This window comes from Streptomyces sp. NPDC003456, from assembly GCF_042878735.1.
In the GTDB taxonomy this organism is placed as follows: Bacteria; Actinomycetota; Actinomycetes; order Streptomycetales; family Streptomycetaceae; genus Streptomyces.
In genome coordinates this window covers 1-55,536 of sequence record NZ_JBIAOK010000006.1, presented here as the reverse complement: position 1 = coordinate 55,536, position 55,536 = coordinate 1, and the positions used below count along the sequence as shown (strand labels likewise).

Genomic DNA, 55,536 nt, shown 5'->3' with positions numbered 1-55,536 from the left:
CCGATCTTCTCGCCGCGGGCGAGCGCGGCGCGGAACATGGCGAAGTTGAGGGAGACCCGCTCGATGCCGAGGCGGGGTGCGGCCTGCAGGGCGGCCACGATGAGCAGTTCGTTCATGCCGGGGTCGGCCGAGCGGTCGCGGCGCATGAGGTCCAGGGAGGCGCCGTCGTCTCCCCAGGGCACGAAGTGCAGGACCGCCTTGAGGTCGCCGTGGGGTCCCGGCCGCTCGTCGGCCTTGTGGGCGGTGGCGACGAGGCAGTCGCCGTCGGCGGGGTCGCCGATGCGGCCCAGGGCCATGGAGAAGCCGCGCTCGGTGTCGGTGCCGCGCCAGTCGTCGGCGGCGCGGCGGATGCGCTCCAGTTCGGCCTCGCCGAGGTCACGGACGCGTCGTACCCGGGTTTCGTAACCGGCGCGCTCGATGCGCTTGACCATCTGCCGCACGTTGCGCATCGCGCGGCCGGCCAGGGAGAAATCCCTGACGTCCACCACCGCCTCGTCGCCGAGTTCGAGGGCGTCGAGCCCGGTCTCGCGCGTCCACACCTCGCCGCCCGTCTCGGAGCAGCCCATGACGGCGGGGGTCCAGGAGTGGGCCCTGGCCTCGTCCATGAACCGTTCGATGGCGCCGGGCCAGGCCTCGACGTCCCCGATGGGGTCGCCGCTGGCGAGCATCACGCCGGAGACCACCCGGTAGGTGACGGCCGCCTTGCCGCTGGGGGAGAACACGACGGCCTTGTCGCGGCGGAGCGCGAAGTGGCCGAGGGAGTCGCGGCGCCCGTGGTGTTCCAGCAGGGCGCGCAGGCGCGCCTCGTCCCGCTCGGTGAGCTGTGCGGCCGGGTGTTCGGGGCGGAAGGCCAGGTAGACGGTGGTGACGGCGGTGAGCAGGCCGAGGGCGCCGAGGGAGAAGGCGACGGTCCAGGAGGTGTCGCCCCGGTAGTCGACGGGCCCCTCGAACCCGAAGAGGCCGTAGATGACGTGGGTGATGCGGTCGGCCAGGCTCGGGTCGCCGAGCATGCGCCCGGGGTGGACGCTGACGACGAGCAGGCCGAGCAGCAGCGAACCGGCGCCCATCAGGACGAAGTTGGCCAGGGCCCGCCAGCGGCTGCGCGGGTCGGGCAGGGCGTCGAACTGGTCGCGGTGGCGCAGCAGGGGGGCCAGCAGGGCGAGGGAGAGCAGGACGCCGGCGAGCGAGTGCCGGTAGGTGAACTGGGCGACGGCACCGGCGGGGAGGAGGATCACGGCGGCCCGCCAGGCCCGGCGCTTGCCGCGCTTGAGTCCGTGGGCGAGCAGGAGCAGCAGGACGCCGGTGCTCAGGGACAGGGCGGCCGCGAACGGGCCGAGGGCGCCGGGCAGGACCTCGGCGAGGGCGTGCATCCGGCTGTGCCGGAAGCGGGGGAAGACACCCGCGGCGATGTCCAGCAGGCCCACGAGGGCGCAGGCCCTGCCGACCAGGACGGGGACGGCCCCGGGGCGTGGGCCGCGCAGTGCCCGGCCGATCCGGCCCGTGCGCGCGGGGCCGCCCCGGCGGGTCGGAACCTGGCCCGACATTTCCTCATCTGTCCTGACAGACATCGCATCCCGTAGTTCTGCGAGAGACCTTGGATCCGGGCCCGATTCGGGCATCCGGCGACATTGCGCCCTCTAGGACGGTGTCTCGGAGGGAGAGGTTCACTCCCCACGTCAAAGCCGTCCCCAAGGCGGAGGAAAGCCCGGGGCAACCTCTCGTGAAGGCCTGATCGCGGGCGGTGCCGGGCCCGGAGCGCGAGCAGGTGACCGACCCATGGGTCTGACGAGTGACGGGGTACTGGCGGTGGCGGTGCTGTCGGCCGTGCTGCTGTTCGCCGGGACGATCGGGCTGTGGCCGCGGCTCGCCCGGCGTTCCTGGGGCGCGGTGACCGGGCGGGCCGGCCTGCTGCTGGCCACGCAGCTGGTGCTGTTCGCGGCGGTGGGGCTGGCCGCCAACCGGGCGTTCGGCTTCTACGCGAGCTGGGCGGACCTCTTCGGGCAGGAGAGGGAGCAGGGTGTGGTCGTCGACCACACGCCGGGGCGCGGGCCGTTGCGGGTGGTCGGCTCGCGGCACGTCCCGGGTGCGGCCGGGGACCCGGCCACCGCGGGCCGGATCGAGCGCGTGGACGTCGTCGGCAGGACGACCCGGATCGCCTCGCCCGCCTATGTCTATCTGCCACCGGAGTATTTCCAGCCGCGTCACCGCACCCGGACGTTCCCCGCGGCCGTGGTGCTCACCGGCTATCCGGGCACGGCGTCGGCCCTGGTGGACAAGCTCCACTATCCGCGCACGGCACTGGAGTCGGCCCGGGCGGGCCGGACACGGCCGATGATCCTGGTGATGCTGCGGCCGACGGTGGCCCCGCCCCGGGACACGGAGTGCGTGGACGTCCCCGGCGGGCCGCAGACCGAGTCCTTCTTCGCGAAGGACCTGCCCGACGCCCTGCGCGGTCACTACCGGGTCACCGGAAAGCCGGGCGGACTGGGCATCGTCGGCAACTCCACGGGCGGCTACTGCGCGTTGAAGATCGCGCTGCACCATCCCGGGGTGTACGGCGCCGGGGCGGGTCTGTCGGCGTACTACACGGCGCCGATCGACGCCACGACGGGTGATCTCTTCCAGGGCGACGAGGCACTGCGCCATCGCGCCGACCTGTGGTGGTACCTCGGCCACAGGCCTGCTCCCGACACGTCTTTGCTGGTCACCACCAGCAAGAAGGGCGAATCCAACTACCGGGACACCCTGCGGTTCATAGACCGCGTGAAGGGCACCGGGAGGACCCGGATCTCCTCGATCGTCCTCGAAAGCGGCGGGCACAACTTCAACACCTGGCGGCGCGAGATTCCCGCGGCCTTGGAGTGGTTGGACGAGCGCCTGAACGGCCCCCGTAAATGATCTTCGTAAAGGGGCGAAGAGTCGATTCCGCTTGCTTCGGAGTTCTGATGCCGCGTGAGTCTTACGGTATGGCTTTGTTTTTGCGGGGTGACTCTCCACGATTCGCCTACGCGCGGTAAGTTTCTGGCCATGCCACGTGGACGTCATCGCCATTCCCCGCCCTTGCACAGGCTGTTGCCCCCGTCGGCGATCGCAGGCGTCTCCCTCGTCTGCGCCCTGGGGCCCTGGGTGTTCTCGGAGCCGGTGGTGCTCCGCGCGCTGGCCGCCGCCGCGGCGGCGACGGCGGTCGTGGGTGCTGTCGTGCTGCGCCACTGGGACATCCAGGCGGGCAAGCGCGTCGCCGACCTCGTACGCGCGCGTGCGAGCGACGAGTGGCGCTTCGAGGAGCGGGTCGCCGAACTGGAGGCCGACCTCGAGGAGTCGCGCGAGCTGCGCGCGAAGCTGGAGCAGCGGCTGCGCGCCAAGCGCACCGAACTGGCCGGTCTGCGCAACGAGCACGCGGCGCTGCTGCGCCGGTACGCCACCGCCGAGAGCGAGCGCGCGAGCGTCCTGGAGGACCGCCGGGTGCTGGAGATCGAGGCGACGGCACCGGTGCGGGCCGCGCTGCCCGCGGGCGCGGCGGACGCCCCCGCCGCGCCGGCCGAGGTGCCGGCCGAGGTGCCGGCCGAGGTGCCGGACGCGGCCGCCGCCGAGGAGGAGACCGCGCCTCCCGCGGTGTTCTCGCCCGAGGGGTCCCGGCTGTTCCTGCGGGCGGCGGCGGCACTGGCCCGGTTCGACGACGGCGAGAAGGTGCCCGACCCGGACGGCGGCGGTGACGGCGACGGCGACGGCGGGCCGAAGGGCCGCGACGCGCAGGAGGGGCCGGAGGCCGAGCAGGACGGGCCGGAGGCCGAGCAGGACGGGCCGGAGGCCGAGCGGGGCGCACCGGTGGGTGGGCAGGACGGGTCGGAGGCCGAGCAGGACGGTCCGGAGCGGGAGCGGCCGGCCGCGCGGGACGAGGCGCGGGAGAAGCCCGCGGCCGCCGACGGGCACGGGCACCGGCAGGCGACCGCCGCCGGCGCCGCGCAGGACGGGACCGCGCACCTCCCGCAGCAGGCCGGGCCCGGCGGCGACCGGCTTCCCGAGCGGGCCGGGCGGACGCCCTCCGGGCACTACACCGTGCCGACCGCCGTGGCCGTCGCGCCGCAGCAGCCGGTGCGCCGACCGGTGGCCGAGGGCGGGTTCGACTTCTTCGGCACGAAGAAGGGCACGTCGCCGGCCGACCTGGAGGCGGTGCAGAACGAGGACCTCGCCGACGTCGTCGGCCAGGAGGCGCTCGCCCTGCACAAGGCCGAGACCGAGGCCCGGTTCAAGCCGGCCGACGAGGAGTCCCGCGGCATCGGCCAGGTCATCGACCTGACGGCCCACGACGAGACGGAGCAGATCGACCTGAAGGGGCTGCGCAGCGCGGTCTCCTGACCCGACGGTCCGCACTGCACGAAGGCCCCCGGCCACGGCCGGGGGCCTTCGCGTTGCCCTGCCCTGCCGAACGGGTCGACGCGGCAGGCGGGTTGGCGGGGGAGGGGCAGGCCGGGTCGGTCGTCCGGTGGCCGGGCCCGGTCGTGCCGGCTTGCTGATCCGCGGTCGGGGTGGGTCAGGTCCGGTGCGTCATCCAGCGGTCGGGGCGGGCGTCGCGGCGGCCCGTGCGGGAGCGCTCGGCCTGCGCGGCCAGCAGCACGCGTGCCTCTGCGGCGTCCCGCAGCCGTGCCGTCACCGTCTTGCCCGCGCCCGTGTCCACGTGCACGTCCGCCACGCCCCTGGCCCGCTCCCACGGCCCCTGCGACAGCCGTACGCTCTGCACCTTGGCGTGCGGGACCAGCGCGAGGGTGCGCCGCAGCAGGCCGGAGCGGGCCGCGAACACGGCGTCCGTGACGGCGAGTCCGTAGCCGCGCCACCACACCGGCACGCACCAGCGGGCGCGGCGCGGGGAGGGCGACACGGCCGCCGCGTCCGGCACGGTCACCCCGGGCAGCACGCGGGTGACGACGTCCTCGGCGATCGCGCGCGGGGCGACCGGCAGCAGCACGGAGTTGGCGGAGCCGGCCACGTCCAGTTCCACCCGGACCCAGCCCCGGCGCCGCCACAGCAGCGGTTCGACGATGCGCACGGTCTGCACCCGGCCCGGCGGCACCGTCTCGTGCGCCCGGTCCAGCAGCCCGTGGTCGATGCGCAGTCCGTCCGGGGACTCGCCGACCGTCCAGTCGTACTCGGTGACGAACCGGCCCACGCTGCTCGCGCCCGCCGCTCCCAGCAACGGCAGGGCGACCGCCAGGACCGTCCACAGGCTGTGGGTGACCAGCCACACCACCGGCGGGACGACGAGCGCCGCGGCCAGCGTCCCCCAGGTCGCGCCGGTCAGCAGCAGGGACACGGCCAGCACGCCGGGCGGCACGCGCGGCAGCTGCCGGGAGGGCGCCTCACCGACCTCGTGGGCGGTCTCGGGGGCGAACCCGGCCGCCCGGGCGAGCAGTTCGGCGCGCAGCGCGCGGGCGTCGCCGTCGCCGAGGAAGGCCAGTTCGTCCTTCTTGTCGGTGCCTACGACGTCGAGTTTCAGCTTGGCGACACCCGCGACCCGGGCGAGCAGCGGCTGGGTGACGTCGATGGCCTGGATCCGCTCCAGCCGGATGTGCGCGGTGCGGCGGAAGACGAGCCCGGTGCGGATGCGCAGCTCGGTATCGGTCACCGCGAAGTGGGTGAACCACCAGGAGCAGAAGCCGTAGAGGGCGGCGGCCGGGACGAGGACGGCGAGACCTGTGAGCAGGGTGGTGGTGGTCAGCCGGGACAGGTTGCGCTGGGCGCCGTCGGGGTCGTGCACGGCCCAGCCGACGAGCACGGCGATCGGCGCCCAGGCGCGGCGCAGCGGCGTGACGGGGTGCAACCTCCGCTCGGCGGAGCCGGTGCCGTCCCGGCCGTTCCCTGCCGATGCGTCGCCCACCGAGGCGTCGCCCGCCGGACCGTTCCGTGCCGGACCGTTCCGTTCCGGGCCGTTCCGTTCCGGGCCGTTTCGTGCCGGACCGTTCGCCGTCGCGTCGTCGCCCGTCGGGGCGTGGTCGGCCGGGCCCTGTCGCGCCGGGTCGTTCCCGCGCGGGTCCGTCCCCGTCCCGGCGGCTCCCGGCGGCGTCACAGTCCCGCCGATCGGGCCTCGCCCAGCTCGGTGAGGCGGTCGCGCAGGCGTTCCGCCTCGGCCGGGTCCAGGCCGGGGATGGTCGCGTCGGTCGCGGCGGCGGCCGTGTGCAACTGCACGCTGGCCAGCCCGAAGTGCCGTTCGACGGGCCCGGAGGTGACCTCGACCAGCTGCATGCGCCCGTACGGCACGACCGTCTCCTCACGCCACAGCACACCGCGGCTGATCAGCAGGTCGTCGGCGCGCTCGGCGTAGCGCCAGGAACGCCAGTTGCGTTCGATCATCACCCAGCCCCACACGGCGAGGGCCAGCGGCGGCAGCGCGAAGGCGGCCCAGGCGGGCCCGGCCAGCAGCCCCGGCACGAGTCCCGCCGCGAGCGTGATCAGCCCGAGCCAGACGACCAGCAGCAACCGCCGCATCCTCAGCAGCCCGGGCGGCAGGGCGATCCACTCCGGCTCCGCCGCCCCGCCGGCGGCCGGTCCGGCCGCTCCGGTGGAGCCGTTCGCCCCCGTCGTGCCCGTCTCGTGCGGGCTCCCCGTCTCCATGAGGCCAGCGTACGTACGAGAGACTGTGTCCATGACTCCTACGACGGAGACCACGGTCGGAATCGGCGGCGCCGCGGAGAGCACCGACATGGTGCTCAACATCGGGCCGCAGCACCCGTCCACGCACGGCGTGCTGCGGCTCAAGCTCGTGCTGGACGGCGAGCGCATCACGCACGCGGAGCCGGTCATCGGCTACATGCACCGCGGCGCGGAGAAGCTGTTCGAGGCGCGTGACTACCGTCAGATCATCATGCTCGCCAACCGCCACGACTGGCTGTCGGCGTTCTCCAACGAGCTGGGCGTGGTGCTCGCCGTGGAGCGGATGCTCGGCATGGAGGTCCCCGAGCGGGCCGTGTGGCTGCGCACGCTGCTCGCGGAGCTGAACCGGGTGCTCAACCACCTGATGTTCCTCGGCTCGTACCCGCTGGAGCTGGGCGGGATCACGCCGATCTTCTACGCCTTCCGCGAGCGCGAGGAGCTCCAGCACGTGATGGAGGAGGTCTCCGGCGGGCGGATCCACTACATGTTCAACCGCGTCGGCGGCCTCAAGGAGGACCTGCCGGCCGGCTGGACCGCACGCGCGCGCACGGCCGTGGCCGACGTCCGCTCCCGCATGGACCGCTTCGACGACCTGGTCCTGGGCAACGAGATCTTCCGGGGCCGCACCCGCGGCGTCGGCGTGCTGTCCCCGCAGGCCGTGCACGCCTACGGCGTCAGCGGGCCGATCGGCCGCGCCTCCGGCGTCGACTTCGACCTGCGCCGCGACGAGCCGTACCTCGCCTACGGCGACCTGCGGGACACCCTGAAGGTCGTCACCCGGCAGGAGGGCGACTGCCTCGCCCGCTTCGAGTGCCTGCTGGAGCAGACGCACAACGCGCTCGACCTGGCCGACGCCTGCCTGGACCGGCTCGCCGAGCTGCCGCCCGGGCCGGTCAACCAGCGGCTGCCGAAGGTCCTCAAGGCCCCCGAGGGCCACACCTACGCCTGGACCGAGAACCCCCTCGGCATCAACGGCTACTACCTGGTCAGCAAGGGTGAGAAGACCCCGTACCGGCTGAAGCTGCGCTCGGCGTCGTACAACAACATCCAGGCGCTGACGGAGCTGCTGCCGGGGACGCTCGTGGCGGACATGGTGGCGATCCTGGGGTCGATGTTCTTCGTCGTCGGCGACATCGACAAGTAGGGGCTCACCGGGGGAGCGGGTCGGCGACGCCCACCGGCTGCACCAGCCAGCCGAAGTCGCCCAGCCCGCCCTGCGCGGTCAGCTCGGCGGCCTCTCCGGCGCCCGCGAGGGCGCGTACGTATCCGGCGGGGTCGGTCGAGGCGAGCGCGAGCGGCGGGCGTGCGCCGGTCACGCCCAGGGCGTGCAGCGCCTCGCGCTGGGGGAGCAGCCGTCCGCCGGGCAGCGCGCAGGCGTCCAGGGCGACATGGGCGGTGAGGTCGCAGGAGCCGTCCGGCACGGGCGCGGTCTCCCGGCCGTCCCGGAAGCCGGTCAGCGTCCCGTACGGCGGCCGTGCGTCCGCGGTGTGCGCGTAGTCCACGGCGACGGCGAGCCCGCGCCGCAGCGTCCCGGCCGCCGAGGCCCACGCCTCGTCCCGGGGCAGTCCGATCTCGGCGCGCAGACCGGGCTCGCCGGGCAGCGGCCACCAGCGCTCCAGCCAGCGGGCCTCGGCCCCGGCGACGGGCTCCCCGAGCCGTTCGGCGCCGTCCCGCCGGACCTGGACCAGCCGGGCGGTGCCCGTGCCGTCCACCTCCGCGACCTCGACGGGCACGTTGTCCAGCCATTCGTTGGCGAAGAGCAGCCCGGTCGCCTCCCCGGGAGGCTCGGCCGACCACTCGATCCGGTGATCGAGTCCCGGGGGCCGTCCGGCGACCTCGACGGCGTGGGCGCGCGTGCGGGCCGCCACCTCGGCGGGCAGCGCGGCCAGGACGCCGGCGGCCAGTTCGCCCCGCCCGGCCGCCATGTCGACGAAGTCCAGCGTCCCGGGCCGGCCCAGTGCCTCGTCGACGTGGCACAGCAGCCGCGCCACCGCCCCGGCGAACAGCGCCGAGGCGTGCACCGACGTGCGGAAGTGCCCGGCGGGGCCCGCACCGGCCCGCCGGTAGAAGCCCCCCGGCGCGTACAGGGCCTCGTGCGCCGCCGCACGCCACCCGCGCCACTCGTTGCCGGTTCCCGTCGTCACCGGCCCAGGCTATGCGCACACAACGCACGCAACTCCACCTTGCGGAGTACGCGCGCCCGGTCCGGATCGGCCCTCCGGTTGACCCCTGCACCTATTCCGCTTCCCTACGCTGGGTTACGTGCAGCGCCTCTATGACTTCCTCCGCAGGCACCCGATGTGGGTCGACGGCTTCTGGGCCGTGGCCCTCCTCGGGATCTCCGTGGTCGGAGGGGCGACGGGCGTCTTCGGGCCCCCCGCCGCCGCCGTCCCGCTCACGGTGCTGCTGTGCCTGGTGGTCGCCCTGCGCCGCCGCATGCCGGAGAAGATGCTGCTGCTGGCAGCCGCGGTCGGGGTGGCCCAGCTGATCACCGACGTGGAGATGAGCCCCGCCGACTTCGCCATGCTGGTGATCGTCTACACGGTGGCGGCGGAGGGCGCGCGCTGGGCCTCGCGCTTCGCGCTGGGCGCCGGGCTGTGCGCCGCCCCGGTGGCCCATCTGCGCTGGCCGAACGAACAGGACAGCGTCGCGGCCGGCATCGCCGCGGCCGTCTTCATGACCGTGCCGTTCGCGCTGGCCTGGGTGCTGGGCGACTCCATCCGCACCCGCCGGGCCTACTTCGCGCAGCTGGAGGAGCGGGCCGCCCGGCTGGAGAAGGAGCGCGAGGCGCAGTCCAAGGTCGCTGTCGCCGCCGAACGGGCCCGCATCGCCCGCGAGTTGCACGACGTCGTCGCGCACAACGTCTCGGTGATGGTGGTCCAGGCCGACGGCGCCGCCTACGTCCTCGACGCCGCCCCCGACCAGGCCAAGAAGGCCCTGGAGACCATCTCCTCCACCGGCCGCCAGGCCCTCGCCGAGATGCGCCGACTGCTCGGCGTGCTGCGCACCGGGGAGCACCAGGAGGCCGGCGAGTACGTGCCGCAGCCGGACGTGCAGCAGATCGAGGACCTCGTCGAGCAGTGCCGCGGGTCGGGCCTGCCGGTCGACTTCAAGGTCGAGGGCACGCCCCGGCCGCTGCCCAGCGGCGTCGAGCTGACCGCCTACCGCATCGTGCAGGAGGCGCTCACCAACACCCGCAAGCACGGCGGGCCCAACGCGGGCGCCAGCGTGCGCCTGGTGTACTTCGACGACGGTCTCGGCCTGCTCGTCGAGGACGACGGCAAGGGCGCCCCGCACGAGTTGTACGAGGAGGGCGGCTTCGACGGCCAGGGCCACGGCCTGATCGGCATGCGCGAGCGGGTCGGCATGGTCGGCGGCACCCTGGACGCGGGCCCGCGCCCCGGCGGAGGATTCCGGATCAGTGCCCTGCTCCCGCTCAAAGCGGCGCACTGATGCCGCCGCACGCCCCTCGCTGACACCTGTCACGCCGTGGGACATGCCCCGATCTGCCCCGCTTTTCCACCCTTGAGAACCGTCATGACGACACGGAAGAGGCCCCGATGACGATCCGCGTGATGCTCGTCGACGACCAGGTGCTGCTGCGCACCGGGTTCCGGATGGTGCTCGCCGCCCAGCCGGACATGGAGGTCGTCGCGGAGGCGGGCGACGGCGTCGAGGCCCTGCAGGTGCTGCGCGCGACCCAGGTCGACGTGGTCCTGATGGACGTGCGCATGCCGAAGCTGGACGGGGTGGAGACCACGCGCCGGATCTGCGCGGACACCGACCCGCCGAAGGTCCTGATCCTGACCACGTTCGACCTCGACGAGTACGCCTTCTCCGGGCTGAAGGCGGGCGCCTCCGGCTTCATGCTGAAGGACGTGCCGCCGGGTGAGCTGCTGGCCGCGATCCGGTCGGTGCACAGCGGTGACGCGGTCGTCGCCCCCTCCACCACGCGGCGGCTGCTGGACCGCTTCGCGCCGATGCTGCCGAGCACCGCGCAGCAGCCCCAGCACAAGGAGCTGGAACGGCTCACCGACCGGGAGCGGGAGGTCATGGTGCTGGTCGCGCAGGGCCTGTCCAACGGCGAGATCGCGGCCCGCCTCGTCCTGTCCGAGGCGACCGTGAAGACACACGTGGGCCGCATCCTGACCAAGCTGGGCCTCAGGGACCGCGTGCAGGTCGTCGTGCTGGCCTACGAGACGGGGCTGGTCCGGGCGGGCGGACACGGCTGAGCCTCCCCCGCGGGCGGGCCCGTCGGGTGCGGGCTACCCGCGTGTCCCGGGCAGCCGAACCGGCCGCTACCTCAGGATCCCCTCCAGGAACTCGCTGCCGAGCCGGGCCACCACCGTCACGTCCAGCTGGTGCAGGACGTAGCGCCCGCGGCGGCGCGTGGTGAGCAGGCCCGCCTTCTTCAGCAGGGCCAGGTGCCGCGATATCTCCGGGGCCGTCATGCCCAGCACCTGCGCCAGCTCGCCCGTGGTGTAGGCGCTGCGGGCCAGGAAGCGGCAGATGCGCATGCGCACCGGGTGGGACAGGGCGGTCATGCGCAGCGCCAGCTGGTCGAGGCTCGGCGGGGCGGCGAGCTCGGGGGAGCCCACCGGGTAGTGCAGCACCGGCCGCCAGCCGTACCGGTGCAGGACCATCAGGTGCGGCCAGCCCAGGCTCGTCGGCACGAGCAGCAGCCCGCCGTCGCCCGCGGTCGTGGCGTCGTCGCCGCCCAGTTTGTCGACGGTGAGCCGGGTGCCCGTCGCGTCGAGCGTGATCGCCCGGGACACCGCGGCCAGCATCCCGGGCAGGCCCTTGTGCCGCAGCAGGTCCGTCTTGTGCCGGGCGTCGGCGGCGAGCTGGTGGCGCAGCCGGCCCCAGGCCTCCGCGAAGAACGCCTCGTCGCAGTCCCGCAGGAACTGCCGCAGCCAGGCGCGGATGGCGGGCGGGTCGGTCAGCAGCCGCTCGGTGAAGCGCAGTTGCTGCGGCCCGCGCGCGGCGGCCAGCTCCAGCGCCCGGCGGCGCACCCCGGGGTCGGACAGCGGGGTCGGCCCGCACGTGCCGTAGCCGACGGCGCAGGTGAACTCCAGCGCCGCGTCGACGAACTGCTCGTCGGACAGCTTGTCGAGCTGGTCCAGCTCCTCGGCGAGCGTGCCGCCCGGCAGCGTCCCGGCGTCCGGCAGACCCGCCCACGGCATGAACAGGTCGGAGAACGTCGACCGCCACAGGAAGTCGGCCTCGCACATCCGGTCGGCCAGGTGCGGGTCGAGCCGCGCGCTCACGCCCGTCACCCAGCCCTGCAGACCCGGGTGGTGCGCGGGCTCGGACAGCGCGTGCAGGGCCATGCCCAGCTCGGCCAGCGGCGAGGGGACGACGGCGACCCTCTCCGGCCGCAGCCCGGCGATGTCGATGTGCACGCTCATGCCCTCATGGTGCACCCCGCCACCGACAGCGCCCCCGTCGATTGACGGCCGCCGTCAATCGACGCGACGGCGCTCCCGGAGCGGGCGCACGGTGGAGGCACCGGGGCAGCCGCGGAGCCTTCGGACCTCCCTCATCCCGTCCCGCAGAGGCGATCCACCATGAGCATCACGCAGCAGTACCTCCTCGACACCTACCGCGCCCGCTCCCTGGGCGACGCCGCCCCGCCCGCGCCCGGCGCGCACGACCGGCAGGCCGTGCGGGAAGGGCGGGGCGAACGGCGGTTCCGCGCGGTCCTGGCGGGACGCCCGGTCCGCCACCCCGTCCGGGACGCCCTGGCGCGGTGGCGCAGGCACCCCGCCCGGCGCGCCTGAGCCGCCCGGCGCGGCTACGGCCGCCCCGGCAGCCGGGACGCGAACTCGGCCACCGCCGCCTTCACGTCCTCGGCGGTCCACTCCAGCCCGGCGGCCCGCACGTGCACCTCGGTGTACGCGAGCCCCGGGCCGCCCCGGACCCAGCCGGCGCCGAACATCACCACGCCCGTCTCCTCCGCCGTCCGCACCGCGGCCTCGGCGGCGACCTCCGCGTCCCAGGGCAGCCACACCTGGAAGTCGTGCGTGTGCGGCACCTCCGGGTGCACCCGCGCCCAGGGCAGCCCGGCCGCGGCGAGGCCCTCCCGCAGGGCGGCGGCCACCACGCGCGCGTGCGCCACGTACTCCGGCAGCCGGGGCAGCTCCCGCTCCAGCCCGGCGAGCACCGACAGGACGGTAGGGAACTGCTGGAAGACCTGGCCGCCGTAGCGGTGCCGCCACACCTTGGCCTCCTCCACCAGCGGCCTCGGGCCGGCCAGGGCGGCGCCGCCGAACGCCTCCAGCGACTTGTAGAACGACACGTAGACGCTGTCGGCCAGGCCCGCGATCTCGGCCAGGGGCCGGCCGAAGTGCACGGTGGACTCCCACAGCCGGGCCCCGTCGAAGTGCACCACCGCGTCCCGCTCCCGGGCGGCCTCGACGACCCCGGTGAGCTCCTCCCAGGACGGCAGCACGAAACCGGCGTCCCGGAGCGGCAGTTCCAGCATCAGGGCGCCGAAGGGCTCCTCGAAATCGCGCACCTCGGCGGCGGTCGGCAGCCGCGGCTCGCTCGTCACGCGCACCGGGCGCAACCCGCCGACCTCGCGGAACGCGTTGCGCTCGTGGACCTCGGGGTGGCTGAGACCGTGCAGGGCGACGGTCGGGGAGCCGGTGCGTCCCGCCCAGCAGCGCAGGGCCACCTGCTGGGCCATCGTGCCGGTCGGGAAGAACGCGGCGGCCTCCGTGCCGAGCAGCCCGGCGACCTTCTGCTCCAGGGCCTCGACGACGCCGTCGCCGTACAGGTCGGACGGCTCGTCCAGGTCGTGGAGCCCGTCCGCCTCCCCCAGCTCCGCCAGGCGCTCGCGGAGGGTGCGGTGGAAACCGAAGCGGGCGAGCACCCGCCGTGCGCCGCGGTGGGCGGCCAGCCGCCGCTCCCGCAGCCCCGGTGCCTGCTCCCGCGCGTCCTCGTCCCGCTCCCGCGCGTCCTCGTCCCGCTCCCGCGCGTCCTCGTCCCGCTCCCGCGCGTCCTCGTCCCGCTCCCGCGCGTCCTCGCCCCGCTCCCCGTCCGCCGTCGGGTCGTCGTGCTCCGCCATGTCAGTCATGCTCCGGATCCTCCCTCGCGCGGGTGCCGCCGGACACCCGCATTTTCCGCACGCCTGAGCGAGATCGGCGGTCCGGCAGGGCGTACCCGCGGGCGGCGACCGAGGGCTCCGCCCGGTGTGCACAGCCTGTGGACGGCCGGACGTCCCGGGGAACCGATAGCGTTAACATGACGAGAAATCGTCCGGTACCCGGAGCGGACTGGAACGGGAAGGCCGCCGTCGAGTGAACACAACCCCACAGCCAGACCCCCAGGACCGCCCCGCGCGGCTCGCCGTCGGCGTGATCGGCGCCGGCCGGGTCGGACCCGCGCTGGCGGCCTCCCTCCAGCTCGCCGGACACCGCCCGGTCGCCGTCTCCGCGGTCTCCGAGCGCTCCCGGCGCCGCGCCGCCGAGCTGCTGGCCGACGTGCCGGTGCTGCCGCCCGCCGAGGTCCTCCAGCGGTCCGACCTCGTGCTGCTGACGGTCCCCGACGACGCCCTGCCCGGCCTGGTCTCCGGCCTCGCCGAGACCGGGTCCGTCCGGCCGGGCCAGCTGCTCGTCCACACCTCCGGACGGTACGGGGCACGCGTCCTCGACCCGGCCCTGCGCGCCGGAGCCCTGCCGCTCGCCCTGCACCCGGCGATGACCTTCACCGGCACGCCCGTGGACGTCCAGCGCCTGGCCGGCTGCTCCTTCGGCGTCACCGCCCCCGAGGAACTGCGCCTGGCCGCCGAGGCCCTCGTCATCGAGATGGGCGGCGAGCCGGAGTGGATCGCCGAGGAGAACCGCCCGCTCTACCACGCGGCCCTCGCCCTGGGCGCCAACCACCTGGTCACCCTCGTCGCCCAGTCCATGGAACTGCTGCGCACCGCCGGGGTCTCCGCCCCCGACCGGATGCTCGGCCCGCTGCTCGGCGCGGCCCTGGACAACGCCCTGCGCTCCGGCGACGCGGCCCTGACCGGCCCCGTCGCGCGCGGCGACGCGGGCACGGTCGCCGCGCACGTCGCCGAGCTGCGCCGGCACGCCCCGCAGGCCGTCGCCGGCTACCTGGCGATGGCCCGCGCCACCGCCGACCGGGCCCTCGCGCACGGCCTGCTCAAGCCGGAACTCGCCGAGGACCTCCTCGGGGTACTCGCCCACGGGACCGACGGCACCGAAGGGGACGCCCGATGACCACCACCCTGCTGCGCACCGCCGGTGAACTGCACGCACGCGTGCGCACGGGCCGCCGCGCCGTCGTGATGACCATGGGCGCCCTCCACGAGGGCCACGCCACGCTCGTGCGCACCGCGCGCGAGCTCGCCGGGCCGGACGGCGAGGTCGTCGTCACCGTGTTCGTCAACCCGCTGCAGTTCGGCGCGGGCGAGGACCTCGACCGCTACCCGCGCACCCTGGACGCCGACGTCGCGCTGGCCGGGCGGTCCGGCGCGGACGTCGTGTTCGCCCCCGCCGTGGAGGAGGTCTACCCGGGCGGCGAGCCCCAGGTCCGCGTCAGCGCCGGACCCATGGGCGAGCGCCTGGAGGGCTCCTCCCGCCCGGGCCACTTCGACGGCATGCTCACCGTCGTCGCCAAGCTGCTGCACCTCACCCGCCCCGACATCGCCCTGTACGGCCAGAAGGACGCCCAGCAGCTCGCCCTCATCCGGCGCATGGTGCGGGACCTGAACTTCGGCGTGGAGATCGCCGGCGTCCCCACCGTCCGCGAGGAGGACGGCCTGGCGCTGTCCAGCCGCAACCGCTACCTGTCCGCCCCCGAGCGGCGCACGGCCCTGGCCCTGTCCAGGGCGCTGTTCGCGGGCCGGGACCGGCACGCCGCGCAGGAGGCGCTGCGCGCGCGGGCCCGCGAGGTGCCCGCCACGCACGCGCGTGCCGAGGCGCTCAGCGCCCTCGGCGAGTCCCGGGCGGCCGCCGACACGCACGCCGTCGCCACGGCCGCCCCGGGCGGCCCCGCGGCCGTCCGCGCGGCCGCCCGGGCGGTCCTGGACGAGGCCGCCCGCCTCGACCCGCCCCTGAAGCTGGACTACCTCGCCCTGGTCGACCCGTCCGACTTCACCGATGTCGGCGAGGACTTCACCGGTGAGGCGGTCCTCGCCGTCGCCGCCCGGGTCGGCACCACCCGGCTGATCGACAACATCCCGCTCACCTTCGGAACCTTCGGAGCCGCCTCGTGACCACCACAGGCATACGACTGCACGCCCCCGCCCCCGGGTGGTCCCTCACCGCGGACGTGGTCGTCGTCGGCTCCGGGGTCGCCGGCCTGACGGCCGCGCTGCGCTGCGAGGCCGCGGGGCTGAGCACCGTGGTGGTCACCAAGGCCCGGCTCGACGACGGCTCCACCCGCTGGGCCCAGGGCGGCATCGCCGCGGCCCTGGGCGAGGGCGACACCCCCGAGCAGCACCTGGACGACACGCTGGTCGCCGGGGCGGGCCTGTGCGACGAGGAAGCGGTCCGCCTCCTGGTCACCGAGGGCCCCGACGCCGTACGCCGGCTCATCGACACCGGCGCCCGGTTCGACGAGTCCTCCGCGGGCGGCCTCGAACTGACCCGGGAGGGCGGCCACCACCGCCGCCGCATCGCCCACGCCGGCGGCGACGCCACCGGCGCCGAGATCTCCCGCGCCCTGGTCGAGGCCGTGCGTGCGCGGGGCATGCGCACGGTGGAGAACGCGCTCGTTCTGGACCTCCTCACCGACGCCCAGGGCCGCACGGCCGGCGTGACCCTGCACGTCATGGGGGAGGGCCAGCACGACGGGGTCGGCGCCGTCCACGCCCCCGCGGTGGTCCTGGCCACCGGCGGCATGGGCCAGGTCTTCTCCGCCACCACCAACCCGTCGGTCTCCACCGGCGACGGCGTGGCCCTGGCCCTGCGCGCGGGCGCGGAGGTCAGCGACCTGGAGTTCGTCCAGTTCCACCCGACCGTCCTGTTCCTCGGCCCGGACGCCGAGGGCCAGCAGCCCCTGGTCTCCGAGGCCGTGCGCGGCGAGGGCGCCCACCTGGTCGACGCCGACGGCGTGCGCTTCATGGTGGGCCAGCACGAACTGGCCGAGCTGGCCCCCCGCGACATCGTCGCCAAGGGCATCATGCGCCGCATGCAGCAGCGCGGCGCCGAGCACATGTACCTCGACGCCCGGCACTTCGGCGCCGAGATGTGGGAGCGCCGCTTCCCCACCATCCTGGCCGCCTGCCGCGCCCACGGCATCGACCCGGTCACCGAGCCCGTCCCGGTCGCCCCGGCCGCCCACTACGCCTCCGGCGGCGTGCGCACCGACTCCCGCGGCCGTACGACCGTGCCCGGCCTGTACGCCTGCGGGGAGGTGGCCTGCACCGGTGTGCACGGCGCCAACCGCCTCGCCTCCAACAGCCTGCTGGAGGGCCTGGTCTACGCCGAGCGGATCGCCGCCGACATCGCCGGAGCCGCCCTGCACGCGCGCGTGCCGCAGCCACTGCCGCACCCCGAGATCCCCGAGCACCCCCTGCAGAGCCCCGAGGCCCGCCTCACGATCCAGCGGATCATGACCGACGGCGCGGGCGTCCTGCGCTCGGCCGACTCCCTCACCCGCGCCGCCGACCAGCTGGAGCGGCTGCACGCGGACGCCCGGGAGGCCCTCGCCGAGCACGGCAAGACGGCCGAGCCCGGCACCGACACCTGGGAGGCCACCAACCTGCTGTGCGTGGCCCGCGTCCTGGTCGCCGCCGCCCGGCAGCGCGAGGAGACCCGGGGCTGCCACTGGCGCGAGGACCACCCCGAGCGCGACGACGCGGCCTGGCGCCGCCACATCGTCGTACGCCTCAACCCCGACCGCACGCTGGCCGTGCACACCACGGACACCACACACTTCCCTACGACTTGCCCGCCCCAGGCCCCCCAGGAGCAGTGACCGACGTGAGCACCCACGACCTTCCCCTCGCCCCGTCCGGAGGCTGCGGCGACGGCTGCGCCTGCGGCGCGGACGACGAGGCGTACCTGGAGTGCGGACTGGACCCCGCGCTCGCCCAGCTCCTGGCCGACGCGGGCCTCGACCCCGTCGAGGTCGAGGACATCGCCAACGTGGCCCTCCAGGAGGACCTGGCCCACGGCGTGGACGTGACCACCGTCGCGACCATCCCCGAGGACGCGGTGGCCACCGCCGACTTCACCGCCCGCGAGGCGGGCGTCGTGGCCGGTCTGCGCATCGCCGAGGCGGTCGTCTCGGTCGTCTGCGAGGAGGAGCTGGAGATCGAGCGGCACGCCGAGGACGGCGACCGCGTCGAGGCGGGCCAGAAGCTGCTGTCGGTCACCACCCGCACCCGCGACCTCCTCACGGCCGAGCGCAGCGCGCTGAACATCCTGTGCCGCCTGTCGGGCGTCGCGACGGCCACGCGCGCGTGGGCGGACGCCCTGGAGGGCACCAAGGCCAAGGTCCGCGACACCCGCAAGACCACCCCGGGCCTGCGCAGCCTGGAGAAGTACGCGGTCCGCTGCGGCGGCGGCGTCAACCACCGCATGTCCCTGTCGGACGCGGCCCTGGTCAAGGACAACCACGTGGTCGCCGCGGGCGGTGTCGCCGAGGCCTTCCAGGCGGTGCGCGAGCGCTTCCCCGAGGTCCCCATCGAGGTCGAGGTCGACACCCTGCACCAGCTCCGCGAGGTGCTGGACGCCGGCGCCGACCTGATCCTGCTGGACAACTTCACGCCCGCCGAGTGCGAGGAGGCCGTCGCGATCGTCCAGGGCCGCGCCGCCCTGGAGGCCTCCGGCCGGCTCACCCTCGGCAACGCCCGGGCGTACGCGGACACCGGCGTCGACTACCTCGCCGTCGGAGCCCTCACCCACTCCTCGCCGATCCTGGACATCGGCCTGGACCTGCGGCCGGCGGAGTAGGGGAGCGCCAGGGCCATGCTGCTGACGATCGACGTAGGAAACACCCACACCGTCCTCGGCCTGTTCGACGGCGACGAGATCGTCGAACACTGGCGCATCTCCACGGACGCGCGCCGCACCGCCGACGAACTCGCCGTCCTCCTTCAGGGCCTGATGGGCATGCACCCGCTCCTCGGCGACGAACTGGGCGACGGCATCGACGGCATCGCCATCTGCGCGACCGTCCCCTCGGTCCTGCACGAGCTGCGCGAGGTGACCCGCCGCTACTACGGCGACGTGCCGGCGGTGCTCGTCGAGCCCGGCGTGAAGACCGGCGTGCCGATCCTCATGGACAACCCCAAGGAGGTCGGCGCGGACCGCATCATCAACGCGGTCGCGGCGGTCGAGCTGTACGGCGGCCCCGCGATCGTCGTCGACTTCGGCACGGCGACGACGTTCGACGCGGTCAGCGCGCGCGGCGAGTACGTCGGCGGGGTCATCGCCCCCGGCATCGAGATCTCCGTCGAGGCCCTCGGCGTCCGCGGTGCCCAGCTCCGCAAGATCGAGGTGGCCCGGCCGCGCAGCGTCATCGGCAAGAACACGGTCGAGGCGATGCAGTCGGGCATCGTCTACGGGTTCGCCGGCCAGGTCGACGGCGTCGTCAGCCGCGTGGCCCGGGAGCTGGCGCAGGACCCCGAGGACGTCACCGTGATCGCGACGGGCGGCCTGGCGCCGATGGTCCTCGGCGAGTCCTCGGTCATCGACGAGCACGAGCCGTGGCTGACCCTCATCGGCCTGCGCCTGGTGTACGAGCGGAACGTGTCCCGCATGTGACCGCGCGAGCTGCGACCCGGGCGCCCCGGCCCGCCCGCGTCGCAGCCCGCCCGGATCCCCCGGCCCGCCCGAGCGGTGTCGCCACCCCGGGCGGGGGCCCCGGACACCTGCCGGGCACGGCGACGCTGGTGTGTCGCCACCCCGGCCGGACACGGCGACGCGCCTCCGCGCCCCGGGCAGGACGGGACGAGGAAGAGGCGGCGCCCGCCCGCACTGGACCGAGGCCGCCCGCTCCGGCAGCCATCGCCGCCCGGCCCGGGCGCTGAGCCGCAGGCGGCCCGTGCCCGTCCAGGTGGGTGGTCCCCGTCGCCACACCCGTCCCCTATGCGTGATTTGTCTGATTAGCGCGTATGGTCGCCGCATGCCCACGCCCTACGGATCCCGCGGCGGCATGGCGTTCGGCCCGGAGGAGCTGCGTGTGCTCCGCCGCGCTCTCGCCCTCGCCCTCCATCCCGCCCCCGCCACGCCCGACGACGTCCGCGACTGCCTCCGCCTCGCGGAGTCGCTGGACGAGGCCCAGCGGGAGGGAGCCAGGCTGCGCGCCTTCCTCGTGGCCGACCTGGGCCGGTACCGCGCAGCCCTCCCCGGCACCGCGGCCGGCTACCTCACCCTCCTGGACGAGGCCCTGGCCGCCGGCTACCGCCCCGGCCCGGACGACCTCGCCGCCCTGCGCGCCCTGCGCGGCAACCCCGCCGCGGCGGCCCTCTTGGACCGGTGCGCGCCCGCCCCGGCCACCCGGACCGCCCCGGCCGCGGCGCTGACGGCCACCGTCCCGGCGTCCCGCACGCGCGCCCGCACCACCGGTGCCGCCGTGCTCCTGGCCCTCCCGGGCGGCGTCGGCCGGCAGCCCGACAGGAAGCCCGCCAAGCCGGGCCCCGCGAAGCCCGCTCCCGCGCCCTCCCCGGCCCCCGCCCCGGGCACCCCGAAGCCCTCCCGCCCGATCCCCACCCCGGGCGAGGTCTTCCCGCGCCGCAAGCCCGCGCCGCCGCCCCCGTCGAGCCCCCAGCAGCTCGCCGCGGGCTGACGGCTACCCTGGAGCCATGGACTACGTCTCCGCGCTCCTGCCCCCGGTCGTCATGGCCGCGTTCTTCATCGGCGTGATCCGGGTGATCGTGAAGACCCAGGGCGGCGCCAACAAGGCCAAGGAGGACGCGGCCGTGGACGCCGCCCTCGCGCGTACGGACGGCGCCCGCCCGTCCGCCGCGACGCCCCCCGGGGCCGAGGCCTGACCCGCCCCTTCCTCCCACGGCGTACGACTCCACGAGCCCGCTCGACCGAGTCGTACGCCCTTTTTGTTCGTGTTCGCCGCTGAAGCGCACGTCCGCCACGCCATTACCGAGATCTCCCACTATTGTGCTGAGGGTGCCTCGCCCATTGGGAGAACTCGAAGACGCGGTCATGTCGCGGGTGTGGAAGTGGAACCGCCCGGTGACCGTTCGAGAAGTCCTGGAAGATCTCCAGAAGGAGCGGTCCATCGCCTACACCACGGTGATGACCGTTTTGGACAATCTCCATCAGAAGGGCTGGGTGCGCCGCGAGGCGGAAGGCAGGGCCTATCGATATGAGGCCGTCTCCACCCGTGCCGCCTACGCCGCCGCCCTCATGAACGACGCCTGGTCGCAGAGCGACAACCCCGCCGCCGCTCTGGTCGCCTTCTTCGGCATGATGAGCGAGGAACAGCGCCGGGCGCTCACCGATGCCGTACGCATCGTGCAGGGACCGGAAACCCGGGAAGCGGCCGCACCGCCGGAATCCCCCGCGCCGGCACAACCCGCACAACGCCCGGAAGACCCCCCTCAGAACCCCGCCTCCCCTTCGGACCCCCGCGGGCGATAGCGTCCCGGCATGTCCGCGAAGAGCCCCGAACCCTCCGCAAAAGCCATCACCGTGCGGCGGGCCCGCACCAGCGATGTCCCGGCGGTGCGCCGCCTCCTCGACGCCTACGTCCGCGGCGGCATCCTGCTCGACAAAGCGACGGTCACGCTTTACGAGGACATCCAGGAGTTCTGGGTCGCGGAACGCGACGACAACGCCGAGGTGGTCGGCTGCGGCGCACTGCACGTCATGTGGGAAGACCTCGCTGAAGTGCGCACTCTCGCGGTCGAGCCCGGCCTCAAGGGCGCGGGCGTCGGGCACCGGGTCCTGGAGAAGTTGCTGCAGACCGCTCGATGGCTCGGTGTTCGACGCGTTTTCTGTCTGACCTTCGAAGTCGACTTCTTCGCCAAGCACGGCTTCGTGGAGATCGGCGAGACGCCCGTGGACACCGATGTCTACGCGGAGCTGCTGCGTTCCTATGACGAGGGCGTCGCGGAGTTCCTCGGTCTCGAACGAGTGAAACCGAACACCTTGGGCAACAGCCGGATGCTTCTGCATCTGTGATCGCCGGGACGGACAACACGCAGCGCGAAGGCGGGGCGCCGGTTCGTCAAGACGTATTCCGCGGAGCCGCCCTGCCCCGGTGGCCTATGTCCGAAACGCGCATGTTTCCGGACGGAGCCGGGGCTGCCGGTCTCTGCCGGGGGTTTGTGTTTTTCCGGCAAAAGCGGTTTGCTTTCCGAGGTACTGCAGTACTGCATATAACAGGGGACGGCGATACGGCGGACGCCGGCACTCCCCCGGCCCTTGAAGATATCGATGAAAGGAAATCCGGTGGCACAGAAGGTTCAGGTCCTTCTTGTCGACGACCTCGACGGCGGCGAGGCGGACGAGACCGTGACGTTCGCGCTGGACGGCAAGACGTACGAGATCGATCTCACCACCGCCAATGCGGACAAGCTCCGCGGCCTTCTCGATCCTTACGTGAAGGGCGGTCGTCGTACCGGAGGCCGTGCCTCGGGCGGGCGCGGCAAGCCGCGCGCGGCCTCGAGCGGCAGCCAGGACACCGCGGCCATCCGCGCATGGGCGAAGGAGAACGGTTACGAGGTCAACGACCGCGGCCGGGTCCCCGCGACCATCCGCGAGGCCTACGAGAAGGCCAACGGCTGAACAGCGGCGCTACCGGCCCCGCGCAGGCGAGGCCGGCGGCCGGGCGCCCGCGCGCCGCAGCCGGGTCCGGTGGCACCACGTGGCCACCGTGTCCACCAGCCGCACGAGATCGGGGGCATCCCCACCGCCCCCCAGCGCCGACAGCGTCGGCAGCGAGGCCTGTGCCTCGCACCCCGGCTCGGGGGGCCGCAGCCACACGGCGGCCCCCTGGGAACCGACCCGCTCCCCGGGTCCGGGCTGCCCCGTGACGACCCCGGGGCCCGCCGCACCGCGGGACGCCCCCGCGCCCGGCCCGCACGGCCGCGGCGCCTCCATGAGGCCCCCCGTGCCGAGCGCCGACAGGTCCAGCGGCAGCGTCCCCCAGTCCAGCCACTCCAGCAGCCCCGGCAGCTCCTCCGCGCTCCCCGGCGCCACCAGCAGCTGCACGCGCGCGCCCCGGGCGGCCACGGGGGAGCCGGGCACCAGATGCCGCAGGGCTGCCCGGCCGGCCTCGGCCGGCACGTCCAGGACGTCGAAGCGCACGCCCACCAGCAGCCGCACCGGGTCCCCGGGCACCGTCGGCCAGCCCAGCCCGTCCTCGTACCACCGCCGGACCCGGTCGGCCGGGTCGGAGCCCGCAGCCCCGGGGGCGGCCGGGTCGAGCGGCCGACGGGGGAGCGGGACGAGCCGGGACGCAGCAGGGGCCGCTGCGGGCGTGGCGGGGGTCACCGCGTGCGGGGTGCCGGACATGCCGAGTGCAACGGCCGGAAGACCCTCGGGGTTACGCTGGGTCGCTCCACGGGTGCGAAGAGTGCCCGAGCGGGGGTGTGCGGGGAGCCCGGAGGGGCGCAAGGTTGTTCGCCCGTAGCGGAGGGAAAGGGGGCGCTCGGCATGGACTTCCGGTCCGCGCGGGTAAGACATGCCTAGTGGGAGGGGGCGACACGCAGGAAAGGACGTCTCACGTTCGCCATCGGCGTACTGGCGAGTGGGGTATCTGCCTGGCCTGCGGGAACATCGTCTCGCACCATCGGGTTGGAGCAGATGTCGGCGTTCGGGGTCAGGAGGCCAAGGACGGTGTCGGCAGTTGGAATGAGCGGTCCCCGCTTGCGGGACTAAGCTGCGGAAGGACAGGGAGGGGAAGTTCCCCCCACTGCCTGACCGCTCTGAGGAGCGATTAACGATGTTCGAGAGGTTCACCGACCGCGCGCGGCGGGTTGTCGTCCTGGCTCAGGAAGAAGCCCGGATGCTCAACCACAACTACATCGGCACTGAGCACATCCTCCTGGGCCTGATCCACGAGGGTGAAGGTGTCGCCGCCAAGGCCCTTGAGAGCCTCGGGATTTCGCTCGAGGCGGTCCGCCAGCAGGTGGAGGAGATCATCGGCCAGGGCCAGCAGGCCCCGTCCGGCCACATCCCCTTCACCCCCCGTGCCAAGAAGGTCCTGGAGCTGTCGCTCCGCGAGGCCCTTCAGCTGGGCCACAACTACATCGGCACGGAGCACATCCTGCTCGGCCTGATCCGCGAGGGCGAGGGTGTCGCCGCCCAGGTCCTCGTGAAGCTGGGCGCAGATCTGAACCGCGTGCGGCAGCAGGTGATCCAGCTGCTCTCCGGTTACCAGGGCAAGGAGACCGCCACCGCCGGCGGTCCTGCCGAGGGCACCCCCTCCACGTCCCTGGTCCTCGACCAGTTCGGCCGGAACCTCACCCAGGCCGCTCGTGAGTCCAAGCTCGACCCGGTCATCGGGCGCGAGAAGGAGATCGAGCGGGTCATGCAGGTGCTGTCCCGCCGTACGAAGAACAACCCGGTGCTGATCGGTGAGCCCGGCGTCGGCAAGACCGCCGTCGTGGAGGGCCTCGCCCAGGCCATCGTCAAGGGCGAGGTGCCCGAGACCCTCAAGGACAAGCACCTCTACACCCTGGACCTCGGTGCCCTGGTCGCCGGCTCCCGCTACCGCGGTGACTTCGAGGAGCGCCTGAAGAAGGTGCTCAAGGAGATCCGCACCCGCGGCGACATCATCCTGTTCATCGACGAGCTGCACACGCTGGTCGGTGCGGGTGCCGCCGAGGGCGCCATCGACGCGGCCTCCATCCTGAAGCCGATGCTGGCGCGCGGTGAGCTGCAGACCATCGGTGCGACCACGCTGGACGAGTACCGCAAGCACCTGGAGAAGGACGCGGCCCTGGAGCGCCGCTTCCAGCCCATCCAGGTCGCGGAGCCGTCCCTGCCGCACACGATCGAGATCCTCAAGGGACTGCGCGACCGGTACGAGGCCCACCACCGCGTCTCCATCACCGACGAGGCGCTGGTCCAGGCCGCCACGCTGGCCGACCGGTACATCTCGGACCGCTTCCTGCCGGACAAGGCGATCGACCTGATCGACGAGGCCGGTTCCCGGATGCGCATCCGCCGGATGACCGCGCCGCCGGACCTGCGCGAGTTCGACGAGAAGATCGCCGGTGTCCGCCGCGACAAGGAGTCCGCGATCGACTCGCAGGACTTCGAGAAGGCCGCGTCCCTGCGCGACAAGGAGAAGCAGCTCCTCGCCGCCAAGGCCAAGCGGGAGAAGGAGTGGAAGGCCGGCGACATGGACGTCGTCGCCGAGGTCGACGGCGAGCTGATCGCCGAGGTCCTCGCGACCGCCACCGGCATCCCGGTCTTCAAGCTCACCGAGGAGGAGTCCTCCCGCCTGCTGCGCATGGAGGAGGAGCTCCACAAGCGGGTCATCGGCCAGAACGACGCCGTCAAGGCGCTGTCGAAGGCGATCCGCCGTACGCGTGCCGGTCTGAAGGACCCCAAGCGCCCCGGTGGCTCGTTCATCTTCGCCGGCCCGTCCGGTGTCGGTAAGACCGAGCTGTCCAAGGCGCTCGCCGAGTTCCTCTTCGGCGACGAGGACGCGCTGATCTCCCTCGACATGTCGGAGTTCAGCGAGAAGCACACCGTCTCGCGCCTCTTCGGTTCGCCCCCCGGATACGTGGGCTACGAGGAGGGCGGCCAGCTGACGGAGAAGGTGCGCCGCAAGCCGTTCTCGGTCGTCCTCTTCGACGAGGTCGAGAAGGCCCACCCGGACATCTTCAACTCGCTGCTGCAGATCCTGGAGGACGGTCGCCTGACCGACTCCCAGGGCCGGGTCGTGGACTTCAAGAACACGGTCATCATCATGACGACCAACCTCGGCACCCGGGACATCTCCAAGGGCTTCAACCTGGGCTTCGCGGCCTCGGGTGACACGAAGACCAACTACGAGCGCATGAAGAACAAGGTCCAGGACGAGCTCAAGCAGCACTTCCGGCCCGAGTTCCTCAACCGCGTCGACGACGTGGTCGTCTTCCCGCAGCTCAGCCAGGACGACATCCTCAAGATCGTCGACCTGATGATCGGCAAGGTGGACGAGCGCCTCAAGGACCGGGACATGGGCATCGAGCTCTCCCAGTCCGCCAAGGAGCTGCTGTCCAGGAAGGGCTACGACCCCGTGCTGGGTGCGCGTCCGCTGCGCCGCACCATCCAGCGCGAGATCGAGGACTCGCTGTCGGAGAAGATCCTCTTCGGCGAGCTGCGTCCCGGTCACATCGTGGTCGTGGACACGGAGGGCGAGGGCGAGGCCAAGACCTTCACCTTCCGCGGCGAGGAGAAGTCGGCCCTGCCGGACGTCCCGCCCATCGAGCAGGCGGCCGGTGGCACCGGTCCGAACCTGAGCAAGGACGCGTAAGCGTCACGGCCTGACGAGAAGGGGCCGGTGCCGAAAGGCACCGGCCCCTTCCGCATGTCCGGGCCCCTACGACAGCCGGCCGCCGTAGTCCGGCAGCTTGAACGTCTTCTCGGCGTGGCCGCCGGAGAGGTCGGTGGCGCTGTTGCCGATGTTCGCGATGATCGTGTAGCCCTTGTTCTCGATCGAGACGCGCTGGGCCGTCTTGTAGTCCGCGACGTTCTTGAACAGGTCGATGAAGTTGCGGACGTACAGGCCCGAGACCCGGTAGCCGGCCTGCTTGAGGTTGTAGTCGGTGAACGCGTAGACGATGTCCGGGCGGGCGGTCACGAAGAACAGCGCGACGCCGCGCTCCTGGGCGTATCTGGCGGCCTCCAGGACCGGCTTGTTGGCCGGCTGCGGGTAGCTGAAGCCGAAGTCGGTCTCCAGCGTCGTGTTGTCGATGTCGAAGACGATGGCCTGCTTCTCGCCCGGCTTCGTCGCCGCGATCCGCTGCTTCAGATAGGGCAGTGCCTGATCCATCACGGCCTGGCAGTCCTTCTGCCAGGTGCCGTAGTCGACGTCCGCCGCTGCGGCCGCGGTGGCGGCTGCGGCGGCGGTGGGGGCCCGGTCGGCGGGCGTGGCGTCGGCCGGTGCGGCCATGGCCACGAGGGCGGCCGCCGAGACGGCGGTCACTGAGGCGCGGCGCAACCAGGGGCGTCGGATCTGCATTCGTGGGGGTCCTCTCACGTCCGTGACGCTGCCAACATGTCGTGTGCATGCTTGTGGGCGAGGGTGGCGCGAGGGGAACCGTAGGGTTACCGGACGGTAGGCGCATAGAGGCGTGCGCCACATTTCCCGAATGGCCGAAGTGGGCCACCGGTGACATGCCGCACAGGCGATATGTCCGTTACTAACCGGAATAGTGGCTAAGTGGCCGGGAGGAAAGGGATTCTTCTCCCTGCGCGCGGGCCGAAGAGCAGGCTGATGCCCGAATTTGTCCCGAATGGGCACTGTGTCAAGAGACGTGGAACACGGTGCCTACGTACTATCTCAGGCCGTAGATCACGCTTTTGGGCGTTTGTCGGACTTCGGGTTACCAAGGGATGGCCATTCGGCGAGCGACTGTGCGCTGGGTGGTTTTCTCCGTCCCCTTCCTCATGAGGTTTCGATGTCCCAGCGCGTCACGTCCCGCTCTTCCCGTACGTCCCAGCTCCGCACCCGTGCGACCGTGCTGGCCGCCGGCCTCGGTGTCTCGGTCGCACTGGGGGCCGGGGTCGCGTCCGCCGCCGACACCACGGCCGCGTCCGGCACCGCCACCGCCGTCCAGGCGCAGGCCGCCGCCCAGGCCAAGGCCGCCAAGGCCGCCGCTGCGAAGGCCGAGAAGGCCGCCAAGGCCGCCGCGGTGAAGGCGGCCGCCAAGAAGGCCGCCGCCAAGAAGGCCGCGCCCTCCTGGGTGGACCCGGTGAAGAAGTACAAGCTCTCCGCGAGCTTCGCCCAGAACGGCGGCATGTGGCAGTCCACCCACAGCGGTCAGGACTTCGCCGTGCCGAGCGGCACCCAGGTCGTGGCCGCCCATGGCGGCACCGTCGTGAAGGCCGGCGGCAACGGAGCCGGCGACGGCCCCGCCTACGGCAACGCCGTCGTCATCAAGCACGGCAACGGCACGTACTCCCAGTACGCCCACCTGTCCCAGGTCAAGGTGCGCGTCGGCCAGATCGTCAAGACCGGCCAGGAGATCGCGCGGTCCGGCAACACCGGCAACTCCAGCGGTCCCCACCTGCACTTCGAGATCCGCACGACCCCGAACTACGGCTCGGCTGTCGACCCGGTCAAGTTCCTGCGCGCCAAGGGCGTCACGCTCTGACCCGCCTGACCCCCCGGGCCCGCTAGGAGCTCGCCGCTCCGCGGTGGGCCTGGGTCACCAGGTCCGTGGCGACCTCGAGGACGGCTCTGCTCTTCTCCTCGGGGTCGTTTCCCATGTCCTGGAGCAGGAACATCCCGGCGTGCAGCGTGAAGATGGCGCTGGCGCAGCGGACCTGGTCGACCAGGTCCGCGTCCGGGTCGACGATGATGTCGCGTAGGCTGCGGATGCGCTCCTTGAAGGACTCCCCGATGCGCAGCTCGCGCACGGTCGCCTGGTTCTCGTGCATGAAGCGGAACAGCGGGGCCGCCTGGGCCAGCGTGTCGGCGTAGCGGCGGATGATCTCCTGCTTGGTCTCCAGGGTGGGCGGCTGCTGCCGGCCCCAGTCGATCAGGTCCTCGATGGGCTGGGTGAGGTCCTCGAAGATGCTGACGAGGATCTCTTCCTTGGTCTTGAAGTGGTAGTAGAGCGCCGCCTTGGTGACGTCCAGGTGCTCGGCGATCTCCCGCAGGGACGTCTTTTCGTAGCCCTGCTCCGCGAAGAGTTCGAGGGCCACGTCCTGGATGCGCCGGCGGGTGTCCCCGCGGCGCCGCTGCCTGGTGCCGTCCATGGTGCCGCCCATCCTCCTACGCCGCCCGCTTTCCAGAAAACTTACTTGACGACCGGCTAGTGCGCCGCTAACTTCCGAGTGTAGTCACTAGCCGGTCGGCAAGTAAGTAGCAGTAGCTGGGGGAGTGGGAAGCGATGGCGGACACGACGGACACATCGGTGGCGATCGCCGCCGACAGTGGCGGCAGGCAACCGAGGAGTGTGCGGGTTGTCCTGCTCGCGCTCATGATCGCGATGATGCTCGCGATGCTCGACAACATGATCATCGGTACGGCGATGCCGACGATCGTGGGGGAGCTGGGCGGACTGGAGCACCTGTCCTGGGTCGTCACGTCCTACACGCTCGCCACCGCCGCCTCCACCCCGCTGTGGGGCAAGCTCGGCGACATGTACGGCCGCAAGGGCACGTTCCTGTCGTCCATCGTCCTCTTCCTGATCGGCTCCGCCCTCAGCGGCATGGCCCAGGACATGGGCCAGCTGATCGGCTTCCGCGCCGTGCAGGGTCTGGGCGCCGGCGGTCTGATGGTCGGCGTCATGGCGATCATCGGTGACCTGATCCCGCCCCGGGAGCGCGGCAAGTACCAGGGCATGATGGCCGGCGTCATGGCGCTGGCGATGATCGGCGGTCCCCTGGTCGGCGGCACGATCACCGACAACTGGGGCTGGCGCTGGGCGTTCTACATCAACCTGCCGCTCGGCGTGGTGGCCCTGCTCGCCGTCAGCGCGGTGCTGCACCTGCCCAGGAAGCGGGCGCAGGCCCGGATCGACTACCTGGGCGCCGGGCTGCTGACCGTCGGCATCACCGCGATCGTGCTCGTCACCACCTGGGGCGGCACGGAGTACGCCTGGGACTCCGCCCGGATCATGGAGCTGATCGGCATCGGGGTCGCCGCGCTGGTCGGGTTCGTGTTCTGGCAGACAAAGGCGGCGGAGCCGGTGGTGCCGCTGCACATCTTCCGCAGCCGCAACTTCACGCTGATGTCGCTCATCGGCTTCATCACCGGCTTCGTGATGTTCGGCGCGACGCTGTTCCTGCCCTTCTACCAGCAGGCCGTGCAGGGAGCCACCGCGACCAACTCGGGTCTGCTGCTGCTGCCGATGCTCGGCGCGATGCTGGTGACCTCGATGGTCGCCGGGCGGGTCACCACGAACACGGGCAAGTACAAGGTCTTCCCCGTGCTCGGCAGTGTGCTGATGATCGTCGGCCTCTATCTGCTGTCCACGATGGACACCGGTACGTCCCGGGTGACCTCCGGCCTCTTCATGGCCGTGGTCGGCCTCGGCATGGGCTGCCTGATGCAGATCACCATGCTGGTGGCGCAGAACAGCGTGGAGATGAAGGACATGGGCGTCGCGTCCTCGTCCACGACGCTGTTCCGGACGCTGGGCTCCTCCTTCGGCGTCGCGATCATGGGTGCGCTGTTCAACCACCGCGTCCAGGACGTCATGGCCGAGCGGGCCGGGGCGCTGGGCTCCAGGGTGACCGAGCAGTCCGCCCAGCTGGACCAGGCGAGCCTGGCGAAGCTGCCGGAGGCGGCGCGTGAGGCGTACCAGCACGCGGTGGCGGCCGGCACGCACTCGGCGTTCCTGCTGGGGGCCGTGATCGCGGTGTTCGCGCTGGCGGCGGCGGTGTTCGTCAAGGAGGTCCCGCTGAAGGGCGCCGGGCCGAAGGGCCCGGAGGACGGGAAGCCGGACGCCCCGGCGGCCCAGGCACCGCTGGCGGAGGCGGTCTGACGAAGCGAGGCCGCGCCGGCGGCCGGTGACCGACCGGCCGCCTGCCGACCGGCCGGCCTGACACTCGCCTGTCCGTCCGACCGCCTCTCCGGCCGGCCGACACTGCTGAGACCCCGGGTGGGTATCTCCCCCCGGGGTCTTCGTCGTCTGCCGGGGGGCGGGCGCGCCGTCGTGCGGTCGTTGTCAGACCCCGGTGCCACCATCGGTCGCATGGACAGGACGCGGCAGGTGCGGCTCGCCAAGGACGCCATGGACCGGGACTGGGCCGACCCCGGCCTCGACCTGGACACCGTGGCCGCCCACGCCGGGTACTCGCGGTACCACTTCATCCGCGCCTTCAAGGAGGCCTACGGCGAGACGCCCGGCCAGTACCTCACCCACCGCCGTATCGAGCGGGCCGAGGACCTGCTGCGCACGGCCAACCTGTCCGTCACCGAGATCTGCCACCTGGTCGGCTTCAGCAGCGTCGGCACCTTCTCGGCGCGCTTCAAGGCCTGGACCGGGCTGACCCCGAGCGAGTACCGCACCCGGCACGTCGGGCGCGGAGCCGCTCTCATCCCCGGCTGCTACGCGATGCTCTGGGCGGGCGGGTTCCGCTCCGGCCCCGGCCCCGCGCCCGGTCCCCGCAAGGAGCGCAATTCCGGAGAAGCGGGCTGACGGCCCCGCTGCCTACCGTGGCAGGGCAAGCAGCAACCGCCGGGGAGCAGCAGGAGCACGCCATGATCAAGGGTCTCGCCATCTCGACCGTCTGGGTCCTCGACCAGGACCGGGCCAAGGAGTTCTACACGGAGAAGCTGGGGCTGGAGGTCCGTACGGACATGACCATGGGCGAGGGCGGCATGCGCTGGCTCACGGTCGGCTCGCCGAACCAGCCCGATGTCGAGCTGACCCTGATGGTGCCGGGCGGGCCCGCGATGGACCCCGAGTCCGCCGACATGCTCAGGAAGCTGGTGACCAAGGGCGCACTCGGCGCGGGCGTGCTGACCACCGACGACATCCACGGCGACTACAAGAAGCTCAAGGACCGGGGCGTGGAGTTCCTCCAGGAGCCGCAGGAGCGCCCCTACGGCACGGAGGCGCTGTTCCGCGACGACTCGGGCAACTGGTTCTCCTTCACCCAGCCCCGGACGGACGGCCTCGACATGAACCAGGACTGGTCCTGCTGAACCGCCGGGCTGCCGGTGCGGCCGGAGCTTCCGGTGCCTACGAGGACGGCAGCATCGGGTAGCTGCCGGTGTTCGTCGGCGCGTGCTCCGGCAGCCACAGCACCGCCACCGCGCCCTCGGCCCTGACGTCCTCGCGCGCGCCCGGGGTGCGGACGTTGCGGAAGGTGAGCCGGGCACCCAGCACCCGGGCCTGGCCGGCCGCGATGGTCAGCCCCAGGCCGTGCCCGTGCCCGGCCCGGTCAGCGCTGCCGGTGCGGAAGCGGCTCGGCCCCTCGGCGAGCAGGTCCTCGGGGAAGCCCGGCCCGTGGTCGCGGACCCGGATGACCCGCCCCTCGACGGTGACCTCGATGGGCGGCTTGCCGTGCCGGGCCGCGTTGGCCAGCAGGTTGAACAGCACGCGCTCCAGCCGCCGGGGGTCGGTGGTGACCTCCGACTCGTGCACGATCCGCACCTCGACGCCCGGGTCCTTGACCGCCACCCGCCGGGCGACGAACTCGCCCAGCATCAGGTCCTGCAACTCCGCCCGCTCGGAGGCGCCGTCCAGACGGGCCACCTCCAGCACGTCCTCGACGAGGGTGCGCATGGCCTTGGCCCGGTCCAGCACCAGCTCGGTCGGGCGGCCCGGCGGCAGCAGTTCGGCGGCGGTCAGCAGCCCGGTCACGGGGGTGCGCAGTTCGTGCGCGATGTCGGCGGTGACCCGCCGCTCGGCCTCGATGCGCTGGCGCAGGGCGTCCGCCATGGCGTCCACCGCGCTCGCCAGGTCGTCGGTCTCGTCCCGGACGACCCCGCCCATCGCGTCCCGCACCCGCACGTCCGTCTCGCCGCCCGCGAGCTGGTTCGCCGCGACGGCCGCCTTGCGCAGGCGCCGGGACAGGTGCCCGCCGATCAGCACCCCGAGCGCGCTGCCGCCGAGGACGACCGCGATCGACCCGATGAACAGGGCCTGGTCGAGGTCCTGCAGGATGTCGGAGCTGCGGTCGGTGAAGCCCGAGTGCAGCGACATCACCTGCCCGTTCTTCAGCGGCACGGCGGCCCATATGTCGGGCACGTCACCGGGCCGGTCGGCCACGTACGTCGCCCGCTGGCCCGCCTCGACCCGCTCGCGCAGCTCCGGCGGCAGGGCCGGGTCGTTGATCTTCGTGTTGGGAAAGTTCATCCGCCCCGACAACTCGAAGTTCCGCTGGGCGATCATGATGCGCTCGTCGGCGAGGTCGCGGGCGTTGTCCAGCATGGACACCCGGGCGGCGTTGTGCACCACCAGGCTCAGCGCCACCGCGACCAGCGCCCCGACCAGCGCGATCGCCGCGCTCAGTTTCCATCTCAGACCCGTGCGGATCCCCGCACGCTCCAGGCCCGCGGCGACCAGCCGCCGGAAGTGCCCCCGCATACCCCGCTCAAGCCTTCAGTTTGTAGCCGAAGCCGCGGACCGTCTCGATCCGGTCCTGGCCGATCTTCTGCCGCAGCCGCTGCACGTGGACGTCGACCACGCGCGTGTCCCCTCCCCAGCCGTAGTCCCACACCCGTTCCAGCAGCTTGTCGCGCGAGAGCACCGTGCCGGGCGCGGAGGAGAACTCCAGCAGCAGCCGCATCTCGGTCGGCGTCAGCGCCACCGGCCGCCCCGCCCGGCGCACCTCCATGCCCTCGGTGTCCACCTCCAGGTCCCCGAAGGTCAGCACCCCGCCGTCGGCCGGGCCGGCCGGTTCCGCCGACCGGTCGCCGCCGGCGTGGCCGAAGCGGCGCAGCACCGCGCGGATCCGGGCGACCAGCACGGCCCCGTCGAACGGCTTGGTCACGTAGTCGTCGGCGCCCGCCTCCAGGCCCAGGACGACGTCGATGGAGTCGGCGCGGGCCGACAGCATGATGACCGGCACGGTCGACTCGTCCCGGATGCGGCGGCACAGGCTCACCCCGTCGAGCCCGGGCACCATGACGTCCAGCAGCGCGATGTCGGGGCGGTCCGCCCGGAACGCCTCCAGACCCGACAACCCGTCGGGCATGGCGGTGACCATGAAGCCGTCCCGTTCCAGGGCGAGCTGCGTGGCCTCGCGGATGACGTCGTCGTCCTCGACGAACAGGACGTGGGTCTGGTCTGCCATCCCGGTGCTCTCAGTCCTTCGGGTCCGTGGGGTGCTTCTCTTCGCTGGGACGTACGGGCCGTGCGCCGCGTTCACCGGACGGCCGCCCCGGCCGGATCCGCACGGTCGTCCGGCCGTCCGGCCGCCCGCGTCAGCTCGCGGGTACCGGTGTCGCGCTGTCGCCGGCGACCTTCCCGTAGTCGTTGTGCGTGCGGTACTTCTCGCCGAACCGGCCCGACGCCCACCGATAGGTGATCACGTTCTCGCCGGACGGGCTCGACACCGGATCGCCCCGCTCGTAGACCTGCTTGGTCACCACCAGGTCGCCGCGGTCGATCTCCGCGTAGACCGGCGGCTCCTCGGCCGTGAACACATTCTTGTACGAGCCGTCCTGCTCGCGGTACACGTAACTGCCCACCCCCACCGCGTCGCCGCAGGTCAGCACGTTGACCACGATGTCGTCGGCCGATCCGCCGGTGAGGTTGCCGTAGGAGACGTCGACCGGGTACTCGTCGGCGACGCACGGCTTGAGGTCGCGCTTGACCTCGGGGGCGACCTTCGGGTCGTCCTTGACGAGCCGGACGGCGTTCACCGCGTCCGGTGTCCTCGACGGAGCGGCCGAGGGGCTCGCCGCGGCGGCGCCCGCCACCGAGTCGGTGTGCGCCGGGCCCTCGTCGCGGGCGCCGGTCCCGCCGGCCCCGCACCCCGACACCAAAAGGGCGAAGGCGGTGGGCACGGCCAGTGCCGTGCCCACCGCCCGGACTCCGCCCCGGGTCCGTGCAGAACCCCCGTCGGTCAGGCCGCGCACCGCTCCCGCTCCTCACGCTCCAGCGCGCGTGCGTCCAGATCGCGGGACTCCAGCTCCTCGCGGAGCCGGGCGAGCGCCCGGTGCAGCGTGCTCTTGACCGTTCCGGCCGACATGCCGAGTGCGGCGGCCGTCTCCTCCGTGGACATCTGCTCCCAGTGTCGCAGCACCACGACACTGCGCTGCTTCGGGGCGAGCACCCTCAGGATGTCCATCAGCAGGGCGCGGTCCGCGTGCTGCTCGGTCGAGTCGTCGACCGAGGCGTCCGGGAGCTGCTCGGTCGGGACCTCCTCCAGCTTCCGCGCCCGCCACCACTCGGTCCGGGTGTTGATCATCACCCGGCGCAGGTAGGCGTCCGCCAGCCGCTTGTCCTCGATCGTCTCCCAGCGGCCGTACGTCCGCACCAGCGCCGTCTGGAGCAGGTCCTGCGCGTCCGTCGGGTCCGGGACCAGGCGGCGGGCGCTGCGCAGCAGCGCGTCCTGCCGGGTGCGGACGTACTCCTCGAACTCGAGCACCTCGCCCTGCGCCATGGTGAACCGCCTCCCGTTTCCCCGTCCGGGCCGGCTCCCCGCCGCCCGTGCACTGCCTGTGGTCCTCAGTCGCCCCGGGTCTTCCGGGAACGCAACTGAAGGTACGGAGGCGTTGTCACGGCACTGTCCGAAGCAGCCTGCGGCCAGCACTCGGCTGTCCGTCGGTTGTGTAACGGAAGTCGGAACAGCGTAAAGAAGCGGGGGAGTTGGGAGGTGTATGGGGTGATTTGTCCACCCTGAACGCTGTGACGTCCGCAGTGACGGCGAGCCGCCCCCGCGTCCGTCCGCGGGGTCAGGTCAGCGGCAGCCGGTACAGCCCGCCCGGCATCGGCTCCACCAGACCGTCGGCGACGAGACCGTCCAGGGCGCGGGCCCGCTGCACCGGCTCCTGCCACACGCGGTCCAGGGCCGCCTGCGGAACGGGGCCGTGCGCCTCGCGCAGCACGGCGAGCAGCCGCCCGCGCACCTGCCGGTCGGTTCCCGCGTACGTCTGGCCCCGGCGCGGCGGACCGTCGTGCGCCGGCTTGCCCGCCAGCCGCCACGCACAGCTCGCGGCGATCGGGCAGCGGTGGCAGGACTCGTTCTTCGCCGTGCACACCAGCGCGCCCAGCTCCATCGAGGCGGCGGCCCAGCGCGCGGCGGTCGGCTCGTCCTCGGGCAGCAGCGCGCGGGCCAGCTTCCGCTCGGCGGCGGTGGTGGCGTTCGGCGGGTACTGCGTCCCGGTGACCGCGCGGGCGAAGACCCGGCGCACGTTGGTGTCCAGCACCGGGTGGCGCTGCCCGTAGGCGAAGGAGGCGACGGCGGCGGCCGTGTACTCGCCGATGCCGGGCAGGGCCAGCAGCTGGGCGTGGTCGGCCGGCACGTCCCCGCCGTGCCGTTCCGTTATGGCGACCGCGGCGCCGTGCAGCCGCAGCGCGCGGCGCGGGTAGCCGAGCCGGCCCCAGGCGCGCACGGCCTCGCCGGGCGCCTCCTTGGCCAGGTCGGCGGGGCGCGGCCAGCGGGCCAGCCACTGCTCGTAGACGGGGAGCACGCGGCTCACCGGCGTCTGCTGGAGCATGAACTCGCTGACCATCACGCCCCACGCCCCGGCCTCGGGGCGCCGCCACGGCAGGTCGCGGGCGTTCTCGTCGAACCAGTCGATGACGGGGGAGTGCAGGTCCGCGCCGGCCGGCGGTCCGGGGACCGGGCCGGAGGGGGAGGGGACGGGGTGCGAGGGCTTCGTGGGAGCAGTCATGGCCTTCCGATGGTGCCACGCGGGGCCGCCGATCCGGGCACACCGCCACCCGGTGGGCGACGGCGGGCCGGTGATCGCCACCGGCCGGTGATCGTCACCGGTCCGGTCATCGGCACCGGCCGGTGATCGCCGCCGGTCCGGCTCCGCCCGGCCCGGGGGTGTCCCGCTCGGCGCGTCCAGCGCCCGGAAGGGGGCGTCGCCGTTCGCCGCGCCGTTCGCCCTGCCGGTACCGGAGAGCAACTCGCCGTCCACACAGCAGAGTCGGGACCATTTGAAGGCCGAGGCCATGAACACCTCGCCCAGCAGCGGGACTTGCGCATCCCCACACCACAGACGCTCTTGCCATGGCCAGAGGTGCAAGGAACGCGATTGCGAAGAGGGCGCCTTCGCAGTCCGTGATCACGCAGCGTAGGCGACGCGCCGATTTCGTCACACTCAGCGATCACCGCACCCCGCACCCCCTTAAAGACGGGGGTGGCGACGGGAGTTCCGGAATGATGATCCGGAAAAGTTGCGGTCCGAACGGCGGGTGTGACGGGTGAACACGCCGAACTCTCGTAAGGTTTGCGCCGTGGGATCTCTGCGCAATCCGGTCGGGCCGCTTCCCTCCTCCATCTACTGGCGTCGGAGGGTCGTACTCGTGTCCGTGGTCGCCCTGTTGGCGCTCCTGGTCACCTGGATCGTGTCCATGGGCGGTGGGGGCGGCGACGGCGGCGACGGCGCCGACGGCAAGAATCCCGCGCCCTCCATCACGCCCGGCCCGTCCGGTTCCGGCCCGGCGATCAGCCAAGCACCCGGTGGTCGCGACGAGTCGGGAGGCGCGGGCTCGGGCGGTTCGTCCGCCGGTGCCACCGGTGGCTCGGGCGACGGGTCGGGTGACGGTTCCGGTGAAGGCTCGGGCGGCGGTGCCGGTGCGGGCTCCGGTGGGTCCGAGGGCGCCGGCGGCACGGGAGGTTCCGGAGGCGGCACCGCGACGGGCGTCGGCGCGGGCGACACCCTGCCGGCCGGGTCCGCCCTGCCCAACTGCACGCCCGGCGCGGTCAAGTTGAGCTTGCGCAGCCGCCACAACACCTACGACCCCGAGCAGACGCCCACCTTCCTGCTCACCGCGCGGAACGTCTCGGACGACGACTGCAAGATCGATCTCGGGCCGAAGAGCGCGGTGTTCACGATCTCCCAGGCCGACAGCGACGACGACTACTGGTCCTCGAAGGACTGCCCCAAGTCCGCCGCGCGCCAGGTGTTCCGGGTGCCCTCGGACGACGGCATCACCTACACCGTGAAGTGGGACCGCAAGCCGAGCGCCGCCGAGTGCGCCACGCCGCCGGCCGGCTCCGCCAAGCCGGGCACGTACCTCGTCGAGGCGAAGGCACCGGGCTTCGCGAAGGTGCAGACCTCTTTCGTCCTCTCGGCCGACTAGAGCGGCGCTTCGGTCGCACGCGACCGGCGGACGCCGACACCCGCCGGACCCGGCACGCGACGCCCTGAGACCGCCAGCCCGGCCAGGGCCGCCGGACCCCCGGTACTCGACGCACTGAGGCCGCTACCCCGGCCAGGCCCGCGGGGGCCAGGCACCCCACGCACCGAGGGCGGTACCCCGGCCAGGGGTACCGCCCTCGGTGCGTGGCGCTCCGCGTTCTAGACGTACCGCTCCAGGATCGACGACTCCGCCAGCCGGGACAGGCCCTCGCGGACGCTGCGGGCCCGGGCCTCGCCCACGCCGTCGACCGTCTGCAGGTCGTCGACGCTCGCCGCGAGCAGCTTCTGCAGCCCGCCGAAGTGTTCCACCAGGCGGTCGATGATCGCGCCGGGCAGCCGCGGCACCTTGGCCAGCAGGCGGAAGCCGCGCGGGGACACCGCCGAGTCCAGCGTCTCGGGCGAGCCCGTGTAGCCCAGCGCCCGGGCCACCGTGGGAAGTTCGAGCAGCTCGGCATGGGTCAGCGCGTCCAGCTCGGACAGCGCCTCGTCGACCGTGCGGGACCGCTTGGCCGTCGGCTCGGGGACGTAGTCGCGCACGACCAGTTCGCGCTCGGGCTCCACACCGGCGATCAGCTCGTCCAGCTGGAGCGCCAGCAGCCGGCCGTCGGTGCCCAGCTCCACCACGTACTCGGCGATCTCCGTGGCGATGCGGCGCACCATCTCCAGGCGCTGCGCCACCGCCGAGACGTCCCGGACCGTGACCAGGTCCTCGATCTCCAGGGCGGACAGCGTGCCCGCGACCTCGTCGAGGCGGAGCTTGTAGCGCTCCAGGGTGGCCAGGGCCTGGTTGGCGCGCGACAGGATCGCCGCCGAGTCCTCCAGGACGCGGCGCTGCCCGTCGACGTACAGGGCGATCAGCCGCATCGACTGGGAGACCGAGACGACGGGGAAGCCCACCTGCTTGCTGACGCGGTCCGCGGTGCGGTGCCGGGTGCCGGTCTCCTCGGTGGGGATGGTCGGGTCGGGGACCAGCTGCACGCCCGCGCGCAGGATCTTCGACAGGTCCGAGGACAGCACGATGCCGCCGTCGAGCTTGCACAGCTCGCGCAGGCGGGTCGCGGTGAACTCGACGTCCAGCACGAAGCCGCCGGAGCACAGCGCCTCGACGGTCTTGTCGGAGCCCAGCACGATGAGCCCGCCGGTGTTGCCCCGGAGCACCCGCTCCAGGCCGTCACGCAGGGCGGTACCCGGTGCCACGGCGCTCAGAGAGGCGCGCATGAGGCCATCGGTACCGGCACTCCCACCGGACTTTCCGGGAGCTGCTGCCCGGTCGTTGGCTGCCACTGCACTCCTCCGGTCGCAGGTTCTGGGGCGCCCCCGTGTCGCACGCTTGGTTCGCACGGACGGGCGAGACCAGGGCAAAGTCTACCGGCGACCCTCCTCGTCCCGTGGGGCCTCTCGGCGACGGGACCGGGGAAGGACCCGCAGGGCGTCCCCTATGTCCGCGACTTCCAGAACCTTCATGCCCGACGGGACCTTGCCCGGATCGGCCGGGACCAGGGCGTGCGTGAAGCCCAGACGGTGGGCTTCTGCCAGTCTGCGCTGCACTCCTGTGACTCTCCGCACCTCTCCGGCCAGGCCCACCTCGCCGATCGCCACCAGGTTCTTGGGGAGAGGTGTGTCACTTGCCGCACTCGCCAGCGCGAGCGCCACGGCCAGGTCCGCGGCGGGCTCCGAGAGCTTCACCCCGCCGACCGTCGCGGAGTAGATGTCCCTTTTGCCCAAAGCGCTGATCCGTCCGCGCTGTTCCAGCACGGCGAGCATCATCGAGACGCGGGAGGTCTCCAGGCCGGAGGTGGTGCGGCGCGGGGAGGGGATCTGCGAGTCGACCGTGAGCGCCTGGACTTCGGCGACCAGGGGGCGGCGGCCCTCCAGGGTGACGGTCAGGCAGGTGCCGGGGACGGGTTCGGCCCGACGTGTCAGGAAAAGTCCGCTCGGGTCGGCGAGGCCCGTGATGCCCTCGTCGTGCAGTTCGAAGCAGCCCACCTCGTCGGTGGTGCCGTAGCGGTTCTTGACGCCGCGCACGAGCCGCAGGCGCGCGTGCCGGTCGCCCTCGAAGTGCAGGACGACGTCCACCAGGTGCTCCAGCAGGCGGGGGCCGGCGATCGCGCCGTCCTTCGTGACGTGGCCCACCAGCAGCGTGGACATGCCGCGTTCCTTGGAGGCGCGGATCAGGGCGCCGGCGACCTCGCGCACCTGGGCCATGCCGCCGGGGGCGCCGTCGATCTCCGGGGAGGCGACCGTCTGCACCGAGTCCAGGATCAGCAGCGAGGGCTTGACCGCGTCCAAGTGGCCCAGCACGGCCGCGAGATCCGTCTCGGCCGCCAGGTACAGGTGGTCGTCGATCGCGCCGATGCGGTCGGCGCGCAGCCGCACCTGGCTGGCCGACTCCTCGCCCGTGACGTACAGCGTGCGGTGCTCGTCGCTCGCCGACTTGGCCGCCACGTCCAGCAGCAGCGTCGACTTGCCCACGCCCGGCTCGCCCGCCACCAGCACCACGGCGCCCGGCACCAGCCCGCCGCCGAGCACGCGGTCCAGCTCGGGCACGCCGGTCGTGCGGGCGGTGGCCCGGCGGCCGTCGACCTGGCCGATGGGCAGGGCGGAGGTGGTGACCCGCCCGGGCGTCGTCGTACGGACCGCGGGCGTGCCGTACTCCTCGACCGTCCCCCAGGCCTGGCACTCGGGGCAGCGGCCGAGCCACTTCGCCGTCTGCCAGCCGCATTCGGTGCAGCGGTAGGACGGGCGGTCCTTGGTGGATTTCGTACGGGCAGCCATGGACCGAACCGTAGCCGCCGCCACTGACATCGCGGCACCGGCCGGTCCCCGCGACCTGCGCGCCAGGGCCCCCGCCACCCCCGCCGACGGCGGAACGAACCGTTCCTGTCCCCTATTGAGGGATCGTTTCACCCGTACGGATTAAATGTGCTCAAGCCGCCGGAAGGTGCCACTCCCGGCCCCCTACGGTCGCCGAATGATGAGCAGTACTCCGGAGATCCCGACCCGCTCGGCCCGCAGCACCGGCGCACACCGGGCGCACCGGGAAGCGCGTGACCGCGGGGCGGCGCGCACGCTGGCGCAGCGGCCGCCCGCGCGCTACGAGCCCTACCTGGACGGCCTGTTCACCTACTGCCTGTCCGTGCTGTGCGACCACGACGCCGCGACCGGCGCCCTGGGCGACGTCCTCGCCCTCGCCGAACGCCGCGGCCGGCACGTGCCCCAGGCCCCCGCCGAACGCCGGGCCTGGCTGTACGCGCTGGCCCGCTGGGCGTGCCTGCGCAAGCTGGCCGAGGCCAAGCAGAAACGTCAGAGCAGCCACGCGGCGGGCCGTTCCGGCCGGCAGCACGCCGAGCGCCCGGCCGAGCCCGCCCCCTCGGAGGAGGTGCAGGAGCACCGCCGCCGCGAACTGGCCCAGCTGGCCTGGCCGGAGGCCGCCGGCACCACCCCCGAGCAGCGCGAGGCGCTCGAACTGGCCGTGCGCCACCACCTCTCCGCGCACGAGGTCGCCGCCGTCCTCGGCCGGGACGTGGCCGCCACCCGCGATCTGCTCGCCTCCGCGGCCTGCGAGGTGGAACGCACGCGTGCGGCCCTCGCCGTCGTCGAGACCGGCACCTGCCCCAGCGTCGCCCACCTCGTCGGCGACGACCGGCTCGTCCTCGGCACGACCCTGCGCCGCGAACTGGTCCGGCACGTCGACGACTGCCCGCGCTGCCGCCGCACCGCCGAGCGCGCCATCCCCGGCCGCTGGCCCGGCACCAGCGTCACCCCCGCCGAACTGCCCGTCCTCGCGGCGCCCCGCGCGGCCCTGCACGTCGCCATGGCCCACCACTCGCGCGCGCGGGGCGACGCACCGCGCTTCGACCGGCGCGGCTTCCCGATGGACCCCAAGGACCACGCCGCCCGGCGGGACCGCCTGCGCGCGCGTGCCGTCACCACGACCGTCGTCGCCACCGTCGTGGCCGCCCCGGTCCTCGCCCTGTGGGCCGCCTACCGCGGCACCCCGGTCGGGGAGGGAGAGGACGGCCGCTCCGCCTCCGCCAGCGAGGCCGACGACCCGTACGGCATGGACGGCGAGATCGCGGGCGGCGGCTACGAGAACGCCGGCAACGCGAGCACCCGCCCCGGTCCCCGCTTCGGCGAGGACGGCAAGGCCGACGTCTCCGTCGAGGTCGTCGGCGTCGCCGGCGCGGGCCGCGCAAGCGCCCTGGACGTGACGGCCGACAACAGCGGCGACACCACCCTGATCACCCTGACCGCCACCGGCCCGGCCACGGTGAGCTGGTCCGCCTCCACCGGAGCCGGCTGGCTCTACCTCAGCCGCTCCTCGGGCACGCTCCGACCGGGGCAGTCGGTGACGATCCAGGTGTACGTCGACCATCTGCGCGAGCCCGCCGGCGCCTGGCAGGCACGGGTGGCGATCGCACCGGCCGGCGCGGTCGTGCACATCGGGGGCTACGGCACCGCGCCCAGCCCCGCCGGCCCCGGCACCCACCCCGGCAAGCCGAGCGGTCAGCCCTCGACCCGGCCCGACCCGACCCCGACGACCTCCGCACCGGACCCGGACCCCACGCCCACGACCCCGCCGCCGTCCCCCGACCCGGACCCCACCCCGACTCCGACGGACCCCACACCCACCGAGCCGGCGGGCTCGACGCCCCCGCCGTCCGGCAGCGATGACCCGAGCCCGGCCACGTCGTAAGGGGCGACCCGTCAGGCCGCCGGACCGGCCGGGGGCACGGGCGGGGCCGGATCCGCCGGGTGCGGCGCCACCATCGGCAGCTGCGAGGCCAGCCGCTGCTCGCACAGCTCGACCAGCCGGTCGTAACCGGCCTTGCCCATCAGCTCGATCAGCTCGGGCCGGTAGGAGACGTAGACCGGCTCGCCCGCGCCGTGCGCCGAGGTCGCCGAGGTGCACCACCAGTGCAGGTCGTGCCCGCCCGGGCCCCAGCCGCGGCGGTCGTACTCACCGATCGACACCTGCAGCACGCGCGTGTCGTCGGGCCGGTCGATCCACTCGTAGGTCCGGCGCACCGGCAGCTGCCAGCACACGTCCGGCTTGGTCTCCAGAGGCTCGCGGCCCTCCTTGAGGGCGAGGATGTGCAGCGAGCAGCCCATGCCGCCGGGGAAGCCCGGCCGGTTCTGGAAGATGCACGAGCCCTGGAAGGGCCGGGTCTGCCGGTCGCCGTCCTCGTCCTCGGAGACCCAGCCGTTCCGCGTGCCCTCGGCGTGGTGCTGCCAGATGTCCGGGGTGAGCCTGGCCACATGCTCGGCGACGCGCTTCTCGTCGTCCTCGTCCGAGAAGTGGGCACCCAACGTGCAGCACCCGTCGTCCGCGCGGCCCGCCTGGATGCCCTGGCAGCCGCTGCCGAAGATGCAGTTCCAGCGAGAGGTCAGCCATGTCAGATCGCAGCGGAACACCTGCTCGTCGTCCGCCGGATCGGGAAACTCCACCCACGCCCGGGCGAAGTCGAGGCCCTGCTCGTCGGGAATCGCGACGCCAGGTGATTTGTCGCGCTTGGCCTTTTTCGTCTTTGGCACGCCTCCAGGGTACGGGCCGGGTGCCCGCACCGAGGACCGCGGAGGACCGGGCGGGCAGTAGCGTGCCCTACATGAGACTCGGTGTCCTCGACGTGGGTTCGAACACGGTGCATCTGCTGGTGGTGGACGCGCACCCCGGCGCGTGCCCCCTGCCCGCGCACTCGCACAAGGCGGAGCTGCGCCTGGCCCAGCTCCTCGATGAGGACGGCGCCATCGGCCCCCACGGCGTCGACCGGCTGATCTCGGTCGTCCACGGGGCACTGCAGGCCGCCGAGGACAAGGGCGTCGAGGAGATGCTCCCGTTCGCCACCTCCGCCGTGCGCGAGGCCCGCAACGCCGACGACGTCCTCGCGCGCGTGCGCAGCGAGACCGGCGTCGAGCTGCAGGTCCTCACCGGCGAGGAGGAGGCGCGGCTCACCTTCCTCGCCGCCCGCCGCTGGTTCGGCTGGTCGGCCGGGAAGCTGCTCGTCCTGGACATCGGCGGCGGCTCCCTGGAGATCGCCTACGGCATGGACGAGGAGCCCCACACGGCCGCCTCCCTGCCCCTGGGCGCCGGGCGCCTCACCGCCGGCTGGCTGCCCGGCGACCCGCCCGCCCCCGACGACGTGCGGGCCCTGCGCCGCCACGTGCGCACCGAGATCGCCCGCACGGTCGGCGAGTTCAGCCGGCTCGGCCCCCCGGACCATGTGGTCGCCACCTCCAAGACGTTCAAGCAGCTGGCCCGCATCGCCGGCGCCGCCCGCTCCGCCGAGGGCCTGTACGTGCAGCGCGAGCTGAAGCGCGAGTCCCTGGAGGGCTGGGTGCCGAGGCTGGCCGGGATGACCGAGCGCGAGCGCGCCGAGCTGCCCGGGGTGTCCGAGGGCCGGGCCGGCCAGCTGCTGGCGGGCGCCCTGGTCGCCGAGGCCGCACTCGACCTGTTCGGCGTGGAGCGCGTGGAGATCTGCCCCTGGGCCCTCAGGGAAGGCGTGATCCTGCGCAAGCTGGACCACATGGAGACCGCGTAGCGGCCCCGCGGGGACCGGAGCGAGCGGGAGGAACCGGCCGCGGCTTCACGTGGCAATCACCACAACGGCCAGGAGACCCCCCACTTCCCGCCCACCCCACCCCGTAATCTGTGCTGCATGGCAGAGCCAGCCGTAAAGATCCCGGACGCGAAGGTCGCCCTCTCGACGGCCTCGGTCTACCCGGAGTCGACGGCCACGGCCTTCGAGATCGCCGCGCGCCTCGGCTACGACGGAGTCGAGGTCATGGTCTGGACCGACCCGGTCAGCCAGGACATCGAGGCCCTGCGCAGACTCAGCGACTACCACCGCATCCCGATCCTCGCCGTGCACGCCCCCTGCCTGCTCATCACGCAGCGCGTCTGGTCCACCGACCCCTGGACCAAGCTCCAGCGGGCCCGCGCGGCGGCCGAGAAGCTCGGCGCGAGCACGGTCGTCGTCCACCCCCCGTTCCGCTGGCAGCGCCAGTACGCGCGCGACTTCGTCACGGGCATCTGGCGCATGGCGAACGAGACGGACGTACGGTTCGCCGTCGAGAACATGTACCCCTGGCGCTACCGCGACCGCGAGATGCTCGCCTACGCCCCCGACTGGGACGTCACCAACGACGACTACCGGCACTTCACGATCGACCTCAGCCACACGGCGACGGCCCGCTCCGACGCGCTGGCCATGGTCGACCGCATGGGCGACCGCCTCGGCCACGTCCACCTCGCCGACGGCCGCGGCTCCGCCAAGGACGAGCACCTCGTGCCCGGCCGCGGCACTCAGCCCTGCGCCGAGGTGCTGGAGCGGCTGGCCCTGACCGGCTTCGACGGCCACGTCGTCATCGAGGTCAACACCCGCCGCGCCATGTCGAGCGCGGAGCGCGAGGCCGACCTCGCCGAGGCCCTGGCCTTCACCCGCCTGCACCTGGCCGCGGCGGCGAAGGTCCCGCGCCCATGACCGACCGGCCCGCGCCCGGCGGCGGTGAGGGCGCCACCGCGCGCCGCCGCGGCCGCCCGCCGCGCACCGAGTCGGCCGGCACCCGCGAACGCATCCTCACCGCCGCCCGCGACGAGTTCTCCGAGCGCGGCTACGAGAAGACCTCCGTGCGCGGCATCGCCAAGTCCGCCGGCGTCGACTCGGCCCTGGTCCACCACTACTTCGGCACCAAGGAGCAGGTCTTCGAGGCGGCGATCACCCAGTCCTTCGGCCCGGCCCTGCAAGCGCCGAAGGCCATCGAGGAGGGACCGCTCGACGGCGTGGGCGAGCGGCTGGCCCGCTTCTTCTTCGGCGTGTGGGAGAACCAGGCGACCCGGGCGCCCCTGCTCGCGATCGTCCGCTCCGCCCTCACCAACGACACCGCGGCCGCCGTCTTCCGCCGGATCGTCGCCACCCAGGTGCTGCGCCGCATCGCCGTGCGGCTGGAGCTGCCGGACGCCGAGCTGCGCGCCGAGCTCGCCGCCGCCCAGCTCGTGGGCACGGCGATCCTGCGCTACGTGATCAAGGTCGAGCCGCTGGCCTCGGCGGACCCGGAGCAGATCATCGAGCGGCTGGCCCCCGTGGTCCAGGGACACCTGACCGATCCCTGACCCTTCCGGACGGCGCATACGAGACGACCGTCCCGCATTCCGGACACCGCGTCCCGCCCTCTGGATGACCGGCGTACGCTCGACAGCAGTCAGAAATCTCCGAATCCTCTGACGCAGTCTCTGAAGGAGCGAGCGACGATGCCCGAGCTGAGGTCCCGCACAGTCACCCACGGCCGCAACATGGCGGGCGCCCGCGCCCTGATGCGCGCCTCCGGTGTACCGGGTGCGGACATCGGCCGCAAGCCGATCATCGCGGTCGCCAACAGCTTCACCGAGTTCGTCCCCGGGCACACGCACCTGGCGCCGGTCGGCCGGATCGTCAGCGAGGCCGTCAGGGAGGCCGGCGGCATCCCGCGCGAGTTCAACACCATCGCCGTGGACGACGGCATCGCCATGGGCCACGGCGGCATGCTCTACTCCCTGCCCTCGCGCGACCTGATCGCGGACAGCGTGGAGTACATGGTCGAGGCCCACTGCGCCGACGCCCTGATCTGCATCTCCAACTGCGACAAGATCACCCCGGGCATGCTCAACGCCGCCCTGCGGCTCAACATCCCCACGGTGTTCGTCTCCGGCGGGCCCATGGAGTCCGGCCGCGCCACCCTGGTCGACGGCACGGTCCGCACGCTCGACCTGGTCGACGCGATCTCCGACGCCGTGAACGACAAGATCTCGGACGAGGACATCCTCCGCATCGAGGAGAACGCCTGCCCGACCTGCGGCTCCTGTTCCGGCATGTTCACCGCCAACTCGATGAACTGCCTGACCGAGGCCATCGGCCTGTCCCTGCCGGGCAACGGCTCGGTCCTCGCCACGCACACCGCCCGCAAGCAGCTGTACGTGAACGCGGCCAGGACGGTCATGGACATCACCCGCCGCTACTACGAGCAGGACGACGAGACGGTCCTGCCCCGCAGCGTGGCGTCCTTCGCGGCCTTCCAGAACGCCATGGCCCTCGACATCGCCATGGGCGGCTCCACCAACACGATCCTGCACCTGCTGGCCGCCGCCCAGGAGGCGGGCGTCCCCTTCGGCCTCGAGGAGATCGACGAGGTCTCCCGCCGCGTGCCGTGCCTGGCCAAGGTCGCCCCGAACGTGGCCAAGGACCGCACGTACTACATGGAGGACGTGCACCGCGCCGGCGGCATCCCCGCCCTGCTGGGCGAACTGCACCGCGCCGGCCTGCTCAACGAGGACGTGCACTCGGTGCACAGCCCCTCCCTGGGCGACTGGCTGAAGACCTGGGACGTGCGCGGCGGCTCCCCGTCCGCCGAGGCCGTCGAGCTGTGGCACGCGGCCCCCGGCTGCGTCCGCTCCGCCGAGGCCTTCTCCCAGTCCGAGCGCTGGGAGGCCCTGGACGAGGACGCCGAGGGCGGGTGCATCCGCTCCGCCGAGCACGCCTACTCCAAGGACGGCGGCCTGGCGGTCCTCAAGGGAAACCTCGCCGTGGACGGCTGCGTCGTGAAGACGGCCGGCGTCGACGAGTCCATCTGGACCTTCGAGGGCCCGGCGGTCGTCTGCGAGTCGCAGGAGGAGGCCGTCCAGAAGATCCTCACCCAGCAGGTCAAGGACGGCGACGTCGTCGTCATCCGCTACGAGGGCCCCAAGGGCGGCCCCGGCATGCAGGAGATGCTCTACCCGACCTCGTACCTGAAGGGCCGCGGCCTCGGGAAGTCCTGCGCGCTGGTCACGGACGGCCGCTTCTCCGGCGGCACCTCCGGCCTGTCCATCGGCCACGCCTCGCCCGAGGCGGCCGCGGGCGGCACCATCGCCCTGGTCGAGGACGGCGACCGCATCCGCATCGACATCCCGGGCCGCTCGATCGACCTGCTGGTCGACGACGCCGAACTGGCCCGCCGCGAGCAGGCCCTGGCCGGCCGGTACGCCCCGAAGAACCGCGACCGCAAGGTCTCCGCGGCCCTGCGCGCCTACGCGGCCATGGCGACCAGCGCCGACAAGGGCGCCGTGCGGGACGTGTCGAAGCTGGGCTGACCCCGCGTCATCCACCGAGGGCCGCCTCCCGCGACCGGGGGGCGGCCCTCGCCGTGCACGCTCACCAGGCCGCCGGATCAAGCCCGTTGACGGCGAACACCGCGCCGTCGGGGGCGCTGCCGTAGACCCGGTCGCCCACCACCAGCGGCTCGGGGAGGGAGGCCGGCACCCGGTCGGACCGCTCACCCAGCCGGACCGGCGTCTGCCCGACGAGCCTGCCCCGCCGGGCGTCGACGGCGAGCAGCCGCCCGTCGGGCGCGCTCACGTACACATGCCGGCCGTCGGATGCCGGCCTGGACGCCCGCACGACCCCCGTCTCCAGGGTCCACAGCTGCCGGCGCGCGGCGAGGTCCACGGCCGTCAACGCCCCGCCGGCCGCCATGAGATGGACGACGTCCCCGCGCACGGCGCCCTGGACCTGAGCCAGCGGGACCCGCAACGGGACCTTTTCGGTCCGGCGGCTGCGGGGGTCGTGGCGCACCACGGCCCGCGCCTGACCGCTCGCGGTGTCCACGGCCACCGCCACGAGCGCCCCGTCCGCCGTGCCGACGGCCTCCAGGTTCCCCTCCAGCCCCGCCTGCCACCGCACCGCACCGGTCCGCGGCTCCACGGCGGTGACCCGCGTGCGGCTCCCGTCGGCGGACACGCCCAGCGCGTACGCCAGCCGGTCACCGGGGAACGACACGAAGTACGGCACGTCCTGCCCGGGCACCCGGTGGCTCCACCGCACCCGGCCCGAGGCGGCCTCCACCCCGCTGACCGTCCCGTCGGAGGCGGTGAGCAGCACCATGCCCCCCACGGCCCGCAGCCCGCCGTACGCCGGCAGCTCCTGCCGGGACACCTCGCCCGACGCCAGCTCCACGGCCGTCAGCTCCCGGCCCTGACCGAGACCGCCCAGCACCCTGCCGTCCGCCACGACCGGCGCCCCGGCCGGCGGCCCGCTCGCGGCGGCACCCTTCAGCGCCCGCCGCCACAGCAGCCGCCCGTCCACGGCGTCCCGCGCGAACACCAGCCCGTCCTGCGCGCACACCACGGCGCCCGTCGCGTACGAGCACTGCGGCGTGCTCCGGCCGTCGAGCGGCTCCGCCTCCCACCCGGAGAACGCGGCTGCCGTGGCCCGCGGCGAGGCGGCCCCGCCCGCCGGCTCACCACCCTCCGGCAGGCCCACCAGCGCCAGCACCCCGGCGGCGGCCAGGGCCAGCGCCCCGGCCGCCACGGCCCCCCGCTTCACCAGCCGGCCGGACCTCGCAGGCGCGGGCACCTCACCGGCCGGCGCCTCGGGCGCGGGCTCCGCCGGCTCCTCCTCGGTGCGCTGCGCGGGTATGAAGGCCTGCGTGTCGTACGAGGCCGCCACCGACCGCAGCTCCCGCATCAACTCGTCCGGCGAGGGCCGGTCCTCGGGCTCCTTGGCCAGGCACCGCTGCACGAGGGGAGCCAACTCCTCCGGCACGCCCGTCAGTTCCGGCTCGTCGTGCACGACCTGGTAGGCGACCACGTACGGACTGTCCGAGTCGAACGGGCCCCGCCCGGTCGCCGCGTGGACCATCACCGACCCGAGGGCGAACACGTCGGCCGCGGGCCCGACCTCCCTCGGCCGCCGGAACTGCTCGGGCGCCATGAACGGCGGTGTCCCGATGAGCTTCCCGGTCTCGGTGCGCAACTCGCTGTCCTTCGGCCGGGAGATGCCGAAGTCGATGACCTTCGGCCCGTCCTCGGCGAGCAGCACGTTGCTCGGCTTCAGATCCCGGTGCACGACCCCGACCCGGTGGATGTCCCGCAGCGCCTCGGCGAGTCCGGCCATCAGCCGCCGCAACCGGGCCGGAGGCAACGGCCCGTTCCGCTTCACCTCTTGGGCGAGCGTCGGGCCCGGGATGTACAAGGTGGCCATCCAGGGCCGCCCGGCCTCGGGGTCGGCGTCCACGACCGGCGCGGTGAACGCCCCGCTGACCCGCCGGGCAGCTCCCACCTCCTGCCGGAAACGCCCCCTGAACTCCGGGTCCTTGGCGAACTCCGCGTGCACGACCTTCACGGCGAGCTTCATCCCGGAGGTGCTGCGCGCCAGATGCACGACCCCCATCCCGCCGGAACCCAGGCAGGACTCCAGGCGGTAGTGCCCGGCGTATTCGGGAAGTTCCGCTTCCGGGCCCGCTCCGGCGTTCCGCTGTGGCGCCATGGGACCACCCCCGTGCTGTTCGTCCGCGCGCGCGACGCACGGAGCCTAGTCGATGACTCGTACGGGACAGAGGCGGCTTGCCAGCCTCCAGCGGCGAGTCGCGCACATGTGTTTGAGAGCGTGATTCCAGGGAATCAACGGGACCCCACGGCAGACGTGGGGCTCAACGGGGGAGGAACACATGTCAGTCGAGCCTGCCGAGATCGAGCGCACCGAGCAGCCGGAGGACGCCGCCGGCGCCGCCGGGCCGGTCGTCACCACCCTGGCCGCGGCGGCCACGACCTACCCGATCGCACCGGGCACGAGCGTCAACGTCCGCAGCGGCCCCGGCACCGGTTACCCGGTCGTCAAGGTCCTGCCCGCCGGATCCAGGGTCTCCATCAACTGCCAGTCGCCGGGCACGTGGGTCACGGGCCCCTACGGCACCACCAACATCTGGGACAACATCGCGAGCGGTCAGTACATCTCCGACGCCTTCGTCCAGACGGGCAGCGACGGCTACATCCGCCCCCGCTGCTCCTGACCACCCGCCCGGACCGGTGTGGCCCACCCCCACTGCGGGCCACACCGCACCGGACACCCCAGGCACCCCGCAGGTCCCTCTACGCCGGCCCGGTCGACCGCGGGTACCGCGAATCCACAGTCGGCCGCCGATACTGCTGAGACAGCCGGCACCGCTGAGACTGCCGGTACCGCCGGCCCGCCGCCGATACCGCCGGCACCCCCGGTCGCCGGGCACCACCGCCGCCCCCCTGCGAGCCATAATCGACGGGTGAGCGCAGAGACAGGCACCCCGGCCCCCGGCCCGGCCCCGCACCCGGAGCCCCTCCGGTTCTTCGGCACCAGCTGGGTGAACCACGACGACGGCTACACCGCCCGCCGCGTCGCCGTGGCCGCCGGCTCCCTCGTCGCCGCCGCCGCTTCCTGCCTCGTCCTCCGCCTCGCCTACCAGGGCCTCCAGATCGCCGCGATCGGCAGCTTCGTCACGCTCCTGACGACCGCGATGTTCGCGATCTGCAGTGCGATGGCCTTCCGCCACACCTGGGAGGGCTTCACCCGGCGCCAGGACCCCGACCGCCAGGCGTCCCTGCGCGGCCTCCTCACCATCGGCTTCGTCGGCTCCCTCCTCGCCTACTTCTTCCGCTCCCTCACCGAGGCCCCCGGCGAGAAGCTGTACCGCGCCGAGTACGAGGAAGCCCGCCGCCGGCACGAGAAGCGCGCCACCCGCCGCACAGGCAACCCGTCGAAGAAGCGCCGCCGCGCCTGACGTTCCCGCCCCCTCCACCGGCACCCCGGACTCTCGGGCCCCGACCCTCAGCGGCTCCGACCGGCGTCCCGAGGTTCCGGGCCCGGTCCTCCCGGCCGCTTCGGACAGAAGTCCGAGCGCTCCCCGTCCCGACCGCCGGACACCGCCCACCGAGTCTCAGCGCCGCCCGCCCGGCCCCGGACGTCCCCACCGCAATCCCACCGCTCCGGCGAGCCCGGGCACGGTCACCGCGTTCTCACGGCCCCCGCCCGGTACCTCGCACCGAGGCCTCACCACCCGACCGGTGCCCGGCACCTTCACCGCGATCGGCCGCCCCGCCCCTCACGTTCCAGACGCTTGACGCCCCTCACCCTCAGGAGCATTATTCATCACATGATGAATAATGCTCCCGCGTCCCCGCGCCCGGACCCCGACCCCCAGGGCCGACCCGCCCCGGCCGCCCCGGCAACCGCCCCGGCCGTCCGCGCCGAGCACCTCACCGTCGTCCGGGGCACCCGCACGGTCCTGCGCGACCTCTCCTTCACCGTCCCGCGCGGCCAGATCACCGGCCTCCTCGGCCCCTCCGGCTGCGGCAAGTCCACCCTCATGCGCGCGATCGTCGGCACCCAGGCCAAGGTCACCGGCACCCTCGACGTCCTCGGCCGCCCCGCCGGCCACCCCGCCCTGCGCACCCGCATCGGCTACGTCACCCAGGCCCCGTCCGTCTACGACGACCTGACGGTCCGCCAGAACCTCGACTACTTCGCGGCGATCCTCGACCCGGGCCGCGCCCACGCCGACCGCCGCCACGAGCACGTCACCCGCGCCATCGCCGACGTCGACCTCACCACCCACGCCGACGCCCTGGCCGGCAACCTCTCCGGCGGCCAGCGCAACCGCGTCTCCCTCGCCGTGGCCCTCCTCGGCACCCCCGAGATCCTGGTCCTCGACGAACCGACCGTCGGCCTCGACCCGGTCCTGCGCCGGGACCTGTGGACCCTCTTCCACGACATCGCGGCCGGCCGCGGCGCCACCCTCCTGGTCTCCTCCCACGTCATGGACGAGGCGGAGCGCTGCCACCGCCTGCTGCTCATGCGCGAGGGCCGCCTCCTCGCCGACGAGAACCCCGACGCCCTCCGCGCCCGCACCGGCTCCGACACCGTCGAAGAGGCCTTCCTGCACCTGGTCGACGAGGCCAGGGCCGCAGCCCGCACCAAGGAGACGACCCGATGACCACCGCGACCACACCCCCGGCCGCCCCCGCCCCCGCCGAGCCCACCGCGCCCCCACGCGCCCTCAGCGCCTCCCGCACCACCGCCACCGCGACCCGGGTCCTGCGCCAGCTCACCCACGACCCGCGCACCATCGCGCTGCTGATCCTCATCCCCTGCGTGATGCTGTTCCTGCTGCGCTACGTCTTCGACGGCAGCCCCCGCACCTTCGACAACATCGGCGCGTCCCTCCTCGGCATCTTCCCGCTGATCACGATGTTCCTGGTGACGTCCATCGCCACCCTGCGCGAACGCACCTCCGGCACCCTCGAACGCCTCCTCGCCATGCCCCTCGGCAAGGGCGACCTCATCGCCGGCTACGCCCTCGCCTTCGGCACCCTCGCGATCATCCAGTCCGCTCTCGCCACCGGCCTCGCCCTCTGGCTGCTCGGCCTGGACGTCACCGGCAGCCCCTGGCTCCTGCTCCTCGTGGCGCTCCTCGACGCCCTGCTCGGCACGGCCCTCGGCCTGTTCGTCTCCGCCTTCGCGGCCTCGGAGTTCCAGGCGGTCCAGTTCATGCCGGCGGTGATCTTCCCCCAGCTCCTGCTGTGCGGCCTGTTCACCCCGCGCGACCAGATGCACCCCGTCCTCGAGACCGTCTCCGACGTGCTGCCCATGTCGTACGCGGTGGACGGCATGAACGAGGTCCTGCACCACACCGACATGACGGCCACGTTCGTCCGGGACGTGTCGATCGTCGCCGGATGCGCCCTGCTGGTCCTCACCCTGGGAGCGGCCACCCTCCGCCGCCGCACCATGTGACCGGCCCGGGCGCGCGTCCCGCCCACCGGACACGCCCACCGCCCCGCCACCCCGGGTGCGAGGATGAAGCAGGACGACGCGCAACCCCCGGAGGGCACCGAAAGCCATGACCCAGAAAGTCGCAGTCCTCGGCACCGGCAAGATCGGCGAAGCCCTGCTCAGCGGGATGATCCGCGCCGGCTGGACCCCGGCCGACCTCCTGGTCACCGCCCGCCGCCAGGAACGGGCGGAGGAACTCCGCACCCGCTACGGCGTCACCCCGGTGACCAACGCCGAAGCCGCCAAGACCGCCGACACCCTGATCCTCACGGTCAAGCCGCAGGACATGGGCACCCTCCTCGACGAGCTGGCCCCGCACGTCCCCGCCGACCGCCTGGTCATCAGCGGTGCCGCCGGCATCCCCACGGCCTACTTCGAAGAGCGCCTCGCCCCCGGCACCCCCGTGGTCCGCGTCATGACGAACACCCCGGCCCTCGTCGACGAGGCGATGTCCGTCATCTCCGCCGGCACCCACGCCACCGCCGAGCACCTCACCCACACCGAGGAGCTCTTCGGCGCCGTCGGCAAGACGCTGCGCGTCCCCGAGTCCCAGCAGGACGCCTGTACCGCCCTCTCCGGCTCCGGCCCGGCGTACTTCTTCTACCTGGTCGAAGCCATGACCGACGCCGGCATCCTGCTCGGCCTGCCCCGCGACAAGGCGCACGACCTCATCGTCCAGTCCGCCATCGGCGCCGCGACGATGCTCCGCGACAGCGGCGAGCACCCGGTCAAGCTCCGCGAGAACGTGACGTCCCCCGCCGGCACGACGATCAACGCCATCCGCGAACTCGAGAACCACGGCGTGCGGGCCGCCCTCATCGCCGCCCTGGAAGCCGCCCGCGACCGCAGCCGCGCCCTGGCCTCGGGCAACAGCAGCTGACGACCGAGAGGGGGCGGCCGCGCACCGCCCCCACCGCACCCTCACGTCACACGGTGCCTCCGGTGCCCGCGCCGACCGTCTCGGCCAGCGGCTCCAGCAGCCCGATCGCGCGGTACGCGGCGTCCACCGTCGGCCGCGCCATCGCCCGGGCCCGCTCGGCACCGGCCCGCAGCACCGCCTCCACCTCGCCGGGATCGGCACACAGCTCCTTGTGCCTCTCCTGCACGGGCCGCAGCACCTCCACCACGGCCTCGGCGGTGTCCCTCTTCAGATCCCCGTAGGACGCGTACGCCCCGGCGAGGCTCTCGGGGTCCCCGTCCGTGCAGGCGGCGAGGATCTCCAGCAGATTCGCGAGCCCCGGCCGGGCCTCCCGGTCGTACACGACCTCCCGACCGCTGTCGGTGACGGCCCGCATGACCTTCTTGCGCACCACGTCCGGCTCGTCCAGCAGATAGACGATCCCCGGCCCGACGTCGTCGCTCTTGCCCATCTTGGACGTCGGGTCCTGCAGGTTCATCACCCGCGCCGCCACCTGGGGCCGCGTGGCCCGCGGTACGGCGAACGTGTGCCCGTACCGCTGGTTGAACCGCACCGCCAGATCCCGGGCCAGCTCCACGTGCTGGCGCTGATCGTCCCCGACCGGCACCTCAGCGGCCCCGTACGCCAGGATGTCCGCCGCCATCAGTACCGGATAGGTCAGCAGCGACAGCCGCACGCTCCCGCCCCGCCGCTGCTCCCGCGCGGCCTTCTCCTTGTACTGGATCATCCGCCGCATCTCACCGTCGGTGGCCACGCACTCCAGCACGTACGACAGCCGCGCGTGCTCGTCCACGTGGCTCTGCACGAACACCGTGCACAACTCGGGGTCGAGCCCGGCCGCCAGCAGCAGACTCGCGGCCTGCCGGCTGAGCCGGCGCACCCGCGCCGGATCGTGGTCCACGGTCAGGGCGTGCAGATCGACGACACAGAAGAGGGCGTCCGCCTCGTGCTGGTCGACCGCGGCCCACCGCCGCAACGCTCCCAGGTAGTTCCCCAGCGTCAGATGCCCCGTCGGCTTGACCCCGCTGAAGACCCGCGTCATCTCTGTTCCACCTTCCGGTCCGGGACCACCGCCCCGGCCCGGCCGCCCCTCCGTCGGTACCGGAGGGAGAAACAGAAACGGCCGCCGAAGCGGCGGCCGTCGAGTGCGTACGTGAGCGCGGCCGCCGTCAGGCGGCCCACCAGGACTGGTGACACGTACGCGTGGTCATGCACCCCACAGTACGCCTCTGCGGTGCCGCCCACCCGGCACTTGACACGCCCTGCCCCGCTCCGTAGTGTTCTCCGAGTTGCCCGACGTGAGAGCCGACTCCGGTCGGTCCCCGGGCAGCCACTCCGCACGTACCCACCTCTACTCGACGGGCAGAACTCTGTCCTCGATGCATTGGTGCGCGTATTCGCGGAAATGAGGAATCCACGTTCGAAAGGACGCGGCCCCCGATTAGGTCGGGAGCCGGGGAATCCGCTAAAGTCTCACTCGTCGGAACGGCCCAACAGCCGTGAGGACAA

51 protein-coding genes (1 of these 51 only partly in view) are annotated in these 55,536 nt (G+C 73.1%); 32 read left to right on the top strand and 19 right to left on the bottom strand.

Annotated elements, in window-relative coordinates; translation table 11 throughout:
* On the bottom strand, positions 1–1,544 hold the 5' portion of the coding sequence (locus ACFYWG_RS24530; RefSeq protein ID WP_376328023.1) for a phosphatidylglycerol lysyltransferase domain-containing protein. 289 nt of this gene lie to the left of the window's left edge; the window shows 1,544 of its 1,833 coding nt (coding positions 1–1,544); the start codon lies at positions 1,542–1,544; its stop codon lies beyond the left edge, outside the window.
* Between the two features lie 232 nt (positions 1,545–1,776).
* Here ACFYWG_RS24530 and ACFYWG_RS24525 point away from each other — a divergent pair, with 232 nt between their 5' ends.
* Together ACFYWG_RS24525 and ACFYWG_RS24520 are read left to right on the top strand one after the other, a co-directional pair.
* Entirely contained in the window at positions 1,777–2,898 is a 1,122-nt protein-coding gene (locus ACFYWG_RS24525) for an alpha/beta hydrolase (RefSeq protein ID WP_385421754.1), read from the top strand.
* A 162-nt stretch (positions 2,899–3,060) separates the two neighbouring features.
* Entirely contained in the window at positions 3,061–4,356 is a 1,296-nt protein-coding gene (locus tag ACFYWG_RS24520; protein ID WP_389203597.1) for a hypothetical protein, read from the top strand.
* Between the two features lie 175 nt (positions 4,357–4,531).
* Here ACFYWG_RS24520 and ACFYWG_RS24515 read toward each other — a convergent pair whose 3' ends face one another.
* Together ACFYWG_RS24515 and ACFYWG_RS24510 are read right to left on the bottom strand one after the other, a co-directional pair.
* Positions 4,532–5,872 carry a PH domain-containing protein gene (locus ACFYWG_RS24515; RefSeq protein ID WP_389203595.1) on the bottom strand — a complete coding sequence of 447 codons (1,341 nt, stop codon included), beginning with the start codon at positions 5,870–5,872 and terminating at the stop codon, positions 4,532–4,534.
* Between the two features lie 185 nt (positions 5,873–6,057).
* Entirely contained in the window at positions 6,058–6,606 is a 549-nt protein-coding gene (locus ACFYWG_RS24510) for a PH domain-containing protein (RefSeq protein WP_383507644.1), read from the bottom strand.
* A gap of 31 nt (positions 6,607–6,637) precedes the next feature.
* Between ACFYWG_RS24510 and ACFYWG_RS24505 the strand changes: the two genes are divergently transcribed.
* Positions 6,638–7,789 carry an NADH-quinone oxidoreductase subunit D gene (locus tag ACFYWG_RS24505; RefSeq protein WP_376328016.1) on the top strand — a complete coding sequence of 384 codons (1,152 nt, stop codon included), beginning with the start codon at positions 6,638–6,640 and terminating at the stop codon, positions 7,787–7,789.
* Positions 7,790–7,793: 4 nt separating this feature from the next.
* On the opposite strand, the gene ACFYWG_RS24500 is transcribed toward ACFYWG_RS24505, so the two are convergent.
* Positions 7,794–8,789, bottom strand: a complete 996-nt coding sequence (locus ACFYWG_RS24500) for an SAM-dependent methyltransferase (protein WP_383507641.1) — start codon at positions 8,787–8,789, stop codon at positions 7,794–7,796.
* A 118-nt stretch (positions 8,790–8,907) separates the two neighbouring features.
* Between ACFYWG_RS24500 and ACFYWG_RS24495 the strand changes: the two genes are divergently transcribed.
* Positions 8,908–10,098 carry a sensor histidine kinase gene (locus tag ACFYWG_RS24495; RefSeq protein ID WP_383507638.1) on the top strand — a complete coding sequence of 397 codons (1,191 nt, stop codon included), beginning with the start codon at positions 8,908–8,910 and terminating at the stop codon, positions 10,096–10,098.
* A 107-nt stretch (positions 10,099–10,205) separates the two neighbouring features.
* Positions 10,206–10,877 carry a response regulator gene (locus tag ACFYWG_RS24490; RefSeq protein WP_376328012.1) on the top strand — a complete coding sequence of 224 codons (672 nt, stop codon included), beginning with the start codon at positions 10,206–10,208 and terminating at the stop codon, positions 10,875–10,877.
* Between the two features lie 66 nt (positions 10,878–10,943).
* Here the strand turns inward: ACFYWG_RS24490 and ACFYWG_RS24485 are convergent, their stop codons facing one another.
* Positions 10,944–12,053: a DUF5937 family protein gene (locus ACFYWG_RS24485; RefSeq protein ID WP_389203591.1), complete on the bottom strand. Its 1,110-nt coding sequence runs from the start codon at positions 12,051–12,053 to the stop codon at positions 10,944–10,946.
* Between the two features lie 159 nt (positions 12,054–12,212).
* On the opposite strand from ACFYWG_RS24485, the gene ACFYWG_RS24480 reads away from it, so the two are divergent.
* Positions 12,213–12,425 (top strand): hypothetical protein, encoded by a 213-nt coding sequence (locus tag ACFYWG_RS24480; protein ID WP_389203588.1) that lies wholly within the window; start codon positions 12,213–12,215, stop codon positions 12,423–12,425.
* Between the two features lie 14 nt (positions 12,426–12,439).
* Here ACFYWG_RS24480 and ACFYWG_RS24475 read toward each other — a convergent pair whose 3' ends face one another.
* Positions 12,440–13,723 (bottom strand): threonine aldolase family protein, encoded by a 1,284-nt coding sequence (locus ACFYWG_RS24475; protein WP_389203586.1) that lies wholly within the window; start codon positions 13,721–13,723, stop codon positions 12,440–12,442.
* Positions 13,724–13,946: 223 nt separating this feature from the next.
* Here ACFYWG_RS24475 and ACFYWG_RS24470 point away from each other — a divergent pair, with 223 nt between their 5' ends.
* The 10 genes from ACFYWG_RS24470 (at position 13,947) to ACFYWG_RS24425 (ending at position 22,358) form a co-directional block, all read left to right on the top strand.
* Entirely contained in the window at positions 13,947–14,876 is a 930-nt protein-coding gene (locus tag ACFYWG_RS24470; protein WP_389203583.1) for a Rossmann-like and DUF2520 domain-containing protein, read from the top strand.
* Positions 14,873–15,874: a pantoate--beta-alanine ligase gene (gene panC / locus ACFYWG_RS24465; RefSeq protein WP_389203581.1), complete on the top strand. Its 1,002-nt coding sequence runs from the start codon at positions 14,873–14,875 to the stop codon at positions 15,872–15,874. The genes ACFYWG_RS24470 and panC overlap by 4 nt, the downstream gene beginning before the upstream one ends.
* Positions 15,871–17,580, top strand: a complete 1,710-nt coding sequence (locus ACFYWG_RS24460) for an L-aspartate oxidase (RefSeq protein ID WP_389203578.1) — start codon at positions 15,871–15,873, stop codon at positions 17,578–17,580. The genes panC and ACFYWG_RS24460 overlap by 4 nt, the downstream gene beginning before the upstream one ends.
* Positions 17,581–17,585: 5 nt before the next feature.
* The gene (gene nadC, locus ACFYWG_RS24455) at positions 17,586–18,560 is read left to right on the top strand and encodes a carboxylating nicotinate-nucleotide diphosphorylase (RefSeq protein WP_383507618.1); all 975 of its coding nucleotides are present in this window, start codon (positions 17,586–17,588) and stop codon (positions 18,558–18,560) included.
* A 15-nt stretch (positions 18,561–18,575) separates the two neighbouring features.
* Positions 18,576–19,373: a type III pantothenate kinase gene (locus tag ACFYWG_RS24450; protein WP_376327997.1), complete on the top strand. Its 798-nt coding sequence runs from the start codon at positions 18,576–18,578 to the stop codon at positions 19,371–19,373.
* Between the two features lie 361 nt (positions 19,374–19,734).
* The gene (locus tag ACFYWG_RS24445) at positions 19,735–20,397 is read left to right on the top strand and encodes a hypothetical protein (RefSeq protein ID WP_376327995.1); all 663 of its coding nucleotides are present in this window, start codon (positions 19,735–19,737) and stop codon (positions 20,395–20,397) included.
* 16 nt (positions 20,398–20,413) lie between these two features.
* A complete protein-coding gene (locus tag ACFYWG_RS24440; RefSeq protein ID WP_376327994.1) occupies positions 20,414–20,602 on the top strand; it encodes a hypothetical protein in 189 nt (62 codons plus the stop codon).
* A gap of 169 nt (positions 20,603–20,771) precedes the next feature.
* Positions 20,772–21,209 carry a BlaI/MecI/CopY family transcriptional regulator gene (locus ACFYWG_RS24435; RefSeq protein ID WP_376328173.1) on the top strand — a complete coding sequence of 146 codons (438 nt, stop codon included), beginning with the start codon at positions 20,772–20,774 and terminating at the stop codon, positions 21,207–21,209.
* A gap of 9 nt (positions 21,210–21,218) precedes the next feature.
* Entirely contained in the window at positions 21,219–21,752 is a 534-nt protein-coding gene (locus tag ACFYWG_RS24430) for an amino-acid N-acetyltransferase (protein WP_376327992.1), read from the top strand.
* A gap of 270 nt (positions 21,753–22,022) precedes the next feature.
* Positions 22,023–22,358, top strand: coding sequence for an Lsr2 family protein (locus ACFYWG_RS24425; RefSeq protein WP_376327991.1), 336 nt, complete (start codon positions 22,023–22,025; stop codon positions 22,356–22,358).
* A gap of 9 nt (positions 22,359–22,367) precedes the next feature.
* Here ACFYWG_RS24425 and ACFYWG_RS24420 read toward each other — a convergent pair whose 3' ends face one another.
* Positions 22,368–23,087, bottom strand: a complete 720-nt coding sequence (locus ACFYWG_RS24420; protein ID WP_389203573.1) for an SCO3374 family protein — start codon at positions 23,085–23,087, stop codon at positions 22,368–22,370.
* A gap of 430 nt (positions 23,088–23,517) precedes the next feature.
* Here ACFYWG_RS24420 and ACFYWG_RS24415 point away from each other — a divergent pair, with 430 nt between their 5' ends.
* Entirely contained in the window at positions 23,518–26,043 is a 2,526-nt protein-coding gene (locus ACFYWG_RS24415) for an ATP-dependent Clp protease ATP-binding subunit (RefSeq protein WP_094057031.1), read from the top strand.
* 66 nt (positions 26,044–26,109) lie between these two features.
* Here ACFYWG_RS24415 and ACFYWG_RS24410 read toward each other — a convergent pair whose 3' ends face one another.
* Positions 26,110–26,751, bottom strand: coding sequence for an HAD family acid phosphatase (locus ACFYWG_RS24410; RefSeq protein ID WP_389203571.1), 642 nt, complete (start codon positions 26,749–26,751; stop codon positions 26,110–26,112).
* Between the two features lie 439 nt (positions 26,752–27,190).
* On the opposite strand from ACFYWG_RS24410, the gene ACFYWG_RS24405 reads away from it, so the two are divergent.
* The gene (locus ACFYWG_RS24405; RefSeq protein WP_383511468.1) at positions 27,191–27,886 is read left to right on the top strand and encodes a M23 family metallopeptidase; all 696 of its coding nucleotides are present in this window, start codon (positions 27,191–27,193) and stop codon (positions 27,884–27,886) included.
* 22 nt (positions 27,887–27,908) lie between these two features.
* Here the strand turns inward: ACFYWG_RS24405 and ACFYWG_RS24400 are convergent, their stop codons facing one another.
* Entirely contained in the window at positions 27,909–28,505 is a 597-nt protein-coding gene (locus tag ACFYWG_RS24400; RefSeq protein ID WP_376327983.1) for a TetR/AcrR family transcriptional regulator, read from the bottom strand.
* A 122-nt stretch (positions 28,506–28,627) separates the two neighbouring features.
* On the opposite strand from ACFYWG_RS24400, the gene ACFYWG_RS24395 reads away from it, so the two are divergent.
* From ACFYWG_RS24395 to ACFYWG_RS24385, 3 genes are all read left to right on the top strand, one after another.
* Positions 28,628–30,226 (top strand): MDR family MFS transporter, encoded by a 1,599-nt coding sequence (locus ACFYWG_RS24395; protein ID WP_389203567.1) that lies wholly within the window; start codon positions 28,628–28,630, stop codon positions 30,224–30,226.
* 210 nt (positions 30,227–30,436) lie between these two features.
* Complete coding sequence (locus ACFYWG_RS24390) at positions 30,437–30,883, top strand: helix-turn-helix transcriptional regulator (protein ID WP_389203564.1); 447 nt, start codon at positions 30,437–30,439, stop codon at positions 30,881–30,883.
* A gap of 62 nt (positions 30,884–30,945) precedes the next feature.
* The gene (locus ACFYWG_RS24385) at positions 30,946–31,392 is read left to right on the top strand and encodes a VOC family protein (RefSeq protein WP_389203561.1); all 447 of its coding nucleotides are present in this window, start codon (positions 30,946–30,948) and stop codon (positions 31,390–31,392) included.
* Positions 31,393–31,429: 37 nt separating this feature from the next.
* Here the strand turns inward: ACFYWG_RS24385 and cseC are convergent, their stop codons facing one another.
* From cseC to ACFYWG_RS24360, 5 genes are all read right to left on the bottom strand, one after another.
* Positions 31,430–32,779, bottom strand: coding sequence for a two-component system sensor histidine kinase CseC (gene cseC, locus ACFYWG_RS24380; protein ID WP_383511477.1), 1,350 nt, complete (start codon positions 32,777–32,779; stop codon positions 31,430–31,432).
* 7 nt (positions 32,780–32,786) lie between these two features.
* Positions 32,787–33,488 carry a two-component system response regulator CseB gene (cseB, locus tag ACFYWG_RS24375; protein ID WP_376327977.1) on the bottom strand — a complete coding sequence of 234 codons (702 nt, stop codon included), beginning with the start codon at positions 33,486–33,488 and terminating at the stop codon, positions 32,787–32,789.
* Positions 33,489–33,618: 130 nt separating this feature from the next.
* A complete protein-coding gene (locus ACFYWG_RS24370) occupies positions 33,619–34,275 on the bottom strand; it encodes a hypothetical protein (RefSeq protein WP_389203558.1) in 657 nt (218 codons plus the stop codon).
* Complete coding sequence (locus tag ACFYWG_RS24365) at positions 34,263–34,802, bottom strand: SigE family RNA polymerase sigma factor (RefSeq protein WP_311689083.1); 540 nt, start codon at positions 34,800–34,802, stop codon at positions 34,263–34,265. Before ACFYWG_RS24365 ends, ACFYWG_RS24370 begins: the two co-directional genes overlap by 13 nt.
* Before the next feature lie 292 nt (positions 34,803–35,094).
* Positions 35,095–36,036, bottom strand: coding sequence for an A/G-specific adenine glycosylase (locus ACFYWG_RS24360; RefSeq protein ID WP_376327973.1), 942 nt, complete (start codon positions 36,034–36,036; stop codon positions 35,095–35,097).
* A 571-nt stretch (positions 36,037–36,607) separates the two neighbouring features.
* Here ACFYWG_RS24360 and ACFYWG_RS24355 point away from each other — a divergent pair.
* Entirely contained in the window at positions 36,608–37,456 is an 849-nt protein-coding gene (locus ACFYWG_RS24355) for a hypothetical protein (RefSeq protein ID WP_389203556.1), read from the top strand.
* 218 nt (positions 37,457–37,674) lie between these two features.
* Here ACFYWG_RS24355 and disA read toward each other — a convergent pair whose 3' ends face one another.
* Both disA and radA read right to left on the bottom strand, forming a co-directional pair.
* Positions 37,675–38,799, bottom strand: a complete 1,125-nt coding sequence (gene disA, locus ACFYWG_RS24350; RefSeq protein WP_333937246.1) for a DNA integrity scanning diadenylate cyclase DisA — start codon at positions 38,797–38,799, stop codon at positions 37,675–37,677.
* An 81-nt stretch (positions 38,800–38,880) separates the two neighbouring features.
* Positions 38,881–40,290, bottom strand: a complete 1,410-nt coding sequence (radA, locus tag ACFYWG_RS24345; RefSeq protein WP_376327970.1) for a DNA repair protein RadA — start codon at positions 40,288–40,290, stop codon at positions 38,881–38,883.
* Positions 40,291–40,486: 196 nt separating this feature from the next.
* On the opposite strand from radA, the gene ACFYWG_RS24340 reads away from it, so the two are divergent.
* On the top strand, positions 40,487–42,211 hold the full coding sequence (locus ACFYWG_RS24340; protein ID WP_389203553.1) for a hypothetical protein: 1,725 nt from the start codon (positions 40,487–40,489) through the stop codon (positions 42,209–42,211).
* Between the two features lie 11 nt (positions 42,212–42,222).
* Here ACFYWG_RS24340 and ACFYWG_RS24335 read toward each other — a convergent pair whose 3' ends face one another.
* Entirely contained in the window at positions 42,223–43,050 is an 828-nt protein-coding gene (locus ACFYWG_RS24335; protein WP_383510210.1) for a hypothetical protein, read from the bottom strand.
* A gap of 71 nt (positions 43,051–43,121) precedes the next feature.
* On the opposite strand from ACFYWG_RS24335, the gene ACFYWG_RS24330 reads away from it, so the two are divergent.
* From ACFYWG_RS24330 to ilvD, 4 genes are all read left to right on the top strand, one after another.
* Complete coding sequence (locus tag ACFYWG_RS24330) at positions 43,122–44,054, top strand: Ppx/GppA family phosphatase (RefSeq protein WP_383510207.1); 933 nt, start codon at positions 43,122–43,124, stop codon at positions 44,052–44,054.
* Between the two features lie 117 nt (positions 44,055–44,171).
* Complete coding sequence (locus ACFYWG_RS24325; protein ID WP_376327964.1) at positions 44,172–44,996, top strand: sugar phosphate isomerase/epimerase family protein; 825 nt, start codon at positions 44,172–44,174, stop codon at positions 44,994–44,996.
* Positions 44,993–45,625 (top strand): TetR family transcriptional regulator, encoded by a 633-nt coding sequence (locus ACFYWG_RS24320; RefSeq protein WP_383510203.1) that lies wholly within the window; start codon positions 44,993–44,995, stop codon positions 45,623–45,625. Before ACFYWG_RS24325 ends, ACFYWG_RS24320 begins: the two co-directional genes overlap by 4 nt.
* A gap of 138 nt (positions 45,626–45,763) precedes the next feature.
* Entirely contained in the window at positions 45,764–47,617 is a 1,854-nt protein-coding gene (gene ilvD / locus ACFYWG_RS24315; RefSeq protein ID WP_376327961.1) for a dihydroxy-acid dehydratase, read from the top strand.
* A 61-nt stretch (positions 47,618–47,678) separates the two neighbouring features.
* On the opposite strand, the gene ACFYWG_RS24310 is transcribed toward ilvD, so the two are convergent.
* Complete coding sequence (locus tag ACFYWG_RS24310; RefSeq protein WP_383510200.1) at positions 47,679–49,790, bottom strand: PQQ-binding-like beta-propeller repeat protein; 2,112 nt, start codon at positions 49,788–49,790, stop codon at positions 47,679–47,681.
* A 181-nt stretch (positions 49,791–49,971) separates the two neighbouring features.
* Between ACFYWG_RS24310 and ACFYWG_RS24305 the strand changes: the two genes are divergently transcribed.
* The 5 genes from ACFYWG_RS24305 to proC all read left to right on the top strand — a co-directional run bounded on the left by ACFYWG_RS24305 (position 49,972) and on the right by proC (position 53,988).
* The gene (locus ACFYWG_RS24305; protein ID WP_376327956.1) at positions 49,972–50,313 is read left to right on the top strand and encodes an SH3 domain-containing protein; all 342 of its coding nucleotides are present in this window, start codon (positions 49,972–49,974) and stop codon (positions 50,311–50,313) included.
* A gap of 249 nt (positions 50,314–50,562) precedes the next feature.
* A complete protein-coding gene (locus tag ACFYWG_RS24300) occupies positions 50,563–51,057 on the top strand; it encodes an EamA/RhaT family transporter (protein ID WP_383510197.1) in 495 nt (164 codons plus the stop codon).
* A gap of 372 nt (positions 51,058–51,429) precedes the next feature.
* Positions 51,430–52,269 (top strand): ABC transporter ATP-binding protein, encoded by an 840-nt coding sequence (locus tag ACFYWG_RS24295; RefSeq protein WP_383510194.1) that lies wholly within the window; start codon positions 51,430–51,432, stop codon positions 52,267–52,269.
* Positions 52,266–53,069: an ABC transporter permease gene (locus ACFYWG_RS24290; RefSeq protein ID WP_376327952.1), complete on the top strand. Its 804-nt coding sequence runs from the start codon at positions 52,266–52,268 to the stop codon at positions 53,067–53,069. The genes ACFYWG_RS24295 and ACFYWG_RS24290 overlap by 4 nt, the downstream gene beginning before the upstream one ends.
* Positions 53,070–53,175: 106 nt before the next feature.
* The gene (proC, locus tag ACFYWG_RS24285; RefSeq protein ID WP_383510191.1) at positions 53,176–53,988 is read left to right on the top strand and encodes a pyrroline-5-carboxylate reductase; all 813 of its coding nucleotides are present in this window, start codon (positions 53,176–53,178) and stop codon (positions 53,986–53,988) included.
* A gap of 46 nt (positions 53,989–54,034) precedes the next feature.
* On the opposite strand, the gene trpS is transcribed toward proC, so the two are convergent.
* Positions 54,035–55,069, bottom strand: a complete 1,035-nt coding sequence (trpS, locus tag ACFYWG_RS24280) for a tryptophan--tRNA ligase (protein ID WP_389203547.1) — start codon at positions 55,067–55,069, stop codon at positions 54,035–54,037.
* Between the last annotated feature and the right edge of the window lie 467 nt (positions 55,070–55,536).

Excerpts from the sequence above, each read along its gene's own strand:
- ACFYWG_RS24475 (WP_389203586.1), bottom strand. The coding sequence starts at position 13,723 with ATGACTGACATGGCGGAGCACGACGACCCGACGGCGGACGGGGAGCGG.
- ACFYWG_RS24445 (WP_376327995.1), top strand. The coding sequence starts at position 19,735 with ATGCCCACGCCCTACGGATCCCGCGGCGGCATGGCGTTCGGCCCGGAG.
- ACFYWG_RS24480 (WP_389203588.1), top strand. The coding sequence starts at position 12,213 with ATGAGCATCACGCAGCAGTACCTCCTCGACACCTACCGCGCCCGCTCC.
- cseC (WP_383511477.1), bottom strand. The coding sequence starts at position 32,779 with ATGCGGGGGCACTTCCGGCGGCTGGTCGCCGCGGGCCTGGAGCGTGCG.
- ACFYWG_RS24365 (WP_311689083.1), bottom strand. The coding sequence starts at position 34,802 with ATGGCGCAGGGCGAGGTGCTCGAGTTCGAGGAGTACGTCCGCACCCGG.
- ACFYWG_RS24295 (WP_383510194.1), top strand. The coding sequence starts at position 51,430 with ATGATGAATAATGCTCCCGCGTCCCCGCGCCCGGACCCCGACCCCCAG.
- ACFYWG_RS24440 (WP_376327994.1), top strand. The coding sequence starts at position 20,414 with ATGGACTACGTCTCCGCGCTCCTGCCCCCGGTCGTCATGGCCGCGTTC.
- ACFYWG_RS24420 (WP_389203573.1), bottom strand. The coding sequence starts at position 23,087 with ATGTCCGGCACCCCGCACGCGGTGACCCCCGCCACGCCCGCAGCGGCC.
- ACFYWG_RS24415 (WP_094057031.1), top strand. The coding sequence starts at position 23,518 with ATGTTCGAGAGGTTCACCGACCGCGCGCGGCGGGTTGTCGTCCTGGCT.
- ACFYWG_RS24360 (WP_376327973.1), bottom strand. The coding sequence starts at position 36,036 with ATGACTGCTCCCACGAAGCCCTCGCACCCCGTCCCCTCCCCCTCCGGC.
- ACFYWG_RS24340 (WP_389203553.1), top strand. The coding sequence starts at position 40,487 with ATGATGAGCAGTACTCCGGAGATCCCGACCCGCTCGGCCCGCAGCACC.
- ACFYWG_RS24305 (WP_376327956.1), top strand. The coding sequence starts at position 49,972 with ATGTCAGTCGAGCCTGCCGAGATCGAGCGCACCGAGCAGCCGGAGGAC.
- ACFYWG_RS24390 (WP_389203564.1), top strand. The coding sequence starts at position 30,437 with ATGGACAGGACGCGGCAGGTGCGGCTCGCCAAGGACGCCATGGACCGG.
- ACFYWG_RS24510 (WP_383507644.1), bottom strand. The coding sequence starts at position 6,606 with ATGGAGACGGGGAGCCCGCACGAGACGGGCACGACGGGGGCGAACGGC.
- ACFYWG_RS24430 (WP_376327992.1), top strand. The coding sequence starts at position 21,219 with ATGTCCGCGAAGAGCCCCGAACCCTCCGCAAAAGCCATCACCGTGCGG.
- ACFYWG_RS24410 (WP_389203571.1), bottom strand. The coding sequence starts at position 26,751 with ATGCAGATCCGACGCCCCTGGTTGCGCCGCGCCTCAGTGACCGCCGTC.
- trpS (WP_389203547.1), bottom strand. The coding sequence starts at position 55,069 with ATGACGCGGGTCTTCAGCGGGGTCAAGCCGACGGGGCATCTGACGCTG.
- radA (WP_376327970.1), bottom strand. The coding sequence starts at position 40,290 with ATGGCTGCCCGTACGAAATCCACCAAGGACCGCCCGTCCTACCGCTGC.
- ACFYWG_RS24320 (WP_383510203.1), top strand. The coding sequence starts at position 44,993 with ATGACCGACCGGCCCGCGCCCGGCGGCGGTGAGGGCGCCACCGCGCGC.
- ACFYWG_RS24525 (WP_385421754.1), top strand. The coding sequence starts at position 1,777 with ATGGGTCTGACGAGTGACGGGGTACTGGCGGTGGCGGTGCTGTCGGCC.
- ACFYWG_RS24395 (WP_389203567.1), top strand. The coding sequence starts at position 28,628 with ATGGCGGACACGACGGACACATCGGTGGCGATCGCCGCCGACAGTGGC.
- panC (WP_389203581.1), top strand. The coding sequence starts at position 14,873 with ATGACCACCACCCTGCTGCGCACCGCCGGTGAACTGCACGCACGCGTG.
- ilvD (WP_376327961.1), top strand. The coding sequence starts at position 45,764 with ATGCCCGAGCTGAGGTCCCGCACAGTCACCCACGGCCGCAACATGGCG.
- proC (WP_383510191.1), top strand. The coding sequence starts at position 53,176 with ATGACCCAGAAAGTCGCAGTCCTCGGCACCGGCAAGATCGGCGAAGCC.
- ACFYWG_RS24435 (WP_376328173.1), top strand. The coding sequence starts at position 20,772 with ATGTCGCGGGTGTGGAAGTGGAACCGCCCGGTGACCGTTCGAGAAGTC.
- ACFYWG_RS24325 (WP_376327964.1), top strand. The coding sequence starts at position 44,172 with ATGGCAGAGCCAGCCGTAAAGATCCCGGACGCGAAGGTCGCCCTCTCG.
- ACFYWG_RS24490 (WP_376328012.1), top strand. The coding sequence starts at position 10,206 with ATGACGATCCGCGTGATGCTCGTCGACGACCAGGTGCTGCTGCGCACC.
- ACFYWG_RS24505 (WP_376328016.1), top strand. The coding sequence starts at position 6,638 with ATGACTCCTACGACGGAGACCACGGTCGGAATCGGCGGCGCCGCGGAG.
- ACFYWG_RS24385 (WP_389203561.1), top strand. The coding sequence starts at position 30,946 with ATGATCAAGGGTCTCGCCATCTCGACCGTCTGGGTCCTCGACCAGGAC.
- ACFYWG_RS24330 (WP_383510207.1), top strand. The coding sequence starts at position 43,122 with ATGAGACTCGGTGTCCTCGACGTGGGTTCGAACACGGTGCATCTGCTG.
- cseB (WP_376327977.1), bottom strand. The coding sequence starts at position 33,488 with ATGGCAGACCAGACCCACGTCCTGTTCGTCGAGGACGACGACGTCATC.
- ACFYWG_RS24290 (WP_376327952.1), top strand. The coding sequence starts at position 52,266 with ATGACCACCGCGACCACACCCCCGGCCGCCCCCGCCCCCGCCGAGCCC.
- ACFYWG_RS24450 (WP_376327997.1), top strand. The coding sequence starts at position 18,576 with ATGCTGCTGACGATCGACGTAGGAAACACCCACACCGTCCTCGGCCTG.
- ACFYWG_RS24485 (WP_389203591.1), bottom strand. The coding sequence starts at position 12,053 with ATGAGCGTGCACATCGACATCGCCGGGCTGCGGCCGGAGAGGGTCGCC.
- ACFYWG_RS24310 (WP_383510200.1), bottom strand. The coding sequence starts at position 49,790 with ATGGCGCCACAGCGGAACGCCGGAGCGGGCCCGGAAGCGGAACTTCCC.
- ACFYWG_RS24400 (WP_376327983.1), bottom strand. The coding sequence starts at position 28,505 with ATGGGCGGCACCATGGACGGCACCAGGCAGCGGCGCCGCGGGGACACC.
- ACFYWG_RS24405 (WP_383511468.1), top strand. The coding sequence starts at position 27,191 with ATGTCCCAGCGCGTCACGTCCCGCTCTTCCCGTACGTCCCAGCTCCGC.